This is a genomic window from Candidatus Caldatribacterium saccharofermentans, from assembly GCF_050267035.1.
Lineage (GTDB): Bacteria > Atribacterota > Atribacteria > Atribacterales > Caldatribacteriaceae > Caldatribacterium > Caldatribacterium saccharofermentans.
The window spans coordinates 169209-225361 of the sequence record NZ_CP187957.1 but is presented as its reverse complement, the minus strand read 5'-3'; the positions used below and the strand labels follow the sequence as shown (position 1 = coordinate 225361).

The 56153-nt window shown below is 55.9% G+C and carries 60 protein-coding genes (2 of these 60 cut by a window edge); 59 read left to right on the top strand and 1 reads right to left on the bottom strand.

The genetic code is table 11. The features are described 5' to 3' along the window. The 13 genes from ACPT9Q_RS01215 to ACPT9Q_RS01155 form a co-directional block, all read left to right on the top strand. Positions 1–777, top strand: partial view of a nicotinate phosphoribosyltransferase gene (locus tag ACPT9Q_RS01215; RefSeq protein ID WP_017872229.1) — the 3' portion only. 264 nt of this gene lie to the left of the window's left edge; the window shows 777 of its 1041 coding nt (coding positions 265–1041); the start codon falls outside the window, past its left edge; it ends in the stop codon at positions 775–777. A gap of 13 nt (positions 778–790) precedes the next feature. Further along, on the top strand, positions 791–2632 hold the full coding sequence (locus ACPT9Q_RS01210; protein ID WP_427366022.1) for an ABC transporter substrate-binding protein: 1842 nt from the start codon (positions 791–793) through the stop codon (positions 2630–2632). A gap of 60 nt (positions 2633–2692) precedes the next feature. After that, positions 2693–3724: an ABC transporter permease subunit gene (locus tag ACPT9Q_RS01205; RefSeq protein WP_026137180.1), complete on the top strand. Its 1032-nt coding sequence runs from the start codon at positions 2693–2695 to the stop codon at positions 3722–3724. Then, positions 3724–4605 (top strand): ABC transporter permease, encoded by an 882-nt coding sequence (locus ACPT9Q_RS01200; RefSeq protein ID WP_427366020.1) that lies wholly within the window; start codon positions 3724–3726, stop codon positions 4603–4605. Before ACPT9Q_RS01205 ends, ACPT9Q_RS01200 begins: the two co-directional genes overlap by 1 nt. After that, entirely contained in the window at positions 4577–5596 is a 1020-nt protein-coding gene (locus tag ACPT9Q_RS01195; RefSeq protein WP_427366019.1) for an ABC transporter ATP-binding protein, read from the top strand. Before ACPT9Q_RS01200 ends, ACPT9Q_RS01195 begins: the two co-directional genes overlap by 29 nt. After that, the gene (locus ACPT9Q_RS01190) at positions 5559–6581 is read left to right on the top strand and encodes an ABC transporter ATP-binding protein (protein WP_427366018.1); all 1023 of its coding nucleotides are present in this window, start codon (positions 5559–5561) and stop codon (positions 6579–6581) included. The genes ACPT9Q_RS01195 and ACPT9Q_RS01190 overlap by 38 nt, the downstream gene beginning before the upstream one ends. A gap of 82 nt (positions 6582–6663) precedes the next feature. Then, entirely contained in the window at positions 6664–7155 is a 492-nt protein-coding gene (infC, locus tag ACPT9Q_RS01185; RefSeq protein WP_017872222.1) for a translation initiation factor IF-3, read from the top strand. Positions 7156–7170: 15 nt separating this feature from the next. Continuing rightward, positions 7171–7368 carry a 50S ribosomal protein L35 gene (gene rpmI / locus ACPT9Q_RS01180; protein ID WP_017872221.1) on the top strand — a complete coding sequence of 66 codons (198 nt, stop codon included), beginning with the start codon at positions 7171–7173 and terminating at the stop codon, positions 7366–7368. A gap of 12 nt (positions 7369–7380) precedes the next feature. Continuing rightward, complete coding sequence (gene rplT / locus ACPT9Q_RS01175) at positions 7381–7734, top strand: 50S ribosomal protein L20 (RefSeq protein WP_017872220.1); 354 nt, start codon at positions 7381–7383, stop codon at positions 7732–7734. A 38-nt stretch (positions 7735–7772) separates the two neighbouring features. Next, positions 7773–8792, top strand: coding sequence for a phenylalanine--tRNA ligase subunit alpha (pheS, locus tag ACPT9Q_RS01170; protein WP_017872219.1), 1020 nt, complete (start codon positions 7773–7775; stop codon positions 8790–8792). A 3-nt stretch (positions 8793–8795) separates the two neighbouring features. Continuing rightward, a complete protein-coding gene (pheT, locus tag ACPT9Q_RS01165) occupies positions 8796–11156 on the top strand; it encodes a phenylalanine--tRNA ligase subunit beta (RefSeq protein ID WP_427366017.1) in 2361 nt (786 codons plus the stop codon). Further along, positions 11149–11715 carry a CvpA family protein gene (locus ACPT9Q_RS01160; protein ID WP_017872217.1) on the top strand — a complete coding sequence of 189 codons (567 nt, stop codon included), beginning with the start codon at positions 11149–11151 and terminating at the stop codon, positions 11713–11715. Before pheT ends, ACPT9Q_RS01160 begins: the two co-directional genes overlap by 8 nt. Further along, entirely contained in the window at positions 11681–14020 is a 2340-nt protein-coding gene (locus ACPT9Q_RS01155; RefSeq protein ID WP_017872216.1) for an endonuclease MutS2, read from the top strand. The genes ACPT9Q_RS01160 and ACPT9Q_RS01155 overlap by 35 nt, the downstream gene beginning before the upstream one ends. 2 nt (positions 14021–14022) lie before the next feature. Here ACPT9Q_RS01155 and ACPT9Q_RS01150 read toward each other — a convergent pair whose 3' ends face one another. Next, positions 14023–15936 carry a PBP1A family penicillin-binding protein gene (locus tag ACPT9Q_RS01150; protein WP_017872215.1) on the bottom strand — a complete coding sequence of 638 codons (1914 nt, stop codon included), beginning with the start codon at positions 15934–15936 and terminating at the stop codon, positions 14023–14025. A 64-nt stretch (positions 15937–16000) separates the two neighbouring features. Between ACPT9Q_RS01150 and ACPT9Q_RS01145 the strand changes: the two genes are divergently transcribed. The 46 genes from ACPT9Q_RS01145 to ACPT9Q_RS00920 form a co-directional block, all read left to right on the top strand. After that, complete coding sequence (locus ACPT9Q_RS01145; protein WP_427366016.1) at positions 16001–16459, top strand: QueT transporter family protein; 459 nt, start codon at positions 16001–16003, stop codon at positions 16457–16459. 6 nt (positions 16460–16465) lie between these two features. Next, a complete protein-coding gene (gene tyrS, locus ACPT9Q_RS01140; protein WP_017872213.1) occupies positions 16466–17743 on the top strand; it encodes a tyrosine--tRNA ligase in 1278 nt (425 codons plus the stop codon). Beyond that, positions 17740–18885: an ABC transporter substrate-binding protein gene (locus ACPT9Q_RS01135; protein ID WP_017872212.1), complete on the top strand. Its 1146-nt coding sequence runs from the start codon at positions 17740–17742 to the stop codon at positions 18883–18885. The genes tyrS and ACPT9Q_RS01135 overlap by 4 nt, the downstream gene beginning before the upstream one ends. Positions 18886–18941: 56 nt before the next feature. Then, complete coding sequence (locus tag ACPT9Q_RS01130; RefSeq protein ID WP_017872211.1) at positions 18942–19859, top strand: ABC transporter permease subunit; 918 nt, start codon at positions 18942–18944, stop codon at positions 19857–19859. A gap of 4 nt (positions 19860–19863) precedes the next feature. Beyond that, entirely contained in the window at positions 19864–21714 is a 1851-nt protein-coding gene (locus ACPT9Q_RS01125) for an ABC transporter permease subunit (protein WP_427366015.1), read from the top strand. Continuing rightward, positions 21698–22447 (top strand): ATP-binding cassette domain-containing protein, encoded by a 750-nt coding sequence (locus ACPT9Q_RS01120; protein ID WP_017872209.1) that lies wholly within the window; start codon positions 21698–21700, stop codon positions 22445–22447. The genes ACPT9Q_RS01125 and ACPT9Q_RS01120 overlap by 17 nt, the downstream gene beginning before the upstream one ends. 38 nt (positions 22448–22485) lie before the next feature. Then, positions 22486–24825, top strand: a complete 2340-nt coding sequence (gene recG / locus ACPT9Q_RS01115) for an ATP-dependent DNA helicase RecG (protein ID WP_427366014.1) — start codon at positions 22486–22488, stop codon at positions 24823–24825. Continuing rightward, positions 24825–25382, top strand: coding sequence for a 16S rRNA (guanine(966)-N(2))-methyltransferase RsmD (gene rsmD / locus ACPT9Q_RS01110; protein ID WP_017872207.1), 558 nt, complete (start codon positions 24825–24827; stop codon positions 25380–25382). Before recG ends, rsmD begins: the two co-directional genes overlap by 1 nt. A 17-nt stretch (positions 25383–25399) precedes the next feature. Continuing rightward, positions 25400–25888 (top strand): pantetheine-phosphate adenylyltransferase, encoded by a 489-nt coding sequence (gene coaD / locus ACPT9Q_RS01105; RefSeq protein ID WP_017872206.1) that lies wholly within the window; start codon positions 25400–25402, stop codon positions 25886–25888. 25 nt (positions 25889–25913) lie between these two features. Beyond that, a complete protein-coding gene (gene pta / locus ACPT9Q_RS01100; protein WP_017872205.1) occupies positions 25914–26909 on the top strand; it encodes a phosphate acetyltransferase in 996 nt (331 codons plus the stop codon). 17 nt (positions 26910–26926) lie between these two features. Beyond that, positions 26927–28132: an acetate/propionate family kinase gene (locus tag ACPT9Q_RS01095; RefSeq protein ID WP_017872204.1), complete on the top strand. Its 1206-nt coding sequence runs from the start codon at positions 26927–26929 to the stop codon at positions 28130–28132. Next, a complete protein-coding gene (locus tag ACPT9Q_RS01090; protein WP_017872203.1) occupies positions 28129–28674 on the top strand; it encodes a YceD family protein in 546 nt (181 codons plus the stop codon). Before ACPT9Q_RS01095 ends, ACPT9Q_RS01090 begins: the two co-directional genes overlap by 4 nt. 76 nt (positions 28675–28750) lie before the next feature. After that, positions 28751–28930 carry a 50S ribosomal protein L32 gene (rpmF, locus tag ACPT9Q_RS01085; RefSeq protein ID WP_427366013.1) on the top strand — a complete coding sequence of 60 codons (180 nt, stop codon included), beginning with the start codon at positions 28751–28753 and terminating at the stop codon, positions 28928–28930. Positions 28931–28942: 12 nt separating this feature from the next. Beyond that, a complete protein-coding gene (gene plsX, locus ACPT9Q_RS01080) occupies positions 28943–29929 on the top strand; it encodes a phosphate acyltransferase PlsX (protein ID WP_427366012.1) in 987 nt (328 codons plus the stop codon). A 13-nt stretch (positions 29930–29942) separates the two neighbouring features. After that, positions 29943–30887, top strand: a complete 945-nt coding sequence (gene fabK, locus ACPT9Q_RS01075; protein ID WP_427366011.1) for an enoyl-[acyl-carrier-protein] reductase FabK — start codon at positions 29943–29945, stop codon at positions 30885–30887. After that, complete coding sequence (gene fabD / locus ACPT9Q_RS01070) at positions 30884–31813, top strand: ACP S-malonyltransferase (protein WP_017872200.1); 930 nt, start codon at positions 30884–30886, stop codon at positions 31811–31813. The genes fabK and fabD overlap by 4 nt, the downstream gene beginning before the upstream one ends. Beyond that, positions 31810–32556: a 3-oxoacyl-[acyl-carrier-protein] reductase gene (gene fabG / locus ACPT9Q_RS01065; protein WP_017872199.1), complete on the top strand. Its 747-nt coding sequence runs from the start codon at positions 31810–31812 to the stop codon at positions 32554–32556. Before fabD ends, fabG begins: the two co-directional genes overlap by 4 nt. Before the next feature lie 24 nt (positions 32557–32580). Beyond that, positions 32581–32814 (top strand): acyl carrier protein, encoded by a 234-nt coding sequence (locus ACPT9Q_RS01060; RefSeq protein WP_017872198.1) that lies wholly within the window; start codon positions 32581–32583, stop codon positions 32812–32814. Between the two features lie 9 nt (positions 32815–32823). Then, complete coding sequence (rnc, locus tag ACPT9Q_RS01055; RefSeq protein ID WP_017872197.1) at positions 32824–33537, top strand: ribonuclease III; 714 nt, start codon at positions 32824–32826, stop codon at positions 33535–33537. Beyond that, positions 33528–36653, top strand: a complete 3126-nt coding sequence (locus tag ACPT9Q_RS01050; protein WP_017872196.1) for an AAA family ATPase — start codon at positions 33528–33530, stop codon at positions 36651–36653. The genes rnc and ACPT9Q_RS01050 overlap by 10 nt, the downstream gene beginning before the upstream one ends. A 1-nt stretch (position 36654) precedes the next feature. Then, on the top strand, positions 36655–37569 hold the full coding sequence (ftsY, locus tag ACPT9Q_RS01045; protein ID WP_017872195.1) for a signal recognition particle-docking protein FtsY: 915 nt from the start codon (positions 36655–36657) through the stop codon (positions 37567–37569). A 59-nt stretch (positions 37570–37628) separates the two neighbouring features. After that, complete coding sequence (ffh, locus tag ACPT9Q_RS01040; protein WP_427366694.1) at positions 37629–38975, top strand: signal recognition particle protein; 1347 nt, start codon at positions 37629–37631, stop codon at positions 38973–38975. Positions 38976–38994: 19 nt separating this feature from the next. Further along, the gene (gene rpsP / locus ACPT9Q_RS01035; RefSeq protein WP_017872193.1) at positions 38995–39255 is read left to right on the top strand and encodes a 30S ribosomal protein S16; all 261 of its coding nucleotides are present in this window, start codon (positions 38995–38997) and stop codon (positions 39253–39255) included. Beyond that, positions 39252–39482: a KH domain-containing protein gene (locus tag ACPT9Q_RS01030; RefSeq protein ID WP_017872192.1), complete on the top strand. Its 231-nt coding sequence runs from the start codon at positions 39252–39254 to the stop codon at positions 39480–39482. The genes rpsP and ACPT9Q_RS01030 overlap by 4 nt, the downstream gene beginning before the upstream one ends. A gap of 12 nt (positions 39483–39494) precedes the next feature. Further along, a complete protein-coding gene (gene rimM / locus ACPT9Q_RS01025; protein WP_017872191.1) occupies positions 39495–40013 on the top strand; it encodes a ribosome maturation factor RimM in 519 nt (172 codons plus the stop codon). Further along, a complete protein-coding gene (trmD, locus tag ACPT9Q_RS01020) occupies positions 40010–40738 on the top strand; it encodes a tRNA (guanosine(37)-N1)-methyltransferase TrmD (protein ID WP_017872190.1) in 729 nt (242 codons plus the stop codon). The genes rimM and trmD overlap by 4 nt, the downstream gene beginning before the upstream one ends. 39 nt (positions 40739–40777) lie before the next feature. Next, complete coding sequence (rplS, locus tag ACPT9Q_RS01015; protein WP_017872189.1) at positions 40778–41140, top strand: 50S ribosomal protein L19; 363 nt, start codon at positions 40778–40780, stop codon at positions 41138–41140. 13 nt (positions 41141–41153) lie between these two features. Beyond that, complete coding sequence (gene lepB / locus ACPT9Q_RS01010; protein WP_017872188.1) at positions 41154–41660, top strand: signal peptidase I; 507 nt, start codon at positions 41154–41156, stop codon at positions 41658–41660. A 100-nt stretch (positions 41661–41760) separates the two neighbouring features. Continuing rightward, complete coding sequence (locus ACPT9Q_RS01005; RefSeq protein WP_017872187.1) at positions 41761–42279, top strand: hypothetical protein; 519 nt, start codon at positions 41761–41763, stop codon at positions 42277–42279. Beyond that, the gene (locus tag ACPT9Q_RS01000) at positions 42239–42607 is read left to right on the top strand and encodes a YraN family protein (RefSeq protein WP_017872186.1); all 369 of its coding nucleotides are present in this window, start codon (positions 42239–42241) and stop codon (positions 42605–42607) included. The genes ACPT9Q_RS01005 and ACPT9Q_RS01000 overlap by 41 nt, the downstream gene beginning before the upstream one ends. 13 nt (positions 42608–42620) lie before the next feature. Beyond that, positions 42621–44150: a YifB family Mg chelatase-like AAA ATPase gene (locus ACPT9Q_RS00995; protein ID WP_427366692.1), complete on the top strand. Its 1530-nt coding sequence runs from the start codon at positions 42621–42623 to the stop codon at positions 44148–44150. Further along, positions 44147–45232 carry a DNA-processing protein DprA gene (dprA, locus tag ACPT9Q_RS00990; protein ID WP_427366010.1) on the top strand — a complete coding sequence of 362 codons (1086 nt, stop codon included), beginning with the start codon at positions 44147–44149 and terminating at the stop codon, positions 45230–45232. Before ACPT9Q_RS00995 ends, dprA begins: the two co-directional genes overlap by 4 nt. A 65-nt stretch (positions 45233–45297) precedes the next feature. Next, entirely contained in the window at positions 45298–46488 is a 1191-nt protein-coding gene (locus ACPT9Q_RS00985) for a uroporphyrinogen decarboxylase family protein (RefSeq protein WP_427366009.1), read from the top strand. A gap of 11 nt (positions 46489–46499) precedes the next feature. Beyond that, positions 46500–46670 carry a hypothetical protein gene (locus ACPT9Q_RS00980; RefSeq protein WP_017872182.1) on the top strand — a complete coding sequence of 57 codons (171 nt, stop codon included), beginning with the start codon at positions 46500–46502 and terminating at the stop codon, positions 46668–46670. A gap of 13 nt (positions 46671–46683) precedes the next feature. Further along, positions 46684–47493, top strand: a complete 810-nt coding sequence (locus tag ACPT9Q_RS00975; protein WP_017872181.1) for a TIM barrel protein — start codon at positions 46684–46686, stop codon at positions 47491–47493. After that, the gene (locus tag ACPT9Q_RS00970; RefSeq protein WP_017872180.1) at positions 47490–48365 is read left to right on the top strand and encodes a PIG-L family deacetylase; all 876 of its coding nucleotides are present in this window, start codon (positions 47490–47492) and stop codon (positions 48363–48365) included. Before ACPT9Q_RS00975 ends, ACPT9Q_RS00970 begins: the two co-directional genes overlap by 4 nt. Next, complete coding sequence (locus ACPT9Q_RS00965; RefSeq protein ID WP_427366008.1) at positions 48362–49366, top strand: Gfo/Idh/MocA family protein; 1005 nt, start codon at positions 48362–48364, stop codon at positions 49364–49366. The genes ACPT9Q_RS00970 and ACPT9Q_RS00965 overlap by 4 nt, the downstream gene beginning before the upstream one ends. Further along, positions 49363–50667: a sigma 54-interacting transcriptional regulator gene (locus ACPT9Q_RS00960; protein WP_017872178.1), complete on the top strand. Its 1305-nt coding sequence runs from the start codon at positions 49363–49365 to the stop codon at positions 50665–50667. The genes ACPT9Q_RS00965 and ACPT9Q_RS00960 overlap by 4 nt, the downstream gene beginning before the upstream one ends. A gap of 191 nt (positions 50668–50858) precedes the next feature. Further along, positions 50859–51149, top strand: a complete 291-nt coding sequence (gene groES / locus ACPT9Q_RS00955; protein ID WP_017872177.1) for a co-chaperone GroES — start codon at positions 50859–50861, stop codon at positions 51147–51149. 22 nt (positions 51150–51171) lie between these two features. Continuing rightward, complete coding sequence (gene groL / locus ACPT9Q_RS00950) at positions 51172–52785, top strand: chaperonin GroEL (RefSeq protein ID WP_017872176.1); 1614 nt, start codon at positions 51172–51174, stop codon at positions 52783–52785. Positions 52786–52815: 30 nt separating this feature from the next. Beyond that, positions 52816–53142 (top strand): FmdB family zinc ribbon protein, encoded by a 327-nt coding sequence (locus ACPT9Q_RS00945; protein ID WP_427366006.1) that lies wholly within the window; start codon positions 52816–52818, stop codon positions 53140–53142. Then, positions 53139–53768 (top strand): hypothetical protein, encoded by a 630-nt coding sequence (locus ACPT9Q_RS00940; RefSeq protein WP_427366005.1) that lies wholly within the window; start codon positions 53139–53141, stop codon positions 53766–53768. Before ACPT9Q_RS00945 ends, ACPT9Q_RS00940 begins: the two co-directional genes overlap by 4 nt. 5 nt (positions 53769–53773) lie before the next feature. Then, entirely contained in the window at positions 53774–54667 is an 894-nt protein-coding gene (locus ACPT9Q_RS00935) for a P1 family peptidase (protein ID WP_017873825.1), read from the top strand. Between the two features lie 93 nt (positions 54668–54760). Beyond that, positions 54761–55279: an ECF transporter S component gene (locus tag ACPT9Q_RS00930; protein WP_017873826.1), complete on the top strand. Its 519-nt coding sequence runs from the start codon at positions 54761–54763 to the stop codon at positions 55277–55279. Then, positions 55266–56027 carry a type III pantothenate kinase gene (locus ACPT9Q_RS00925; RefSeq protein ID WP_038305295.1) on the top strand — a complete coding sequence of 254 codons (762 nt, stop codon included), beginning with the start codon at positions 55266–55268 and terminating at the stop codon, positions 56025–56027. Before ACPT9Q_RS00930 ends, ACPT9Q_RS00925 begins: the two co-directional genes overlap by 14 nt. Continuing rightward, positions 56008–56153, top strand: the 5' end (the start) of a protein-coding gene (locus ACPT9Q_RS00920) for a polymer-forming cytoskeletal protein (protein WP_017873828.1). It continues 271 nt past the right edge of the window; the window shows 146 of its 417 coding nt (coding positions 1–146); the start codon lies at positions 56008–56010; its stop codon lies beyond the right edge, outside the window. Before ACPT9Q_RS00925 ends, ACPT9Q_RS00920 begins: the two co-directional genes overlap by 20 nt.

Genomic DNA, 56153 nt, shown 5'->3' with positions numbered 1-56153 from the left:
TGGGGGCTTGAGGAAGGGGAAGAGTTTGCTGCAAGGGAGGTGATCATGCGCATCCGAGGACCATATTCGGAGTTTGGGATTTTCGAAACACCTCTTCTTGGAATCCTTGCCCACAGCTCCGGGTGGGCAACGGCAGCCAGAGAGTGCAAGAGGGCTGCCGGGGAGAAGCTTGTACTTTCTTTCGGTGCCCGTCACGTGCATCCCGCGGTGGCTCCGGTGCTTGAGCGTGCAGCTCTAGTGGGAGGTGTGGATGGAGCGGCATGCATCCTGGGGGCCAAGCTCTTCGGTAAAGAGCCAGGAGGAACAATTCCTCATGCGGTCATCCTCATTGTGGGGGACACGGTCATTACGGCTAAGGCCTTTGAGGAGGCTATTCCGGAACGTTTCCCCCGGATCATCCTTGTGGACACCTTCAAGGATGAAGCCGAGGAGTCTCTCCGGGTGGCCAGAGTCCTGGGGGAGAGGCTTTCTGGGGTTCGCCTGGACACCCCTGATGAGCGAGGAGGGGTTACCCCGGCTCTGGTGGAAGAGGTCCGAGAGCGGTTGCGACAGGCGGGTTTCCCTCACGTAAAAATTGTCGTCTCGGGAGGGCTCAATCCGGAGAAGATTGCCCTTTTGCGAGACAAAGCGGATGTTTTTGGGGTGGGGAGCTACATCAGCAGTGCTCCACCCATCGACATGACTATGGACATCAAGGAGGTTGCAGGGCAGAACGTGGCCAAGCGCGGGAGAATTCCGGGGATTATCCCCAATCCCCGCTTGAAGCGACTGAAGTGAGGAGGTGCGAGGAGTGAAAAGGTTTCTGGTCATCCTTGGTTGTGTGTTTTTTGCTCTTTTGAGTGTGTTGCCTGCCTTCGCAGAGGTCAAGAATCCCGATACGTACATTTACCTCAGTATCGGGGAGCCGGATACCCTTGACCCCCACTATGCGTACGATACGGCAAGCGGCGAAGTAATTAGCTTTGTGTACGAAAACCTCATCGCTTACAAAGGTGAAAGCGTCACTGAGTTTGTCCCTCGCCTGGCAACGGAGGTTCCCACCGTTGAAAACGGGCTCATTCGGGATGAGGGGAAGACTTACGTTTTCCCTATCCGTAAGGGTGTGAAGTTCCACAACGGGAACGAACTCACCCCTGAGGACGTGGAGTACAGTTTCGAGCGGGGTATCCTCTTCGATCCCTATGCAGGGCCCATGTGGATGCTCATCGAAGCCCTCTTTGGCTATGAGACCCTTGAGGATTTCGTCGCGGACAAGGTTGGCGTTCCCTGGAGCGAGATGGTTGATGAAGAGGGCAACCTCAAGAGTGAAGAGTACCGGCAAAAGCTCATCGACTTCTACAACACCTATATTGATCCTGTTATTGAAGTCGAGGGGGACAATGTGGTTTTCCACCTCTCAAGGCCTTTTGCGCCTTTCCTGAGTATCCTCGCCCAGAACTCAAGCTGGAGCGCAATCCTCGATAAGGAGACCTGTATTTCCCTGGGTCTCTGGGATGGCCAGGCCGATGGGTGGTGGAAATACCACAACTGGAAGAAGGAGAAAAGCCCTCTCTACGAAAAGGCTATCGGGACCGGTCCGTTCAAACTCCTTGAGTGGGACAGGACTCAGCAAAAAGTTGTTCTTGTGCGGAATGACGAGTACTGGGGAGAGCAGCCGAAACTCGCCAAGGTCATCATCTGGGGAGTTGATGAGTGGAGCACGAGACGTTCCATGCTTGAAGCAGGAGATGCGGACCAGATTTACACGCCCCTCCAGTACCTGGACCAGGTGAAGGGTATCCCCGGAGTGGTGGTACGGGAGGGTTCCCGTCTCACCATCATGGCGCTCCACTTCAACTGGACGGTGGCCAAAGACAGCAAGTACCTCGGGAGCGGGAAGCTCGACGGTGAAGGTATTCCGCCGGATTTCTTCAGCGATGTCCATGTGCGCAAAGCCTTTTCCTATGCTTTTGATTACGATACTTTCATCGCACAGGTTCTCAAGGGCTACGGGTATCGTGTTCCCTCGGTCATCCCGCGAGGACTCCTGGGATTCAACGAAAGCCTTCCCATGTATCCTTTTGACCTTGAGAAAGCAAAGGAGGAATTCCAGAAAGCCTGGAATGGCGAGCTCTGGGAGAAGGGCTTTAAGCTGACGCTTCTCTACAACACCGGGAACGAAGCTCGTCAGACGGCCTGTGAGATGCTCAAGGAGAACATTGAGTCGCTAAACCCGAAGTTCCGAATCGAGGTCCAGGGGGTCCAGTGGCCAACCTACCTTGATGCCTATCGGCAGGGGCAGCTCCCGGCGTTCATCATCGGGTGGCTTGCCGATTACCCGGATCCGCACAACTTCATCTTCACCTATTACCACAGTAACGGCGTGTACGGAACGAGCCAGGGTGAGGCATTCCGGAAATTCGCCGAAGAGAACCTCAACGCCCTGATTGAGAAGGCCATTGAGGAAACGGACCCCACCAGGCGGCAGGCGATGTACGAGGAAATCCAGAAAATCGCCTACGAGAATGCTCTGGGTATGCCCCTCTACCAGCCGGAAGAAGTGTACGTTATGCGGAGCTGGGTGAAGGGCTGGATGTTCAACCCTATGCGTCCTGGAGAGGCAAATTATGATGGTATCTGGAAGGAAGAGTGAGGTGACCCTGTGCTGGAACCCCATGGGGACTGTAGTCCCCATGGGGTCTCACTCACGCTTATGATTTTCTATATCCTTCGGCGTCTCCTTTTTCTCCCTCTGACGCTTTTTGGGATTTCTCTTCTCCTTTTCCTTATGATTGGCCTTCTTGGTCCGTACCAGCGCCTGGCTACGTTCATTAACAGTCCCGAACGTCTGAAGGGAGCCGATGTGGATAAGCTCGTTGAACTCTACGGGCTCAACGACCCGCTGATTATCCAGTATGGTCGATGGTTGAAGAACGTCCTCCGGGGAAATCTCGGGTGGTCCTACGTGGGGAAGGAGCCGGTACTTTCGGCAATTCTCAAGCGTTTTCCGTACACCCTTGAACTCACCCTTTTTGCCGCCATCCCCATCATTTTCCTTGGGACGTCTCTTGGGGTTCTCGCAGCGCTCAACCATAACAGGCCTCTGGACCACGGGTTGCGCATTTTTGCCGTTGTTGGGTGGTCCTTCCCCGATTTTGTCTTTGGACTTTTTGTTCTCATGATTTTCTACGGAACGCTGGGGTGGTTCCCACCGGGGAACCTGAGCGTCTGGGCTGAAGAAATCGTCAAATCCCCGTACTTCCGGAATTTCACTGGAATGCTCACCCTCGATGCTCTTCTCAACGGGCGGCTTGACGTTTTTCTTGACGCACTGCGGCACCTTGCTGGTCCGGTGTTGACTCTCACGTATGTAGAGTTTGCCTTTCTCCTCCGGATTACTCGCTCCTCTATGCTCGAGGTACTTCGCAAGGAGTACGTTCGGACGGCCCGGGCGAAAGGCCTTGATGAACGTGTGGTCATTCACAAGCATGCAAAGAGAAACGCCCTTATTCCGGTGGCCACGGTGTCTGGTCAGACGGTGATCGGGCTCCTTGCCGGAACAGTCATTGTGGAGACGATTTTCAACCGGACCGGTCTTGGAAGCTTCATCGCCCTTGCATCGCAGCAGCTTGATTACGCTTCCATCATGGGTGGAACCCTCTTTTTCGGTCTCATTTTGGTCATTGGGAATCTCTGTGTGGATCTCTCCTACGCCCTGATTGATCCCAGAGTGAGGCTTGAGTGATGCGGGAAGAGACGAGAAAAGCGCTTCGGCGACTCTTTTCCAATGCTTCTGGAGTTCTGGGTGTTGTCCTTCTCGGGCTTTTTGTTGTTGTGGCACTCTTTGCTCCTCTCCTTGCTCCTCCGAAGCCCGGGCGGGATCCATACTTTATGCCCGTGGTGACCTGGAGTGCCGATCCCCTTCCCCCTTCACGGGAACACCCTTTTGGTGTTGCTGGGAAGCGAGACATTTTCTACGGTGTCGTGTGGGGGACGCGTACGGCCTTTCGTATTGGTATCCTCGTAACCCTTGCTTCAACGGCCATCGGGCTTTTTGTGGGGTCTCTTGCTGGATACTTTGGAAGGATTCTCGACGAGATCCTCATGCGAGTGACGGATGTTTTTATGGCCATTCCTTTCCTTGTGGCTGCCATGGTGCTCACCACGGTTCTCGGCACGGGACTTGATAAGGTGATGATTGCGCTCATTGTCTTCAGCTGGATGTATCCCGCCCGTCTCATCCGGGGGAATATCCTCCAGGTCAAGGAGGAGCAATTTATCCTGGCCGCAAAGTCCCTGGGAGTGAGCGATACGGTCATTATTCTCCGTCATGTCCTCCCCAATGCCATTTTTCCTGTGCTCATTCAGGCGTCCATGCGCATGGGGTCCCTGGTGATCACTGCTGCAGCCTTGAGTTTCCTCGGCCTTGGGGCGCCTCAGGGGTATGCTGACTGGGGGGCACTCCTCAATTACGCCCGGAACTGGATGCTTGGGGGGTACGGAGCCACGTTCAAGTACTGGTATATGATTGCCTTCCCTGGAGGGGCTATGGTGCTCTTCGTCCTTGCATGGAATCTCCTGGGTGACGCTTTGCGTGATGCCTTTGATCCTCGCCTTCGGTGGTGATGTTCTTGTGCTTCTTGAGGTTCGCAACCTCCGCGTGTACTTCAAAAACGACGCGGGCCAGGAACTCCGGGCCGTTGATGGGGTGAGTTTCACCGTGCCCCACGGGAAAACTGTGGCGCTGGTTGGGGAGTCCGGATGCGGCAAGAGCGTGACGGCCCTGGCTATCCTCCGCCTTGTTGAGGTGAACGGCCGGATTGCAGGGGGTGAGGTGCTTTTTGAGGGAAAGAACCTTCTCGCCCTCCCGGAGAAGGAAATGCAGAAAGTGCGGGGGAAAGACATTGCCATCATTTTCCAGGAACCCTCTGCAGCTTTGAACCCTGTATACACCATAGGGGACCAGATCATGGAGGCTATCCTTCTCCACCAGTCTGTGTCCCGGGAGAAAGCCCGTGCTCTGGCGGAGGAGATGCTCCACCTTGTAGGCATTCCCGAGCCCAGGAAGCGTCTGAATGAGTACCCTCACGAGCTCTCAGGAGGCATGAAACAGCGGGCCATGATTGCTATGGCACTCTCGTGCCGTCCGAAGCTCCTCATCGCCGATGAACCGACAACGTCCCTTGATGTCACAATACAGGCGCAGATTCTGGCGCTCCTCCGGGAACTCCAGAGGCAAATTGGCATGGCGATACTCCTCATCACCCATGACCTTGGCATTGTTGCCGATATGGCGGATGAGGTTGTGGTCATGTACGCTGGGAAAGTGGTGGAACGGGGAACGAAGTACGACATTTTCAAGCGCTGCCGCCACCCGTACACGCTTGGGCTTTTGCGCTCTGTGCCCCGTCTCGACGTGGACGAAAAGGTCCTTGCGAGCATCCCGGGGTTCGTGCCGGATCCCCTCCATTTTCCCGAGGGGTGCCGGTTTCGGGGTCGCTGTTTCCTGGAAGATGAGGCCTGCACCGCGGAACCCCCGGAAATTGCTCTCGGCAACGGGCACGTGGTGTACTGCCATCATGCTGCGCTCTCCGAGGTGTGCCATGGGGAACGGTGAGGTCTTGCTCCGCGTTGAGAACCTCAAGAAGTACTTCCCTCTCCGGGCAGGGGTTTTCAAAAAAGTTGTGGGATGGATTAGAGCAGTGGATGGGGTGAGCTTTGAGGTCTTTTCGGGGGAGACCCTGGGAATTGTGGGGGAATCAGGGTGCGGGAAGAGTACTCTCGGAATGACCATCCTCAGGCTCCTTGAGCCGACGGAAGGACGAATCTTTTTTGCCGGACAGGATATTACCAAGCTTCCTCCGGCAAAGCTGCGGCCAATTCGCAAGGACATGCAGATGATTTTTCAGGACCCCTTCAGTTCCCTCAACCCCCGTATGACCGTCCAGGCTATCCTCGAAGAGGGGCTCAGGGTACACCGTGTTGTTCCCCGGGATACCATGCGGAAAGAAGTGGAAATGCTCCTTGAACGGGTGGGTCTTTCCCGGGACTATGTTCGTCGCTTTCCTCATGAATTTTCTGGTGGGCAGAGGCAGCGCATCAGCATTGCCCGGGCTATTGCCCTCCGACCCCGCCTGGTGATCGCTGATGAGGCTCTTTCGTCCCTTGATGTCTCCGTCCGAGCTCAGGTGCTTGACCTTCTCCAGGAACTGAAAAAGGAGTACTCCCTCACGTACCTTTTCATCTCTCACGACCTTGCTTTGGTGCGGCAGATTTCCCACCGGATTCTCGTCATGTACCTGGGAAAGGTGGTGGAACTTGCTCCAAAAGAGGCCTTTTTTGCTCGTCCTCTCCATCCCTATTCCGTAGCGCTGATTTCTGCTGTTCCCATCCCCGACCCGGATGTTCGAAAGGTCCGCATCATTCTGAGTGGTGATGTACCGAGTCCTCTGCAACCTCCTCCGGGGTGTCGTTTCCATACCCGCTGTCCCAGAGCTCAGGAGATTTGTGCAATGGTTGAGCCATCTCTCCTGGAGGTAGAGCCAGGCCATTTTGTGGCCTGCCACTTCCCCGGATGCCTCACCCTGGAAGAGGCGAGTTGACGAACCTTGGAGAATATGGTATTTTTTTCTACCGTCTACGAAGGCTTGTGAGGAGGCGATTCGTATCGAGTTACGGTATCGAGTGAACCATCAGATTGGGGCGCGGGAAGTGCGGCTCATTTCTCCCGAGGGACATCAGATTGGCATTGTCCCCCTGAAGAAGGCTTTGCAGATGGCGGAAGAGGCAGGGCTTGACCTCGTTGAGGTTGGTCCCAATGCCAACCCCCCGGTGTGCAAGATTATGGACTGGGGGAAGTTCAGATATGAGCGGGAGAAAAAGGCTAAACTCTCCCGCAAGAAGCAGAAAGCTTCAGAGCTCAAAGAACTCACCATGCGCCCCAAGATCGACGAGCATGACTATCAGGTCAAGCTCCGGAACGCTCTCCGGTTCCTTCAGGAAGGCAACAGGGTGAAGGTGACCATTCGGTTCCGAGGAAGGGAGGCGGCGTTTCAGGATCGGGGGCGTGAACTCCTCCGGAGGGTTATCGAGGATCTAAAGGAAGTGGGAAAGGTAGAACAGGACATTAAGAGCGAAGGGTCGAGTCTTACGGTCACTCTGGCACCGAAGAAGTGAGGAGGACGGGAAGCCATGCCGAAGATGAAGACGCACAGGGGGGCAGCGAAGCGTTTCAAAATCACTGCTCACGGGAAAATTAAGAGATCCCAGGCAGGGAAATCGCACCTTCTTGCCCACAAGGAACGGAAGCGAAAACGAAGACTCCGCAAGACTATCGTTTTAACTCCTGTGGAGGCGAAACGAATCAAGAGTTTACTCCCTTACGCATGAGAGGTGGCGCACATGTCGCGGGTAAAGACCAATGTTGCCTCGCGGAAGAGAAAGAAGAAAATCATGAAGATGGCCAAGGGATACCGGGGTGCCCGTTCCCGGGCTTACCGGAGAGCAAAGGAACAGGTTATCCGTTCTCTGGCGTATGCATACCGTGATCGGCGAAACCGCAAGCGGGATTTCCGTCGACTGTGGATTCTCCGCATCAATGCAGCGGTGCGGAACGAAGGCATGACGTACAGCCAGTTCATGGGTGCCCTGAAGAAAGCCGGGGTTCTCGTGAATCGGAAGAGGCTGGCACAGCTCTCCATCGAGGATCCCGAGGCCTTTCGGGAGCTTGTTCAGATTGCTCTGGCCTATCGATGACCCTCGACAGGCCTTCGCAACCCTGAGGGTGGAAGAGCATGATTGAGGAAATAGAGGAGTACCTTCGTGACTTTGAGGGAGAACTGGCCCAGGTCCTGACGAGAGATGATCTGAACCGGGTGAAAGGGAAATACGCTGGGCGCAAAAGCCGGATCCCCCTTTTCCTGGAACGATTGAAGACCTTACCTCTTGAAGAGCGGAGAATTGTCGGACGGAGGCTCAACGAGGTCAAGGCGTTTATTGAAGAGCGCCTCAGGAAGAAGGAGGCAGAGCTCTCCCAGAAGGAGCGAAGACGAGAGTCCGTCGACCTTAGTCTTCCAGGGCGAAGACATCCTGTGGGAGCCTTCCATCCCCTGCGCCTGGTCATGGACGAGATTGTCGCTATTTTCCGTTCTCTGGGGTTTCGCGTGGAAGAGGGGCCGGAAATCGAGACCGAGCTTTACAACTTCGAGGCTCTGAACATTCCTGCCGATCATCCTGCCCGGGATGCTCAGGATTCCTTCTATCTCGGAGGAGGTTTCCTTCTGCGGACACACACCTCCCCTGCCCAGATACGGGTCATGGAGAAGCTTACGCCTCCCTTTCGGGTTATTGTTCCTGGGCGGTGTTACCGTCGGGATGCCTTTGACGCCACCCACAGTCCCGTGTTCCACCAGATCGAAGGGCTTGTGGTGGCGCCGGGGATTTCCATGGGGGACCTTAAGGGAACCGTTGAGGTTTTCGCCCGTCGCCTCTTCGGCGAAAGGCGACAGGTTCGTTTCCGTCCCAGCTATTTCCCCTTCACCGAGCCGAGCGCGGAAGTAGACATTTCCTGCGGTATCTGCCAGGGAGCGGGATGCCGGTCCTGTGGGGGGCAAGGATGGCTTGAGATTATGGGGGCCGGTCTTGTGCATCCCCAGGTGTTCCGCAACGTGGGATACGATCCGGAGAAGGTTCAGGGGTTCGCGTTCGGTATGGGGGTGGAGCGAATCGCCATGCTGAAATTCGGCATTCCTGACATCCGGTGGTTCTTTGAGAACGACGTTGTGTTTTTGAGTGCTTTCAAGGGTCTGGGGTAGCATATGCGTGTCTCGTATCAGATTCTCAAACGGTTCCTTCCTGAACTCTCTCTTCGTCCCGAGGAGGTTGCTGAGGTTTTCCTGAACCAGGGGTTTGTGGTGGAGGAGGTTCTTTCGGCACGGGACCTCTTCCTTTGCCCTTTGCTTGCTGGTACCCTCGTGGAGGCGCGTTGTGAGGGTCCGCTGACCCACTGCACGGTAAAGCTTGGAGAACACACCTTCCGGGTTCTGGTTCACACTTCCGGTGTTCCAGAGACCGGTAGCAGGGTCCTCGTAGGACTTGAGAACCATACTCCGCTTTTTCTCCCTGTACGGGGGGAAAGAGCGAGGGAGGTTTTCGATTTCCTCCTGCCTCTCCCTCCGTTCCTTGAAGAGGGTGATGACGTTTACGAAGCCCTCATTGGTGATGACGTGGTTTTCGAAGTGGAGATTACCGCAAACCGCGGGGACTGCCTCTCGGTTCTGGGGCTGGCTCGGGAGCTTGCGGCTCACTGCGATATTCCCCTGGTACTCCCTGAGGTGCGCTACACTGAGAAACCTATCCACCATGGTTTTCGTCTTGAAAACGAGGCGCCGCACCTCTGCCCGCTGTACACTGGGAGGTACGTCACTGCAATTACCGTGCGACCCTCGCCGTTCTGGATAGCCAAGGAGCTCATCCTCATGGGTATGCGGCCCATCAACAACGTCGTGGACATCACGAATCTCGTCATGCTCGAGATGGGACAGCCGCTCCATGCCTTTGATGCTGCCCGCATTCGGGGGAATCTCGTCCGTGTTCGTGAGGCGGAAGAAGGTGAGCGCCTCATGACTCTCGATGGGGAAGAGAGGGTACTCAAGAAGGGTATGCTCCTCATTGCTGATGCGGACCGCCCCATCGCCCTTGCTGGAGTTATGGGTGGACGGGATACCGAAGTGGGGCCGAAGACAAGGGAAATTTTTCTTGAAGCAGCCTTCTTTGACCGCGTTTCCGTTCGGAGAACGGCCAGGGCTTTGGGGATGCGAACGGAAGCATCGGCGCGCTTTGAGCGGGGTGTTGACCCCCTGGGGGTGATGCAGGCAGCGTCCCGGGCACTTGCGCTTTTGGAGGAAGCGGGGGGAGAGGTGGCTTCAGGGTGGCTTGTGAGTGGCCAGCCACCCTTCACGGTGTGGGAAATTTCGGTACCCTGGGAACTCGTTGTGCAGAGGCTCTCCTGCGAAGTTTCCCAAAAAGAGGGCATTCGTATCCTTGAGCGGCTTGGTTTTCAGGTTGCTCAGGAAGGAGCAACCCTGCGTGTTCGTGTCCCAAGTTGGCGTCCCGATGTGCGGGAACCCATCGATGTTGTCGAGGAGATAGGGAGGGTTTACGGGTACGGGAAGATTCTCTCCTCTTTCCCTTCCTTTCCCTTTGATCCCGGGAATGTTCCCCGGGAGGAATCCCTGGAAAACCTGATTCGAGCACATCTTGTCCACCGTGGTCTTTACGAGGTGGTGACGCTTTCTTTGGTTGAGGGGGAAAGCGTGGACGTACTTGGCTTTGGAAAAGAGGAGTGTGTCGCGGTACTGAACCCCCTTTCCCAAGAACATGCTGTCCTTCGCCCTTCCCTTTTCTTTAGCCTCTTCGAGGTTGTGCGGACCAATGCCCGGCGGGGCAGGAGGAGTAGAGGGTTTTTCGAGGTTGGCAAGGTGTTTTTCCGGAAAGAAGGGAATTTTCGGGAGGAAAAGCACCTGGGCGTTATTCTCTGGAATGTTCCCCAGCCTGCTCTGTGGAAGGAGGATCCTTTAGACCTCTTTACCCTGAAGGGGTTCCTTGAGGAGATAGGAGAGCTTGCAGGTGTAGAGTACGGTGCTGTTTGCTCCGGGAGGGTTTCCCCCGTTTTTGATGAGGAAGAGGCTTTCGTGGTACCCTCTCCTGAGGAGGGCACAGAACCTATCGGGTGGGGTGGGAAGGTCCTTCCTGCTTTCCTGCGCAAGCACGATGTTGAGGGGGAAGTGTACTATCTCGAAATCCGCCTCGAGGGCCTCGCCACCTGGAGACAGGACCTTCCGGTGAAGGATTTTGTCTTGCCTGCTTTTCCTGCTGTTTCCCGAGACATCTCGGTAGTTGTGGATGCATCTACCCCCTGGGCTTTTGTGGCGTCGCTCGTTGCTGAGGAAGCAAAACGTAGCTGCATGGCCCTTGAGGAATTTGTTCTTTTCGACGTGTTTTCTGGTGACCCCCTCCCACCTGGGAAGAAGGGGTTTGCTTTTCGTCTTGTATTCCGAGCTCCGGACCGGACTCTTGAGGATGAGGAAGTCGGGAGATGGGTGCAGAAACTCAAGGAGGTCCTGAAGCAGACGGGGAGGGTGGTGTTACGGGAAGAGATGATTCTCTCCCATGAGTGACTGGTACACCCTGCTGTGCTTTGGTATTCTTGTCCTTAACGCAGTGCGCAGTGCGCTCCGGGGATTCAGCAAAGAATTCCTGGTGTTTGTTGGGCTTGTGGTTGGTCTTCTCCTTGGCCTCCGGTACTTTCCTGCAATTGGCGAGTTTCTCCATACTCGTTTTGGGTGGCAGAGTCCCTGGCTTGGAATCATCGGATTCCTCCTTATTTTCCTTCCCACGGTGATGGTGTTCTCCTCCTTTGGGCTCCGTCTGCGCCGGCTTTTTGAGCACCTTGATATCCTCTGGGTTGACGCTCTCCTTGGGTTCTTTGTGGGGCTTTTGAAGGGCATGCTCTGGATTCTCGTCATTACGGTGTTTGTGGCCAATGTGGCGTACCTTAGTTTCCTCGAGGAGGGCATTGCTCGCTCTCAGTTTTACCAGGATTGCACGCTGCCCGCGATTCGTTATGTGGAGCGTTTTGCCACTCAGTTCCCCCAGATTGCCTTTTTACGGCCGTGGCTTGAGAAAGGAGCATCCATAGGCGATGGAAGTTTCGAAAGGTGCCCTGGCGAGCTTTGAATACGAGAAAATCCTCGAGCTTCTGGTCCCTTTCTGTTTTTGCCCTGCAACACGGGAAAGGGCCAGGGCGCTTCTTCCTCTGGAGCCAGAAGTGCTTCCTTTGCACCTTGAAGCGATGCGGGAACTCAGGGACCTCATCCGTTTTGACGGTGACATCCCCTTTGGGGAGTTTCCCGACCTCCGTCCGGTTTTTGAAATCCTGCGTCTTCCCGGCGCCCGTCTCTCGCTTGAGGAAGCACAGAAAGTATACCGTTTCCTTCTCATGAGCCGGGGTATCCGCCATTTCCTGAAAGAACGGGGAGTAGAGAAGAAGTATCCCCGGATTTCTTCCTTGTACTTCCGGAGCATTCAGGATTTCTCAGGGTTTCTGCGGTATGCGGAGAAGATTCTCTCTCAGGATGGGCAGGTGCTCGATACGGCGAGCGAGAAACTCTGGAACATCCGAAGACGGAAGGAAGAGGTCCAGAGCCGGATTGCGGAGGTTCTCCATCGCATCCTCCAGGATAGCAGAATCGCCAAGTATCTCCAGGAACCGCTATACACTCTGCGAAAGGGTCGGTATGTTCTTCCTGTGAAAGCTCAGTTTCGGAGTGCGCTGAGGGGATTTGTGGTGGATTGTTCCTCAAGTGGTTCCACGCTTTTCATCGAACCATGGGCCGTGGCGGAACTGACTAACGAGCTTGAGGTTCTCAAAACCCTTGAGGAAGAAGAAATCTCCCGCATCCTTTTCGCCTTTACTGAAAAACTGCGGCCACTGTCTTCGGCCATTCGAGAGACCTTCGAAAGCCTTGTGGAACTTGACCTCCTTCGGGCTAAAGTGAAGCTTGGGGAGCAGTGGAAGGGGGAAATTCCCGAGGTTGGAGGGGAAACGCTGCGCATTCGTGAAGGGCGACACCCTTTGCTTTTTGAACGGGCGGTTCCCTTTGACCTTGAAGTTGCCAGGGGCCGTAGCATCGTGGTTGTCAGCGGGCCTAATGGTGGAGGAAAGACCGTTCTCATCAAGGCGCTTGCGCTTCTTGTGACGCTCACCTTCTCCGGAATCCCGGTCCCCCTCGCACGAGGTTCTTCCATCCCCCTCTATGACTATCTCTTTGTGGATGTCGGGGACCATCAGGACCTGGAAAGTAGTCTGAGCACCTTCACGTCCCGGATGGTGCTTTTGAAGGCCGCACTGCAAAAGGCTGGACCCCGGAGCCTTTTTCTCATCGATGAGCTCGGGGCGGGTACAGACCCCCACGAGGGCGCGGCGCTTGGCATTGCCCTTCTTGAGTACCTGAAAAAGAAGGGTACAATGTGCATTGCCACTACCCATCTTCCAGCTCTTCGGGAGTATGCCCTTCGGGGAGAGGGTGTCCTTCCTGCCTCCCTTGCCTTCGACCCTGATACCCTGCAGCCCACGTATCGCCTTGTGGTGGGGGGTGTTGAGGGAAGCTATGGAATCACGATTGCGGAACGGGTTGGCCTTCCCCAGGAGGTTATCCAGGGGGCACGACAGGTACTCCGGAGGGAGGAGGTTGCCTTCAACGAGCTTTTGCTCTCTCTCTCCCGGGAGCGGGAAGAGATGCGGAAGAAACTCGGCGAACTCCATGAAAGGCTTGCTGAGCTTGAGAAACGTGAGGAAGAAGTGCGAGTGATCAGGAAAGCTCTTGAAGAGGAGCGTCGACGCCTGACGAGGGCTCTGAGGGAGGAGTGGGAAGCCCGTCTGCGGGAGAGAGAGAAAGAAGTCGCGCGTCTTGTGGGAGAGTTGCGGAAAGCAAGAGCGCTCGATGAAGGGAAATATGGAGAACTCAAAGAACTCCTCCGGGAGGAGCGCCAGTGGCTTGAAAGTCTCAAAGAAGAGCAGGAAGAACCTCAGGAGTTCCAGGCAGGAGACCAGGTGTTTGTTGATCCTCTGGGCCGGGGGGTTGTTCTTGAGGTTGATACGAAGAAGGGTGAAGTTCTCGTTGTCGTGGGGGAGAGAAGAGTCCGGGTAACTCCGGAGCGTTTGAGGAGAGCGGAGAAGGAGATTCCTCAGGAGTCTCCACAGACCCCCATCACCACCTTCACTCTCCGGGAACGGATAACCAATGAGGTCTCCATCAGAGCCCTTAAAGCGGAAGAGGCCCTTGCCGTCCTTGAGAAGTACCTTGATAGGGCAATTCTTGCTGGTTTCAGCACTGTGTACATCATTCATGGCAAGGGCGAAGGGAAACTCCGGCGGGTCACGCACGAGTTTCTGCGAAGCCACCCCTATGTTCAGGAGTTCCGTTCCGGTCGGCCTGAGGAGGGAGGGCTTGGGGTTACGGTAGTCACCCTCCGAACATAAGGTCAGGGGCAGGATGTGCAAACCGTCTGGGGAGTAGTTCCTCTTTTGAAAGGGAGCACAACGGTTTTGCAGGAGGGTGAGGGTAGAAGGCCGGTTTTCAGGCACACAGCGATTTCCACCACTCCTTCGGGGCAAGAGAAGTCATGAGGTGGGGTGTCCTTCAGGGCCTCCTTCATCACCCGGGCAAAGAGGGGAGCAGCGATGATACCCCCCGTTTTCTGAGGTCCCAGAGGTTTCCGGTCGTCGTTCCCGAGGAAAATCCCACACACCAGGTTGGGGGTGAATCCCACAAACCATGCGTCGATGAAGTCTTCGGTGGTCCCGGTTTTTCCTGCCGCAGGTCTGCCGATGGCTGCCCTTCTTCCTGTTCCTCGTTCTATGACCCCCTGGAGGAGACGGGCCATGATGTATGCTGTCTCCGGCGAAAGGGCTCGTCGCACCACTGGAGTTCGCTCATAGAGAACGTGACCTGCGGTATCCTCCACCCGGAGAATGGCCAGGGGCTCAGGAACCATCCCACCGTTGGCAAAGGCCGAGTACGCCGTGGTGAGTTCAAGGAGAGTCAGTTCAGAGGTTCCCAGGGCGAGTGACAGGTCTCGCCTGAGGTTACTCCGTATGCCCATTTTTCTGGCATACTGGATGACCTTGTCGATGCCCACTTCCTGGAGGAGCTTAATCCCGATGATGTTCACGGACTTCTCCAGGGCTTCTCTCAGTGTCATCGGCCCCCGGAAAATTCGCTCGTAGTTCTGGGGTTTCCAGCCGTTTGGAAACTCTAAGGGTTCATCGACAAGGATACTGCTTGGGGTGAAACCACTATCGAGGGCTGCGGCGTAAATGAAGGGTTTGAAGGTTGACCCTGGTTGCCGGTGTGCCTGAGTCGCCCGGTTAAACTTGCTCTCTTCGTAGCTTCGTCCTCCCACCATGGCCTTGATGTACCCGTTTGTGGGGTCAATGCAGAGAATCGCTCCCTGGTATCCGCTTTCTTTGAGGGCTTCGTTGGCAACCTTCTGGATGTCGGCATCAAGTGTGGTGTAAATTTTGAGGCCGCCGCTAAAGATCTGCCAGTCCTCGAAGGTTGTGCGGAGCTCCTTGAGAAGGTGGTCGAGGAAATACGGACAGAGGGAGGCACGTTTTTCAAGACCTGAGAGCACAATGGGGGCAGAAAGGGCTTTTTCGAATTCCTCTTGGGTGATGAAACCACACTCCAGCATCCGCCGCAGGACCCGCCGTTGCTGTCTCTGGGCCGCGGAGAAGTCGATGTACGGAGAGAAGTACGAGGGGGACCGGGCAACTCCTGCAAGCATGGCCATCTCTGCAAGGGTGAGGTCAGCCAGGTCTTTGCCAAAGTACAGACGAGCTGCTGCTTTCACCCCGTATACGCCATGCCCCAGGTAGATCTGGTTGAGGTAGGCCTCGAGGATTTCTTCCTTGGTGTACCTTCGCTCAAGGAGGATGGCAAGGAGGAGTTCTTTGATTTTTCGCTCAAGGTTCCTCCGATTGTCGAGGAAACGGCTTCGGGAGAGCTGCTGGGTGATGGTGCTTCCCCCCTCGACGACTCTGAGGTTGAGCAGGTTCTGCCACAGCGCTCGGAGGATGCCGAGAGGGTCCAACCCGGGGTGGCGGAAGAAGTTCTGGTCCTCGCTGGCGATGAAAGCCTTCTGGAGAAGGGGAGGGATTTCCTCAAGATGGGCGTATTCGCGCCGTTCGGTGAAGAATTCCCCGATGAGCCTCCCCCGGATGTCGTAGACCCTTGTGGTGAGCGAGGGCGTAAAATCTTCGAGGCGGGTCGAGATGGTCTTCAGGTCTTCCGAAAGGGGAAAGAGCATGCCTCCAAAGAGCGCGCCTCCCGCAAGAAGACCGGCTATGAAGGCCAGGGCAAGAAGCCGGGTGTTTTTCCTGTTTCCTCTTCTCATCGCTTCAACCGTTCTTGGTATAATATTTGCCATGATATGGTACCACAAAACCGGGAGAAGCGGAATGAGAAGCCTTGCTCGTGGAGCTTTTGTGGCAGCGCTGTACGCTCTTCTTGTTGTGCTTCCTCCCTTTGCTTCTTTCGCCTATGGTCCTGTTCAGGTGCGTGTTGCCGAAGCGCTGACGGTGCTGTCTTACCTCTTTCCCGAGACCATCTGGGGGTTGACTCTGGGGTGCTTTGTGGCGAACGTTTTGGGTGGGCTGGGATTCTGGGACTTTTCCCTTGGAACCCTGTGCACGTTCCTTGCCGCCTTTTGGACTTCTCGTGTGCGTCATCCTCTCCTTGCCCCCCTCCCTCCGGTTCTCGTCAATGGCTTTGGAGTTGCCGCGTACCTTGCTTTCCTCTTTAGAGTTCCTTACGGAGTGACGGCTTCCTACATCCTCCTTGGAGAAGCTGTGGCCTGTTATGGGCTGGGGTATCCACTCCTTGTGGCGCTCTTGAAGCGGGGATTTCGAAAGGAGTGAAGGACGTTGACACAGTATGTTGAGCAAGTTGAGAGGGACCTTGCCATTCTCAAGCGTGGTACGGAAGAAATCATCGACCTTGAGGACCTTAGGAGGAAGCTCCTCCGCTTCTATGAGACGGGGAAGAAACTCGTGGTGAAAGAGGGTTTTGACCCCAGTGCTCCCGATATCCACCTGGGTCATACCGTGACCCTTCGAAAGCTCAGGCAGTTCCAGGAGCTGGGGCATGAGGTCGTTTTCCTCATTGGTGATTTCACGGGTCGCATTGGCGACCCGACGGGGAAAAAGGAAACCCGGCGGCAGCTCACAGAAGAAGAAGTTCAGAGGAATGCCCGGACCTATGCGGAACAGGTTTTCAAAGTCCTTGACCCTGAGAAAACGAGGATTGCCTTCAACAGCACCTGGCTCTCCCGGCTCACCCTGGAGGAGGTTATTGTCCTTGCCTCTCGCTTCACCGTGGCCCGGATGCTTGAGCGGGAAGATTTTTCCAGGCGCCTGCGAGAGGGAAGGCCCATCGGGCTCCACGAATTCCTCTATCCCCTTCTGCAGGGGTATGATTCTGTGGCACTCCAGGCCGATGTGGAGCTTGGAGGAACAGATCAGCGTTTCAACCTCCTTGTGGGGCGAGACCTGCAGCGGGAGTTTGGTCAGGAGCCCCAGGTCATCATCACCATGCCCCTTCTTGAAGGGACCGATGGTGTGGAGAAGATGAGCAAAAGCCTCGGGAACTACATCGGTATCAACGAACCTCCCTTCTCGATGTTCGGGAAGGTCATGTCCATTCCCGATTTCCTCATCGAGAAGTACTTTGTCCTCCTCACCGATGTTCCTCTTGAGGAGGTTCGGAAGAAAAAGGAGGCCTGCGAGCGGGGAGAACTCCACCCGAAGGTCTGGAAGGAAGAGCTGGCCTTTGAGCTCGTTCGCCTGTACCACGGGGAGGAGGAGGCGAGAAAGGCCCTTGAGGATTTCGAGCGGGCATTTTCCCAGAAAGCCTGTCCTGAGAGTGCTCAGGACCTCTGCATTGCCCAGTCTGAGCTCGTTGCGGGGAAGCTCTGGATTATGAAGCTCCTGCAGAGAACGGGTGTTTTCCAGTCAAAGAGCGAGGCACGTCGCTGTCTTGAGCAGGGGGGTGTATACCTCAACGGCGAGCGTATAAGCGGGGTGGATCAGGATGTTCCGCTGAAGGATGGGGATGTTCTTCGGGTCGGAAAGAAGTCCTTCTTCCGAATCCGAATCGTTGCTTCTCAGGAAGCAAAAACCTCAGGAAAGGAGGAAGCCAGGTGAAAAGCAAAGGAATCGTGATGCTTCTTGTTCTTGGTGCTGTGTTCTTTGGGGGACAGGTTTTCGCTGAGGAGCCCATTCGTATTGGCCTTCAGGCTCCCATAACGGGGAGCTTTGCCATTGAAGGGCAAATGGCCAGGCAGTGTGTAGAAGTTGCGGCAGAGCTTATCAACAAGCAGGGAGGCATTCTCGGTCGTCCTGTGGAGATTGTTGTGGCCGACGATGCCTCTAACCCCAGGGACAGTGCTTTGGCAGCACAGAAGCTCATTTCCCAGGGGGTCGTGGCAGCTATTGCCAGTTATGGCTCATCGGTAACCGAACCCGCCGCAGACCTTTACGAACGGAACCGAGTGGTGTGTGTGGCTTACGGAGCAACAGCAGTACGGCTCACCATGGGGAAAGAGCGCCAGTACTTTTTCCGGACCTGTGGACGGGATGACTCTCAGGGTGAGTTCTTCGCCCGCTTTGCTGTTGAGACCATGGGGTGGCGGCGCATTGCCATCATGCACGACAACCAGACCTATGGGAAAGGCGTGGCTGAGGAAACGAAGAAGTACCTTGAACCGTACATCAGAGAAGGTCGGGCAGAGATCGTGTACTACGACGCCATCACTCCCGGAGAACAGGATTACAGTGCGGCGCTGACGAAGCTCCGGGAGAGCAATCCCGATGTCTGGTACTACACCGCCTACTACCCCGAGGCAGGGCTTTTGGTCCGGCAGGCCCGGGAGATGGGCATCACTGTGCCCTTTGTGGGGAGCAATGCCGTACCCAATGAGGACTTTGTCCGTATCGCAGGTCTTGAGTACGTGGTGGGAACCTTTATGACCCAGGAGCCCCTTCCCCAGGATCTCAATACTCCAAAAGCTCAGGAATTCTTTGCAGCCTACCGGGCAAAGTACGGGGACATCCCTTCCTCCCCCTGGCCGATTTACGCTGCCGATGCCCTTTTTGCCCTCGCACAGGCGATAGAGAACGCGAAGTCCACAAAGCCAGACGATATTGCCCAGGCCATGCGCACGATGGAGAATGCCGAAGGCATCACCGGTCCTATTGTCTTCACCGAGCGGGGAGACCGGAAGGGTGTTCCCTACGCCATGTACCGGTACAACGAGAAAGGACAGCTTGAGCTCTTTAAACCCTAAGGTTTCCCCCACCGGGTCTTCCCGGTGGGTCCTGGGGGAATCCGGGAGGGACAGGATTGCAGGTATTTTTCGAACAGCTCGTAAACGGGGTAATGGTGGGATCGTTCTACGCCCTTGTGGCTCTGGGGTATTCCATGGTGTATGGCGTCATGAAGCTTATCAATTTCGCCCATGGTGACCTCTTTACTCTGGGGAGTTACCTGGGGTACACCTTCCTTGTGTGGGGAGCAGCATGGATCACAGAACGGGCAGGGCTCTGGTGGGGCGTGCTGGGGGCGATACTTTTCGCCTTTTTGGCCAACGCTGGAGCGGGGGTTCTCGTCGAGCGGATGGCCTATCGGCCGGTTTATCGGGCGGGACGTCTTCCCCTTGTCGTTTCTGCGCTTGGTATGTCCATTTTCCTCCAGAACGCCATCATGGCCATCTGGGGGCCACGCTTCCAGGTGTATCCAGGCGGCCTTGTTCCTACTGCCTCTTTGAGGTTTCTGGGGCTGTCTTTGCCGCTCCTCAAGGTGGTGATTCTCTTCCTCTCCCTTGGGGTGATGTTTGTGATGTACTGGATTGTGGAGAAGACAGAGTTTGGAGCAGCAGTACGGGCAACGGCCCTGGATCGGGAGATGGCCACCCTCCTTGGCATCGACGTTCGGAAGGTTATCCTCTTTGTATTCGCCCTGGGGCCAGCCCTGGGAGGGATGGCGGGGGTCATGAACGGGATGTACTACCGGTCGATTCAGTTCAGCATGGGGTGGAACTACGGACTCAAGGCCTTTACTGCCACCATTCTCGGAGGCATCGGCAACATCCCGGGCGCCATGGTGGGGGGTGTGCTCCTTGGGGTTGTTGAGACGCTCCTTGCAGGGTACGTCCCCGGGGGAGGGGCCTGGAAGGACGGATTTACCTTCCTAATCCTCATCCTGGTCCTGATTTTCCGGCCAACGGGAATCCTCGGTGAGAAAGTTGCAGAAAAGGTGTAGTCCGATGGGTATGGAGCTTTCCTGCGTCAGGAAAGGTCGATTCCAGCAGTTTGTTCCTATTCTCCTCTGGGGGTTTGTTTCCGTCTTCCCTTTTCTCCCCTTTGTGAATGATTACTGGGTCGATGTGGGATTTTTCGTAGGACTGTACGGTCTTCTGGGGCTCAGCCTCAACGTCGTCCTGGGGGAAGTGGGGCTTTTCGACCTCGGTCACGCTGCTTTCTACGCCATTGGGGCGTACACCACAGCTATTCTGAACACTACCCTGAATATACCGGTTTTGCTACTCCTTCCCGTGAGTGCTCTTGTTGCTTCGGGGTTTGCCTACCTTGTGATGTCTCCGGTGATTCATCTTCGGGGGGATTACCTCTGTATCGTCACCATCGGTATTGGGGAGATTGTCCGCATCATCATCGTCAACAACCCCTGGGGTATCACCAACGGCCCCAACGGTATCACGGGTGTGGGATTTCCCGCCTTTGGTCCTTTTGTGATTCAGACGCCCACGCAGTTCTACTACTTTGTCTGGGCGGTGGTGGCGCTCGTAGCTTTTGTGCTTTTGCGCCTCCAGAGGTCCCGAATAGGCCGTGCCTGGAATGCTATTCGGGAGGATGAGGTTGCTGCTGAAGCTACGGGTATCGATGTGCGGGCGTACAAGCTCCTGGCCTTTACCTTAGGAGCGGCCCTTGCAGGTCTTGCGGGGAACATCTACGCAGCAAAAATGGCCGTGGTGTCGCCCCAGAGTTTCCTCTTCATGGAATCCGCCCTGCTTTTCTGCATCGTTCTCCTTGGAGGTCTTGGTTCTCTCCCCGGTGTTCTTCTTGGAGCGGCTCTGGTGGTTGTCTTCCCCGAGGTTTTTCGCCGTTTTGCAAGTTTTCGCCTCCTCTTCTTTGGCTTGGCCCTTATGGTGACGATGATTTTCCGCCCCGGTGGTCTTCTTCCCAGAAAGAGGGAAATCCTGGGGCTCGATGGTTTAGATGTGCAGGGGTTCTCTGCGGAGAAGGTATCCCCGGTGCGAATGGGGCAAGTTTCCCTAGAGGAACGTTCCCCGGTTCAACCTCGCGAACTCGATCCTTGTCCTCTCCTTGAGGTTCAGGGGGTCACCCTTCGCTTTGGGGGTCTTGTGGCGGTAAACCAGTATGACCTTGTGGTGTACCCTAAAAGGGTTACGAGCCTCATCGGTCCGAATGGAGCGGGGAAAACCACCCTGTTCAACATTATTACCGGTATATACCATCCCAACGAGGGGAAGGTACTCTTCAAGGGGGAAGACATCACTGGCCTGAAGCCTCATCTTGTGGTGACTCGGGGTATTGCCCGTACCTTCCAAAACATCCGTCTTTTCCCCTCCCTCACCTGTTTTGAAAACGTCCTGATGGGTCGCCACTGCCGTGGAAAGGCGGGGATTGTTCCCGCTGTCCTTCGCACGCCTTTTCAATTGCGGGAGGAGCGGGAATTCATGGAGATAGCCGCGTACTGGCTATACCGGGTGGGATTGTGGGAATACCGGAATGAGCTGGCCCGGAATCTCCCCTACGGCAGGCAGAAGTACCTCGAAATCGCCAGAGCTTTGGCTACAGGACCGGAGCTCCTTATTCTCGACGAGCCTTCATCGGGGCTCAATGAGAGGGAAACGGAGGAGCTCATGGGATTCTTGCAGGAGCTTTTGCAGGAAGGCATCACCATCCTCCTCGTCGAGCACGATATGAACGTCGTGATGGGGATTTCGGACTGGGTCAGCGTCATGGACATGGGGAGCAAGATTGCTGAAGGGTCACCGTGGGAGGTCTACAACCACCCCAGGGTTATCGAGGCATACCTCGGGAAGGAGGAGGAGTGGGTTGGGAGCACTTCTTGAGGTTGAGGATATCCGGGTTTCTTACGGGGCAGTGGAGGCGCTTCGGGGGGTGACCCTCAGGCTTCAAGAGGGGGAAATCGTCGCCGTCCTGGGAGCCAATGGGGCGGGGAAAACCACGCTTCTTCGGGCTATTTCGGGACTCCTCCCCCTGGTCCGGGGGAGAATCCTCTTCTGTGGTCGGGACATCCGCTCCTTTGCTCCTTTTGAGCTTTTGCGCCAGGGTCTTGCCCATGTTCCCGAGGGCCGCCGGATTTTCCCCACCCTTACTGTGGAAGAGAATCTCCTCCTTGGGCTTTACGGGGTTCGTCACTTGGTGGGCGATGCCGAACGGAAGAAGCGTAAGGAGTGGATTTTTGAGCTCTTTCCGATTTTGCGGGAACGACGCCGGCAGCTCGCCGGCACCCTCTCGGGAGGGGAACAGCAGATGCTGGCCATCGGTCGAGGTTTGATCTCAAGGCCAAAGGTGATTCTTATGGATGAACCCTCTCTGGGGTTGGCTCCTCGGGTTGTCCAGGAAATTTTCCGGGTTATCCGCCAGATTCACGAAGAAGAAAGAGTCTCTCTCCTCCTTGTGGAACAAAACGCCCGCAAGGCGCTTTCGGTTGCAAACTACGCCTACATTCTCGAGAATGGCCGTGTGGCTTTGGAGGGAAAGCCCCAGGACCTCATGCACGATGAACGTGTTCGCTCTGCGTACCTTGGCGGATCAGGAATCGGACAGCGCCTTCTCTGAGTTCTCTCCCGGTTGTACAATGAGAGGGAGGACAGGGTATGGCGCGGTGCTCTAAGGAAGTGGTCCTCAAGGTTATCGAACAGGAGAAGAAGAAGCTCGATAACACCTCGGTTTTTGGGGGTTTCAGTCGATTTCTTAAAGGGTGGTTGCAGAAAGAAGGAAATCATCCGCAGGAATGGCTTGAGCAGCTTGAGAACTATGAGGACCTTTCTCGGGAGGAGCGGAGACGCCTGCTTTTAACCATTGAAAGCGCCCTCCGGGCAAGTCCTGCACCGGGAAAGGGGGTGTCACCAAAATCCCGGAAGTTCGTCCCCTCCCTTGCCCAGCCGGTGCGTTACCTCAAGGGTGTCGGTCCAGCTCTGGAGAAAAAGCTGAACCGTCTTGAGATCTTCACAGTGGAGGATCTCCTCTTTTTCTTCCCCCGAACCTATCGTGATCGGGGCACAATCAAGCCGATTCGGAGCCTCCAGGGTGTGGGGATTGAGACCATCGAAGGACAGGTGGTGCAGCACAAAATCGAGCCGACCCGGCGGGGTCCTCTGCTGAAGGTTGTCGTGAGCGATGGAACAGGAGAGATTCGCCTGGTGTGCTTCAACCGGGGGTATCTCGCCCAGTTTCTGAAGAAAGGCACCTGGGTTCGGGTATCAGGGAGTTTCCGGTACGCCTTCGGAGCTTGGGAGACGGCAGCGTTTGAGTACGAGGTGGGAAAGCTCAAGACAGCCGATTTTGAGCGCCTCGTTCCTGTGTATCCCCTCACCGAGGGCTTAACACCCAAGAAGCTCCGGACGGTTATCCTCTCCGCTCTTGAGACCTGTCTCCACGAAGTTCCCGAAATCCTTCCTCCTGCTCTTCGTGAACGTTTGCAAATCCCCACAAAGCGTGAGGCCATTCGGGAGCTTCATCTGCCTTCTGCTGCTTCTTTTGAGGAGCTTCAGGCCCGCCGGAGTCCTGCTCACCTTGCCCTGATCCTTGAAGAATTTCTCCTCTTTGCTCTGAGTCTGAAAATCCGCAGAAGAACCCTCGAGACACTCCAGGTTCCCCCCTGCCCCCTGGAATCCCCTCTTGCAGAGCGTTTCATTCGGTCTTTGCCTTTCTCTCTCACAGAGGCACAGAAGCGGGTGTGCCTTGAAATCGCCCGAGATCTGGCAAGCGGCAGGGTTATGAACCGGCTGGTTCAGGGGGATGTGGGCTCGGGAAAGACCATTGTGGCGGTCATCAGCGCTCTGCGAGTGGTCGAAACCGGGCGTCAGGTGGCCTTTATGGTCCCCACTGAGATCCTTGCTGAGCAACATTACTCCCGCTTCCGGGAGCCTCTTGCAGCTCTGGGGGTTCGGGTGGGACTTTTGAAAGGGGGGAACACGAAGGGGAAACGCCAGCTCCTTGAGGCGATACAGAAAAAGGAAGTGGATATCGTTATCGGAACGCATGCCCTCATTGAAGAAAAGGTTGCCTTTGCGGATCTCGGTCTTGTGATTGTCGACGAACAGCACCGTTTCGGGGTGCTCCAGAGGGCAAAGCTCAGGGAGAAAGCCACGGTTCCCCATACCCTGGTGATGACGGCAACGCCGATTCCCAGGACTCTGGCGCTGACGCTCTATGGGGACCTTGATGTTTCCGTAGTCGATGAGAAACCGGCGGGGAGGAAGCCCACACGAACGCTCTGTTTTTCCCTTGAGGAACGCTTCAAGGCCTACAGCCGTGTACGGAAGCTCCTCAGAGAAGGTCGACAGGCATATGTTGTGTGTCCGGCCATTGAGGAGAGCGAAGAGGAGATTGCCAATGTCCAGGAAGTGTTCGAGGAGCTCCAGAAGAAGTGGCTTTCTGAATTCCGCATAGAGGTTATCCACGGGAAACTCCCTTCGCGGGAAAAGGAGGGCATCATGCACCGGTTTTCCCGGGGCGACGTTGACGTTCTGGTAGCGACTTCCGTGATTGAGGTGGGTATCGATGTTCCCAGAGCCAGTGTCATGGTGGTGGAGAACGCCGAACGCTTTGGCCTTGCACAGCTCCACCAGCTCCGGGGGAGAATAGGCCGGGGAAGCGAAGAAGGAGTGTGCATCCTCCTTGCCGCTCTCTCGGGGGAAAACGTCCGGAAGCGCATGGCCATCCTCACGGCAACGGATGATGGCTTCCGCATTGCTGAGGAGGACCTTCGTCTCCGGGGTCCCGGAGAGTTCTATGGTGTACGTCAGCACGGGGTACCTGAGTTTCATCTTGCTGACCCTTTTGCAGACTGGCCGCTTCTTGAGCAGGCTCATCGGGAAGCAGAGAGAATCATTGCTGAAGACCCATTCCTCGAGAAGCCCGAACACCGTCTGCTCCGGCAGGAAATAGAGCGGCGTTTTGGTCGTTATCTGGAATTTGGGGAGGTTGGTTAATGGGGTATATCCACATTATTGGAGGGGAGAAAAGGGGCAGGAAAATCGTTGTTCCCGGGGGATGTGGTGTCCGTCCCATTCAAGGAGTTGCCAGGAAGGCGCTTTTCGAAATCCTCAGGGACAAGCTCCCTGAAAGTATTGTGTACGATATTTTCGCTGGCAGTGGGTCCCTGGGACTTGAGGCCCTGAGTCGAGGTGCCCGACGAGCGTATTTTTTCGAGAGCAACCCGAGGGTATGTCAGGTTCTGCGACGGAACATTACCCTCTGTGGATATGAGGACCGAGCTCGGGTTGTGCGCTGGGATTTCTGGCAGGCGAGGAAACTCCCCCAGGACCTTGAAAGGCCTGACGTTGTGTTTCTCGATCCTCCCTTTGCTTACGATATTTCCCAAGTCATGGAAAAGTTGTATAATTTCAGAGTTGTCATAGGCGATGCGCTTGTGGTCATCCGGTGCTCCCGGAAGGAGTGGCGGGAGGAGGGGGTTTCGTTTTTTGAAGTCCAGGATGTGCGGCGATACGGGAAGAGCGTTCTGGTCTTTGGGAGGCTGAAAGGTTAAGAGGATGGAGGGTCGAGGTGATAGTAGCCATTTACCCTGGGAGTTTTGATCCTATCACCAATGGGCATCTTGACATTATCGACCGGGCAAGGAGAATCTTTGACCACCTCATTGTAGCAGTACTGCAGAATCCGAACAAGGTCCCCCTGTTCAGCGCGGAAGAACGAAAACGCATGATTGAAGAAGCAGTAGCTGATTTTCCCAACGTTGAAGTTGAAGTTTTTGACGGGCTTCTCGTACACTTTGCCCGCTCTCGGGGCTGCAGGGTTATTCTGCGGGGCTTGCGTGCCATTTCCGATTACGAGTACGAGACACAGATTGCCCTGACCAATCGAAAAATGGCTCCGGAAATTGAAACCGTTTTCCTCCCCACGAGTACCGAGTACTCGTATCTCAATTCCACGGTGGTCAAAGAAATCGCCCGCTTTGGTGGATGTGTGCGGGGCCTTGTCCCCCCGGGGGTGGAACGACGGCTTCGGGAGAAATTCAGTTCGGTTTCCAGATAAAATTCGCCAGAGGAGATGAGACGCTATGGACATTCTTGCTCGCATCCGGGGAAGGGCGCGGGGCCTCGGGAAGAAAATTGCTCTTCCTGAGGGACACGACGAACGGGTGCTCCATGCTGCGAGTCTCGCAACTCAAGAGGGCATCGCATCCATTGTGCTCCTTGGCGACGAGGAGGAGATTAGTCAGAGGGCCAGAGCTTTCGGGATAAGCCTTGAGGGAGTAGAAATCCGGAACCCCCAGAAAGACCCCAAGAGGGCAGCCTATGTCCAGTCGCTCTTTGAACTTCGCCGGGAGAAAGGGGTTACACTCGAAAAGGCGGAGGAACTCCTCCAGAACTCCATGTACTATGCCTGTATGATGCTTTTCCACGGAGAGGTCGACGGTGTTGTGGGAGGGGCAGTGTTCACAAGCCCTGATGTGATCCGTCCCGCCCTGCAGATTATCAAAACCGCTCCGGGTGTCAAACTCGCCTCAAGCTGCTTCCTCATGGTTTTCCCCAATACTCAGTATGGGGAGAACGGGGTGTTCCTTTTCGCTGACTGTGGTTTCAACCCCGACCCCACTGCCGAGGAGCTGGCCCACATTGCGGTGACCACTGCCCGGACGTTTCGTCTTCTGGTGGGAGGGGAACCAAGGGTGGCTATGCTCTCGTTCTCAACGAAAGGGAGTGCCAGGCACAGCCGGGTAGACAAGGTGCGGGAGGCCACGCGCATTGCCCAGAACCTTGCTCCAGATCTCCTTATTGATGGTGAGCTCCAGGGAGATGCGGCACTCGTTCCGGAGGTGGGGGCAAGAAAGGCCCCGGGAAGCCCGGTGGCGGGGAGAGCCAACGTATTGATTTTCCCCGACCTTGATGCAGGGAACATCTGCTACAAGCTCACCGAGCGCCTGGCTCAGGGGAGAGCCATTGGACCAATCCTCCAGGGTCTGGCAAAGCCAGTGAATGACCTTTCCCGGGGGTGCAGGGCTGAAGATATCGTTGACCAGATTGCGGTCACTGTTCTCCAGACTCAGTTTTAGGGGGGAGATGATGGACCTTGAACATCCTGGTGGTGAACTGCGGTAGCTCGACCGTCAAATACCAGCTTTTCCGGATGGAGGACGAGGACCGTTATGAGGTGGTCGCCCGGGGGATTGTGGAGAGAATCGGTATTTCAGGATCTCGCCTGGAACACCGGTCAGCCCTTGACACCTTCGTCGAAGAGCGACCTGTGCCGAATCACCGTGTGGCCCTAGAACTCGTTATTGCCGCTTTGACTTCTGGGAAAACCCAGGTACTTTCTGGTGTTGGAGAAATCGATGCCGTTGGGCATCGGGTTGTCCACGGAGGCGAGAAGTTTACCGGTTCGGTGCTGATCACCGATGAAGTTCTGGAAGCCATTCGGGCCTGTGCGGACCTTGCGCCTTTGCACAATCCTCCCAACATCCTTGGCATTGAGGCCTGCCAGGAGCTCATCCCCGGGGTCCCGCAGGTAGCGGTTTTCGACACCGCCTTCCACGGCACGCTCCCTGAGTATGCGTACATTTACGCTATTCCATACGAATACTACGAGAAGTACCGCATCCGGCGGTACGGGTTTCACGGAACCTCTCACCGGTACGTGGCGGAGCGAGCAGCAAAGATGATGGGCCGTCCCCTTGAAGAGCTCCGGCTCATCACCTGCCATATGGGTAGCGGGGTGAGCTTTACCGCCATCCTCCATGGAAAATCCATCGATACCTCCATGGGATTCACCCCTTTAGAGGGCCTGGTTATGGGAACCCGGTGTGGCGATATTGACCCGGCAATTGTCTTCTTTCTGATGGAGAAGGAAGGCCTTTCGGCGAAGGAAGTGGAGGAAATCCTGAACAAGAAAAGCGGGGTTCTCGGAATTTCGGGAATAAGCAGCGACACCCGGGACATTGAGGATGCAGCACCACACAATCACCGGGCACGTCTTACCCTCGACATCATTGCCTACCGGGCCAAAAAGTACATCGGAGCGTACTACGCTATTCTCGGTGGACTCGACGGTCTGGTATTCACTGCAGGAATTGGGGAGAACTCCCCTTACATTCGAAAGTCCATCTGCTCGGGCCTTGAGCACCTTGGGATTCTCATTGACGATGAGCGAAACACCGTGCGGAGAAAAGAGGCTCTGATTAGCCGGGACGATTCTCGGGTTCAGGTGATGGTCATCCCCACCAATGAGGAACTTGTGATCGCCCGGGATACCTGGCGAATTGCGCGGGGAATGGGGTGAAGAGTGTGCAACTGTACATTGGGGAGGTCAAAAAGGGCACAGGACGGACATTTTTTGACCTTCAAGAGGAAGTTTTCCCCTCCGTCCGTCTGGGGAGAGAGGATGTCCTCTTCACCCAGCCGGTGCAGATTGAGGTCCACCTTGTGAACTGTGGTTCGGAGATTCTTGTTGAGGGCCGCCTGAGAACGGCCCTTCTTCTGCACTGTGCCCGATGTCTTGAACCTTTTCTCTACCCTATGGATATTCCTTTCCGCTTGGAGCTTCGCAATGCCAGCCGCCTGACGCGTCCTTCGGATTTCGAAGCAGAGGCAGAGGAGACTGTGGAAATCCGGTATTTTACTGAGGAAGAGAATTATGTGGATGTCACCCAAGAGATCCAGGAAATCGTCCTCCTCAACGTTCCCATGAAGCCTCTGTGCCGCCCTGACTGCAAGGGGTTGTGCCCGGTGTGTGGAGGGAACAGGAACGAGGTGCAGTGCCACTGCGAAGAGCAGGAGATTGACCCAAGACTTGTGGTGCTCAGGCACTGGAAACCAGAGTAAGGCGTTTGCAAAGGAGCAGAAATTGTTCTATACTATCCTACACCTTGACCTCGCAGAATAGAGGAGGTATTCAAGCATGGCGAATCTGACGAATAAAACCTCGCGATGTCGAAGGAACAAAAGGAGAACACACTGGGTTATCCATCCACCCCATCTTGTGAGTTGCCCTCATTGCCACATGCCCAAGCTTCCCCATCACGTCTGTCCTGAGTGTGGGTACTATAAAGGGAGACAGGTTCTCAAGGTTGAGGAGTAACGGGGAAGGGCAATGAGGATTGCGGTGGATGTGTGGGGTGGTGACTTTGCCCCCCTGGAGATTGCAAAGGGCCTGAAGGAGGCCTATTCTCCTGAGTACACTCTCGTGGCGCTTGGCCCCAGAGAAGAGCTCCTTGCCCTGTACGAGACCCTCTCCATGCAGGAAGAGGACTTTCCCATTGAGGATGCTCCACAGGTCATCTCCATGCAGGAGCATCCTGCCGAGGCGGTGAAGAAGAAGCCGAACTCCAGCATCTGCAGGGGTATCCAGCTTCTGGCGCAGAAAAAAGTTGATGCCTTCATCTCTGCGGGGAACAGTGGAGCAGTCATGGCGGCGGCGTGGCTTGGTCTCAAGCATGTCGCAGAGGTGGAGCGACCAGCCATCACGGCCCTCATCCCCAACACCCGCTCGTACTGTGTGCTCCTTGACGTGGGGGCAAACGTCGACTGCAAGCCCAAGCACCTCTTCCACTTTGGCATTATGGGAGCAGAATATGCCAAAATCGTTCTTGGTGTTTCCCGTCCCCGAGTGGGTCTTTTGAGCATTGGGGAGGAGGAAGGAAAGGGAAACGAGGTGGTAAAAGCGGCGTACCAGCTTTTCAAGGAGCGACGGAACAGCCTGAATTTCGAGTTTGTGGGGAATGCCGAGGGACAGAACATCGTTGATGGAACAGTGGATGTCGTCGTCTGCGACGGATTTACAGGGAATGCCCTTTTGAAATTTGGGGAGGGGCTCATTGAGCTTATTGCCCAGCTTCTGGAGCGGGAGATTGAAGATGCTGCTTCGAAGGAGCGGCTCCGGTCGCTCTGGAAGCGGCTGGACCGAAGCGAATACGGTGGTGCACCCCTCCTTGGAGTCGAAGGAGTGTGCCTTATTTGCCACGGGAAGTCTAAGGCCCGAGATATTAGAAGCGCCATTCTACGAGCCAAGGAACTTGTGGAGAGAGGCATCCTGGAGAAAATCCGGGAACGTCTGTCCTGCTTTTCTCTTGAGGATTGAGAAAGGGTGAACCATGAGAACCAGAGTCACGGAACTTCTTGGCATTCAGTACCCTATCCTCCAGGGGGGTATGGCCTGGGTGGCGACGGCTCCCCTGGTGGCTGCGGTTTCAGAAGCTGGAGGACTGGGTATCATTGGCTCGGGGGGGATGACCGGAGAGGAACTCCGGGAGGAGATCCGACGCGTTCGTTCCCTTACGGATCGACCCTTCGGGGTGAACCTCATGCTCCTTTCTCCCCACATTGAGGACCAGGTACGGGTGGTGAGGGAAGAGCGGGTTCCGGTAGTTACCACCGGTGCAGGGAATCCCGGTCCTCTGGTGGAGGAGTTCGCCCGTCTGGGAATCATCCTCATCCCCGTTGTGGCTTCTGTTGCTTTGGCCAGGAGGCTTGAGCGGTATGGTGTTCAGGCCATCATCGCCGAGGGAAACGAGTCGGGCGGTCATGTAGGAGAGATAAGCACTCTGTGCCTTGTGCCTCAGGTGGTGGATGCCGTCAGAGTCCCGGTCATCGCAGCAGGAGGCATTGGTGACGGGCGGGGTATGGCGGCCTGCTTCGCCCTTGGAGCAGAAGGGGTACAGCTTGGGACGCGTTTTATCTGTACCGAAGAGTGTGAGGTCCACCCGGCGTACAAGGAAGCAATCCTTAAAGCCCACGATCGTTCGACGGTCGTCACCGGTCTTTCTACCGGTCATCCGGTGCGGTGTCTCAGGAATCGCCTTACCCGGAAATTCGAGGAGCTTGAATTCAGCGGTGCCCCCCGAGAGGTTGTGGAGGCCCTTGGGGTAGGAAAGCTGAGAGAAGCCGCGGTTTGTGGGAATGTGGAAGAAGGATCCGTTATGTGTGGTCAGGTGGCGGGTCTCATTCGCGACCTGAAACCCGTTCGAAAAGTCATAGAGGACATTATGCAGGAATTCTGGGCAACCCTCGAGCGGCTGAAGCGGGTGGGGGATTCATGAAAGTAGCCTTCCTCTTTCCGGGTCAAGGTTCTCAGAAGGTGGGCATGCTGCGGGAGTGGCTCGAAGAGGATGCCCCTCTGGTGGAGGAACTCTTCGGGCAGGCCAGCCGCATCTGTGGGGTTGATCTGCTCCGGCTGAGCCTTGAAGGGCCTGAGGAGGAGCTGAACCTCACGAAAAACAGCCAGCCAGCTATTCTCACTTTCAGTGCACTTCTTTTGCGAAAAATTCCTCTTGTTCCTGACGTGGTAGCGGGGCACAGCCTTGGGGAGTATTCGGCTCTTTTTTGTGCGGGGAGTTTCGATTTCGACGAGGCTGTGTACCTGGTGCGGCGGCGTGGGGAAATTATGCAAGAGGCCTCTCCCTTAGGGGAGGGAACCATGGTGGCCGTCCTGGGCCTTTCCCTGTCAGAAGTCCAGGAGATAGTAGATGTGCTCAGGGGAGAGGGGAAGGTCGAGATTGCCAATATCAACTCCTCAGACCAGGTTGTGCTCTCTCTCGAAAAATCGCTGCTTCCCCGAGTCCTTGAGGAGGTCAGCAGGCGAGGAAAGAAAGCCATGGAGCTCCGTGTGAGTGCTCCGTTCCATTCCAGTTTCATGGAGAAAGCTCGGGAAGCCTTTGCCCGGGTCCTCGAGGGGGTCACCATCCGTCCGCCCCGTTATCCCTACCTGAGCAACGTGACGGCTGCCTTTGAGCGCGATCCAGGAAGGATTCGGGACCTCCTTGTGGAGCAGCTCGTTGCGCCGGTTCGCTGGAAGGATATTATGGATGTCCTCTGTGGGGAAGGTGTGCGGAAGGCCCTGGAGGTGGGTCCCGGGATGGTGCTTTCGAAGCTCTTTGAGCGGGAACATCCTGAAGTTTCTGTTTTCCCGACCTTTTCCCCCAGGCGTTTGCAGATTGCTGTGAGTGAGGTGAGGGAAGTACAATGAGCTTTACAGGGAAGGTTGCGCTTGTGACCGGTGCCCGGAGAGGGATTGGCTTTGCCATTGCAAGAACCCTTGGGCTCGGTGGAGCTTTCGTAGCGCTGAACGATGTTGGACCTGAAGAGGAACTCCGTGAGGCTGTTGAGGTTCTGCGCCAGGAGGGCATAGAGGCTCAGGGGTATGTGGCTGATGTGACGGTGCGGGAGGAGATTCGGGCAATGGTGGAGGACATCATCGCAAGATGGGGGCACATCGACATTCTGGTGAACAATGCCGGTATTACCAGAGATGCTCTCTTTGTCCGGATGAAGGACGAGGACTGGAAGGCGGTTCTTGATGTTTGCCTCCAGGGGACATACAATTGTACCAAAGAGGTTCTCCGGTATATGATGAAGCAACGCTACGGCCGCATTATTAACATCTCCTCGGTTGTGGGGATTATGGGAAACGCTGGCCAAACCAACTATGCCACGGCAAAGGCTGCTCTTTTAGGTTTCACCAAGTCCCTGGCGCGAGAGGTAGCACCCCTTGGGATTACCGTTAACGCCATTGCTCCCGGTTTCATCAACACGGAGATGACCCGGAGGCTCCCTGAGGAGGTACGCGAGATGTGGTTGCAGCAGGTACCAATGAGGAGGTGGGGCGAACCGGAGGAAGTAGCGCAGCTTGTTGCTTTTCTGGCTTCCCAGGCTGCCGGTTACATTACAGGCCAGACCGTTCACATCAATGGCGGACTCTTCATGGCTTAAAAAAACCTTTTGGGAGGTGTGCGTATGGACGTTTTCTCCAAGGTGAAGGAAATTATTGTGGACCAGCTTGGCGTGGATGAGGAAGACGTCACTCCCGATGCCTCTTTTGTCGATGATCTGGGAGCAGACTCCCTCGACATTGTGGAACTCATCATGGCGTTTGAGGAGGAGTTCGACATCGAAATTCCTGACGAAGACGCAGAGAAAATCACCACTGTTGGGGAAGCTGTAGAATACATCGAGTCCAAGATCCGCTGACGCTCTTCAATGCCTGCGCCAGAGAGGGACCTCTCAGAGTTAGAAAAGCGGATCCGGTATTCTTTTCGAAATCCAGAAATTCTCCGCACAGCGCTCCGGCACAAATCGGCCCTGGAGGGCAAGGCCGGGGCCTGCAACGACCGACTCGAGTGGCTGGGAGATGCGGTGATCGGTCTTTTTATCACTGACTACCTCTTCCAGAACTACGATCGGCCCCGGAGCTGGCTCTCCCTTATGAAGGCAAAATGGGCAAGTGAAGAGTGTCTGGCGTATCTGGCCCGGAAAATCGGTCTTGAGCAGTTTATCGAGCTTGGACGTGGTGAAGAACGCAGTGGGGGGCGGGAGAAAGATTCCATTCTCTCCAGCGCCTTTGAGGCTTTAGCTGGCGCAATCTTTGTGGACTCTCTCTCGTATGAGCGTACCCGGGAGGTCCTTTCAGGGATTTTCTGCGACGAGGAAGGGGTGGAATTCGCCTTTCTCTCGGTCAATTACAAGGGTTTGCTCCAGCGGTGGTGCTTGCAGTACTTTTCCTGTCTTCCGGAGTACGAGATTGTCACGACAGGAGGGAATTCTTCGTACCAGGTTGTGGTGAAAATCCAGGGTCGGGTGGTCGCGAGGGGCGAGGGAAAGAGCAAGAAACGGGCGGAGCAGGAAGCGGCCCGGCGGGCCTGGGAACGAATCATGGAGGAGAGCAGGGGTTCCAGGGATAGTCAATGTATCTGAAGGAGATCACTCTTCAGGGTTTCAAGTCTTTCGCCCACCCTGTGACGGTGGACCTTGTACCGGGGCTCAATGTTGTCGTCGGTCCCAATGGCTCTGGGAAGAGCAACCTCCTCGATGCTCTGCGGTGGGTTCTGGGAGACCGAAAGGAAGTGCGGAGTGCCGGGGGGAAAGAGGTGCTCTTTCACGGTTCATCCGTCCACCGGCCGGTGAGCATGGCCTCGGTGGAGCTCCTCTTTGTGGGGGAAGAAGTGCCCCCTTTTCGGATTGAAAAACGGTCTTTTGCCTCTGGAGACACCGAGTACTTTTTCCAGGGTACCCGGGTACGTTTTGGGGACCTTCGTCAAAAGCTGCAAACCTTGGGTCTTTCTTTGACCCGTCTTGAGGTTGGCTTTGTTACGAACCGAGATCTCCATGCCCTTGCCGACCTGAGCCCTCTGGAACGTCTGCGCTGGCTCGAGGAAGCCAGCGGAACTTGTGAAGCACGGACGCGTCTTTCCCGTCTCTCCCAGATGCTCCGGGAAACAACAGAAGAGGCAAAGCGTTTCCAAGAGCGCCTCAAGGAACTCTCCTTCCAGAAAGAGCGTGTGGCTGAATGGGCGGAGAGGGAGAGGGCGTACCTTGTGCGGGAAAGGCAGTGGCAGGGTGCTCAGAGGGTGTATCTTGAGCGGCTTCTCGCTCAGCTTGGGAAGAAGCTGGAAGCACTTGAGGCAGAGGAAGATCGCTGCGAGCGCGAGATTTGCCGTCTTTCTGCTCTGGAAGGAGTGCATGAGGTAGAAAAAGGAGAGCAACAGCTTCTCGTGATCCAGGAGGAGGTTCGTTGCCTGCGCCATGCGGTGGAAGAGAAGAGGCATCGAGTAACCGAGGGTCTTCAGGAACTCTACCGACTCCTCACCCAGATTCGGGAACGAAAGCGAGCCCTTCTTGCCCTTGAAGAGGAGGCAATGAGGTTTCTTGAAGAAAGTCGCTGTCTTGAGGAGAGGGTACAGGCTTCTGGCACAGTCTTGCCGGAGGGTACGGAGCGTTTGAGCAGGATAGAAGCGGTCATTGGGCGTTTTCTGGAAGGGGAAGAAGGCATCCTTCAGGCCCGGAGGGAAGAACAACAGTGTCTCCGGGAGGAGCTTGCTCGCTGTGAGGCCTCTCTGGAGAGGGTGGCGCAGGAGAAGAAACGCGCTGAGAAGCTCATCCAGGAGCTCGAACAGGAGCTCATTCAGCTTGAGCGTCTTCTCTCCAGTGCTGAAAAAGACGTGCTGCAGAAAAAGAACGAGAAGGAGGAATTAGCGCAGGACCAGGAAAGGATTCTCCAGACACTTGCCCGGGTTCGGGAAGGTCTTTCGCGGATTCGGAAGAGACGGAAGCAGGTCGGCCTCTGGGGGGCCGCGCTGGAGTTTTCCCAGGCCATGCAGGAGGGTCTTCTTGCTCAGGGATGGCCGCAACGGGCGGTTCATGCCATTTTTGGTTTGCTCTCAGAAATCCAGATTTTCCAGGATAGCGAGGCACTTGAGGTGGGGACATGGACAATGCGTCGAGATGCCCTCCCACCCTGGTCGTCAGCCTGGGAAGTGGTGAGGAGAGACGAAATCCTTGGACGCTTCGTGTACGGTGTGGAGTCTCCCAAGCACCTTGTGGCGTCTGATGGCAGTGCTCTGCTCCTTCGGGGAGGGTTGCTTGTGCTCCCCCGGCGACTGGCTCATCGAGGTCGTTTCCTCAAAAGCTGGGAGCGGCGGGAGCGCCTTTTTGAACGCCGCATGAAAGAGCTCGAAGGGACCCTTGTGGCAATCTCCGAGAAGAAACAGGACCTCGAAAAGCACTTGAGAGCGCTGGAGCTTCGTGTCGTCAAGTGGCGGGAGCGTTGCCTCGAGAGGAATACGCGGCGGGGAGAGCTGCAGAGGGTCCTCAATCATCTTGGGGAAGAGCGCGCGCGTCTTTTAGCGGAACGGGAGAGGATTCGGGGGAAGCTCCAGGACCTTGAGAGGAGTATGCATGCCCTTGAGGTTACCCTTACCCGGGCAAGGAAAGCCCTGGGAAAGGTCAGGGAGTGGAAGCGGCATGAGGAAGAGAAAAAACGGATACGGGAACAGCTTCTCTGGGAAGTTCACGGAATGCGCAAAAGGGGGGCCGAGCTTCTCCGGAGGTTCCGGGAAAGCGAGACGACGCTTAAGCTGTTACTGGGGGAACTCAGTAAATGTGCCGGGGTTCTTCAGGATGCTTTCCGCGCTTTGGCGGCGGCGGAGGCCCTGCTTGCTGATCGGGAGAAGATGATGCAGTCTCTGCAAGCGGATGTGGAAGCAAAGCGGCAGGAAGAGAGGATGCTTGAGCGTCAGAAAGAGCGATGGATTCGGGAGCAGGAAAGACTCCGATTTGAGAAACAGCGACTTTCCGAGGAAATTGTTCGTACAAAGACTGCCCTGGAGGCCCTGGACGATGTTGCCTGTGCTGTGCCAGAGGAGCTTGAAGCCATGAGCCTTCAGGAGCTTGGAGCTTTCCTTGAGCGGGAACGTCAGGCGCTCCTTGGCGAACGTGTCCGGCGGGGCGCCATCGAAGAGTACCAGGAGCTTGAGGACCGGGAAAGGGACTTGCAGAGGCAGGATGCTTTTTTTCAGAGTCTCCTCGGACTTGTTCGAAAAGAGCTACAGAAACTCGAGCGTGAAGTGGAGCAGACTTTTCTTTCCTTCCTCCAGAATGCCCAGGTAGCCTTTGGACGGTATTTTCAGCAGGTATTCCCCAGGGGGGAGGCTTCTCTTGTTGTTCGCGACGGCGTTCAACTTGAGGTGCAGATTCCAGGGAAGAAGAGGCAGGGGGTGGCGCTACTTTCAAGTGGAGAGCGGACCCTGGTGGCGCTGTGTTTCCTTTGTGCTTGCTTTGAGGCTGGTGGGGCGAAGATGTGCTTTTTCGACGAAATCGACGCCAATCTCGATCATACAAACAGTGTACTTCTCGCCCAGATTCTCCGGGAGTTTTCTGCATCCCGGCAGGTTGTGGTGGTAACGCACAAGGAAGAGGTCATGGAGGTCGCGGATCGGATTCTTGGGGTCACCATGAGCGAGCCTGGGGTATCCCGGGTGCTCCTTTGCGAGGGTATTGCACAGGCGCAGGAGTTTTCTCTGGAGGGAAGATAGCGTGGAGAAGGGGCTGTGGAAACGATTGCTCCAGGGGATAGGGCGTATTACGGGTGAGGTCAAGGAGCGGCTGAGGGAGCTCTGGTCCCAGAAGAGCGTCCGGCCTGAGGAGTGGGAGGAGTTGGAAGAGATGCTCATCAGTGCCGATATCGGTCCGGCGCTTGCGGTGGAAATTGTCGAAGAATTTCGCCGTTTAAAGGAACAGTCCCGGGAGGATACGAGCTGGGAGGAATGGCTATATAGGAAGCTTGTAGCCTTCTTCGAGGAGGGAGAACACCTGCTCTTTCCTCGGGCAAATCCTGAAGCTCTCAAGACCATCTTCCTTGTGGGCATCAACGGTGTGGGGAAGACCACCACCGCAGGGAAACTCGCCTACCTTGCCAGAGAAAGGGGAGAGCGGGTGGTCCTTATTGGCGCCGACACCTTCCGGGCGGCAGCGAATGAGCAACTCGAAATCTGGGCACGTCGGGCAGGATGTCGATTCTTCCGGGGGTCTCAGGGGGCTGATCCGGCAGCGGTGGTGTACGACGGCCTCCAGTCAGCGCTCAAGGAGAACGAAACTCTGGCAATCGTGGATACCGCAGGGCGTTCCCATGTCAACAAGAATCTCCTGGCAGAACTTGAGAAGGTGTCCCGGGTCATTCGCCGGTTCCTCCCTGATGAGCAAGTGGAACACCTCCTGGTCCTTGACGCCCTGGCTGGCCAGAACGCCTTCGCCCAGGTGGAGTCCATTACCCGAGTGGTGCCGCTCACAGGGGTTATTCTCACGAAGTGGGATAGCCAGGCCAAAGGGGGAATCCTCTTTCGGGTCCGGAAGGAGTTCGGCCTTCCCGTGAAGTACCTCGGAGTTGGTGAAGGTATCGAGGACCTCATTCCCTTTGAGGCCCACGAATTTGTCCGCGCGCTTGTTTCGTAACGGCTTTCCTTGACACACCCCCGGGTCACGGGTATCATCTATGTATTCTGAGGAGCGTGGTGGATCGCGTGTTCGAACAGCTCACGGAGAAGTTTGCTGGGGTTTTTAAGAAGCTCAGAGGGAAGGGCCGCCTCACGGCAGAAGAGGTCGATGAGGCCCTGCGAGACTTGCGCCTTGTGCTTCTTGAGTCTGACGTCCATTACCGGGTGGTGAAGGACCTCATTGCCCGGGTACGGGAGCGGGCGGTTGGGCGAGAGGTGCTGGAAAGTGTCACCCCTGCAGAGATGGTCATAAAGATTCTCTGGGACGAGATCCGGCAGATTCTCGGGGGTGGAGCAAAAGACCTCCACGTTCCTCCGGTGACTCCTGCGCTTTTCCTTCTCGTGGGTCTGCAGGGGTCGGGGAAGACAACAACATGCGGGAAGCTCGGGCTCTTCCTGAAGCAGCGCCACTACTTTCCCGTTCTGACCTCCACGGATACACGGCGGCCGGCAGCGCGGGAACAGTTGAGGATCCTTGCTTCTTCGGCCGGACTGGATTTCTTCGACCTTCCTTCAGCGCAGCATCCCCTTGAGGTCGTCCAGGCAGCACGACGGTATGCCCGGGAGAAAGGGAGGGACGTGGTTTTGGTGGATACTGCGGGGCGGCTCCATGTGGAGGAGGAGCTCCTCCAGGAACTCCAAAGGCTCACGCAGAGCGAAGAGTTCCACGAAATTCTCCTGGTTCTTGATGCCACAACCGGTCAGGAAGCTGTTCGGGTTGCCGAGAGGTTCCGGGAATGGGTGCACCCTACGGGCATTATCCTCACCAAGGTCGATACTGATGCTCGTGGAGGTGCGGTGCTGTCCATTGTGGCGCAGACTGGCTGGCCGGTGAAACTCATTGGGGTTGGGGAAAAGCTCAACCAGCTTGAGGTTTTCCATCCTGAGCGGATGGCCAGCCGCATCCTTGGCATGGGCGATACCCTGAGCCTCATCGAGAAGATCGAGCGAGCCATCACTGAGGAAGAGCGCAGGAAGCTGGAACAGCAGGTGACGAAGGAAGAGTTCACCCTTGAGGATTTCCTCGAGGAACTCCGTCGCCTTCGCCGGGTTGGTTCTTTTGAAGACATCGTGAACATGCTTCCCACTTCATTTCGGGGAATCTTCTCCCAGGTTGATGGAGAGAGGAACCTGAAGCGTACTGAGGCCATTATTCTCTCCATGACCAAGGAGGAGCGCCGGAATCCCGGGATTATCAATGCCTCTCGGAAACGGCGCATTGCCCAGGGAAGCGGGACAACCGTTCAGGAGGTCAACCGTCTCCTGAGAGAGTTTGAGGAGATTCGCAAGCTCTGGAAGAAAATGAAAAAAGGGCAGGTATTGCCCTTTGCCAGAAAAAAAGGATTTTTCGGTTTTGGATTCTGAAAGAAAGGAGTGTCCATTCATGGCAGTACGGATCCGTCTTGCCCGTGTTGGGAGAAGGCATGCTCCTCAGTATCGTATTGTGGCAATGGACTCTCGGGAGGCACGGAATGGGAAGCCCCTCGAGGTCCTCGGCATCTATTCGCCCCTTGCTGAGTCCCCTCTTGAGGCCGTGAAGTGGGATCGCGTCGAGTACTGGATTTCCCAGGGTGCTCAGGTTTCGGATGGGGTTCGGGCACTTTTGAAAAAAGCAAAAAAGCCCGAGGGAGCTGAAGCCCAGTGAAGGAGCTTTTGGAGTTTCTGGTTCGTTCTCTCGTCGACGAACCTGAGAAGGTGAGCGTAACCGAAGTGAAGGGTGAGAAATCAGTTGTGTACGAGGTGCGGGTGGCGCCTTCTGATACTGGAAAAATCATCGGCAAGCAGGGAAGAGTGGCCCGAGCTCTCCGCACCATCGTCAAAGCTGCTTCAGCAAAGAGGGGAACGAAAGCGGTGGTGGAGATTCTGGAATAGGGAGGGGCTTGTGTGCCTCGCCATATTGAACGGGTCTTCGTGGGGAGGATTACCGCACCCCATGGGTTGAAGGGCTGGGTTCGGGTGCTCCCGCTGACGGATTTTTCTGAGCGTTTTGTGCGGGGGGCAGTGTTTCTTGTTGGTTCTCCCCAGGGGGCCTTTGTCGAGAGAGTAGTGGAGGATGTGGCCTGGCGCGGGAATTTTCTCCTCCTCCGTTTCCGGGGAGTCACTTCGCGCCAGGAAGCGGAAATGCTCCGGAGCCTCTTTCTCGCCATCCCCAGGGAGGATGTTCCACCTCTCCCCTCTGGCCATTTCTACCACTTTGAATTGGTAGGTCTTGAGGTCTGGGAACGCGGCACACGTCGTGGCGTGGTGGATGCGGTTATCCCCATGGCACTTTACGATTACCTCCTTGTCAAAGACGCTGAAGGACGGGAGTTCTTCCTGCCCTTTGTTTCTGCCTTTGTGGTGGCTGTCCGCCCTGAGGAGGGGTTTCTTGAGGTCTCCTGCCCCGAGGGGTTCTGGGAATGAAGCTTCGCATCGACATCGTTACCCTCTTTCCCGAGGCCATCCGGCCGTACCTTGCTGCTTCCATTCTGGGAAAAGCCCAAGAGAGAGGACTGGTATTCATCAAAGTCCACAACCTGCGGAGTTTCTCTCAGGATCGTTACCGAACGGTTGACGACTACCCCTTTGGGGGAGGCCCAGGCATGGTCCTGAAACCCGAACCCCTGGTTCGGGCCGTACGCTTTATCAGCGAGTACACGCAGAGCCAGCCCCTGGTGATTGTCACAAGTCCCCAGGGAGAACTGTTCACCCAAAGCATTGCCCGGGAACTAGCGGCGAAAAACCACCTCCTCATTCTCTGCGGTCGTTACCAGGGCATTGACGAGCGGGTGATAGAGATTACCGGGGCACGGGAAATTTCCATTGGAGACTACGTCCTCTCCGGAGGAGAACTCCCTGCGCTTGTCATCGTGGAAGCGGTGGCGCGCCTTATCCCTGGAGTCTTGGGGGATGAGGAATCCCTGCGGTATGATTCCTTTTCGGAGTGGGTTTTTGGTCCACCGCAGTATACCCGACCCCGGGTATTCTGTGGCCTTGCGGTGCCCGAGGTCCTGCTTTCTGGCAATCATGCGCTTATCGAGAAGTGGCGGAAAGAGAAGGCTCTGGAAAAAGCCAGAAAAGTGCGTCCAGACCTTTTTCAGCACCCTGCGCTCCATCCTCCTTGCGAAAGGAGAAAAGGCGTGGTATAGTATTCCGAGATTTTTCTCTGGCCTGAGGAGGAGGTTTCCATGGATAGAGCAAGGATCCTGCGAGCGGTTGAAGGAAGCTTTATCAAAGACGACACAGAGGTTCCCGAAATCGCCCCTGGAGATACCGTACGCGTGCACTTCAAGGTCATCGAGGGAGACAGAGAGCGCATTCAGCCCTTTGAGGGTCTGGTCATTGCGGTACGGGGTTCTGGGGTTAACCGGACCTTCACGGTGCGAAAAGTCTCCTTTGGCGTTGGCGTGGAGCGCATCTTCCCTCTTTATTCTCCCCGGATTGAGCGCATTGAGGTTCTGCGACGCGGGAAGGTCAGACGGGCAAAGCTCTACTACCTGAGGGGGAAAAGTGCCAAAGAGTCGCGTATTGAGGAGAGACGCGAAGTCTAAAAAGAAGAACGCCTTGCGAGAACTCGTCGAAACCGTTCTCTGGGCCCTGGTCATTGCCCTTCTTGTTCGGTACTTTGTGGTGGAGGGGTATTACATCCCGAGCACTTCGATGGAGCCCACTCTGGTTCCGGGAGAACGAGTGCTTGTGGCCAAGTTCCTTTACCGGTTCACCGAGCCACAGCGAGGGGACATTGTCGTTTTCCGGTACCCGATTGATAACCGGAAAAACCTCATCAAGCGCATCGTTGGTCTTCCGGGAGAGCGGATCGAGATTACCGGGGGGAAAGTGCTCATCAACGGGGTTCCCCTTTCGGGGGAACTCTTCAACCGAACTTACTACAGTGCCGGGTACTACGGTCAGGGAGAAAAGGTTGTCCCGGAAGGACACTACTTCGTCCTGGGAGACAACAGCGAAAACAGTGACGACAGTCGTTTCTGGGGGTATGTTCCCCGAAAGAATCTCTTAGGTAGGGCTTTTCTCGTCTACTGGCCACCCCATCGTGTCCGCATCCTCCGCTGATTTCATTGAACACAGACTGTGGAGATCGGGATACCATCACGTTGGTGGTGCGGATGAAGCCGGTCGGGGGCCCCTGGCAGGGCCTCTTGTAGCGGGTTGTGTGGTTCTCTCTCCTTCTTTCCCCCTCCAGAGCGTTCCGGATTCCAAACGTATCTCCCCGACAAGGCGAAAGGCACTTTTTGAAATCATCTGTCGTGAAGCGGTGGCCATCGGTCTGAGTATTGTGAGCGAGCGGTGGATCGATCTTGTGGGTATCCAGAGGGCCAATGAGTTTGCGTTGTACGAGGCAGCGTGGCGGGCAATTGCTGCGGGGCGCTTCGAGTATCTCATTGTAGACTGGGTGCGTCTTCCCTGGTCCTTCACCCCGGTGCTTGCTCTTCCCAGAGCTGAAGAACAGAGTCTTGCTGTGGCCTGTGCCGCTTTAGTGGCCAAGGTTGTGAGGGACAGCATCATGGAGGAATGGTATGACCCACTTTTCCCAGAATACGGGTTCTCCCAGCACAAAGGCTACGGGACGGCGCTGCATTTTGAGCGCATTCGAGCGTTTGGCCTTGCTCCGTGTCACCGGAGGTCTTTCTGTGGGCAGTTTGGAGAGGCGAAAGAAAGGTACACAGGGTGAAATCCTGGCAGAGCGGTGGTTGCGAACCGTTTTCAAAGCGGAGATCCTGGAAAAGAACTTTCGTTCTCCTTTTGGGGAGATCGACCTTATCGCTCGGAAGGGAGCATGCCTGGTGTTTGTTGAGGTGAAAACCCGAGAGAGCACAAAAGCGGGATTGCCAGAGGAGGCAATTACTGAAGAGAAGCAAGAGCGCATCCGGCGAAGCGCCCTCTTCTACCTCACGCAGCGCGGGTACAATCCCGAAGATACCGCTTTTCGCTTTGACGTTATCACGGTGCATCTTGAGGGGAAGAAGCCCAGAATTTCCCACTACCCTTCAGCCTTCTAGGGAGGCGAGAATGGTGCTGGCACGGGTGCTCAGCGCAACGAGCTTTGGTATTGACGCCCGGTTTGTGGAAGTCGAGGTCGACGTCGGTGCAGGGCTTCCCTCCTTCCACATTGTGGGCTTGCCCGACACTGCTGTTCAGGAAGCCCGGGAACGGGTTCGGAGTGCTCTGAAGAATAGCGGTTTTGCCTTTCCCCCTCAGCGGGTGACTGTAAACCTCGCCCCGGCATTTCTGAAGAAAACGGGGAGCGACTTCGACCTTCCAATTGCCCTGGGGATCCTCCTTGCCACAAAGCAACTCCGTTCTCTTTTAGAGGGAACCGTTGTCCTGGGAGAGCTCTCCCTTTCTGGAGAGCTCAGGCCGGTCAACGGGGTTTTCCCCGTGGCCCACTTTCTCTCCCTCCAGGGGAAACCATACCGGATGCTCCTCCCTCTGGCTAACGCTCAAGAGAGTGCTGTGGTGGAAGGTATCGAAGTATTCGGTTTTCGTACGCTTCGTGAGGTATGCGATTTCCTTGAAGGCCAGCGAACACTCAGGCCCCTGAAGCGGTCCTGGGAAGAATACCTTGCTTCTCCGTCCTTTGACGAGGACCTTGCAGAGATCAAGGGTCAGAGACAGGGGAAGCGGGCGCTGGAAATTGCTGCCTCAGGAGGGCACCATCTCCTGTTCATCGGACCACCTGGCTCGGGTAAGACCATGCTGGCCCGAAAACTCCCCTCACTGCTTCCCCCGCTCACCATAGAGCAGGCTATTGAGGTAACGAAAATCCATAGCGTTGCCGGTTTACTCTCTGAGGACCACCCGTTTATCACTGCCCCTCCCTTCCGGGCGCCTCACCATACAGTGTCCGATGTTGCTCTGATTGGTGGGGGACAGTGGCCTCGACCGGGAGAAATCAGCCTTGCCCACCACGGTGTGCTTTTCCTCGACGAGGTCCTGGAGTTCCGTCGCAATGTCCTTGAAGCTCTTCGGGAACCCCTGGAGACTGGGAAGATTACCGTGAGCCGGGTCAACGCCACCGTGACCTACCCGGCCCGCTTCCTTCTTGTGCTGGCGTGCAACCCCTGTCCCTGCGGATACCTGGGAGATGCGGAACGCCCCTGTACCTGTTCGTACCAGCAGATTCTCCGGTACCGGAGCAAGCTCTCAGGGCCTCTCCTTGACCGGATTGACCTCCAGGTTGAGGTTCCCCGTCTTGGGGTGCACGAACTCCTCTCGGAGCGGGAAGAAGAATCCTCTGGGGCGGTGCGGGAGAGGGTGAAGCAGGCTCGGGAAATCCAGAAGGAACGGTTTCGGGGTGAGGGCATCCTGCTCAATGGCGAAATGAAGTCCCGTCACATTAAGCGGTTCTGTGAACTCTCTCAGGAAGCAAAGCGTTTTCTCGAAGCCTCTCTGAAAAGCCTTTCCCTCAGCGCTCGAGCGTATCACCGGATTCTCAAGGTTGCCCGCACCATTGCCGACCTTGAGGGGAAAGCCCGCATTGAGGTTTCCCATATCGCCGAGGCTATTCAGTATCGTTTCCTGGATCGGCAGAGCAGGCTATGAGTGACGATCTCCCCTTTTGGGTGGCTTTCAGCCACGTTCGAGGTATCGGTCCGGTGCGTTTTCGGAAACTCCTGAGCACTTTCGGGAGTGCCGCTGCTTCATGGGAAGCACCCTTTGAGGCCCTCCGGGAGGTGGTGGGAGAGCGCCTTGCCCGGTGTATTGTTGCTGCTCGCAAGATGCTTTCGCCCCACGAGCTTTATACCGCCACTGTCCGGGAAGGTATTGCCGTGATTCCCTGGGATAGCCCTGCATATCCCGCTCTTTTACGGAGCCTTTCCAATCCTCCTTTCCTCCTCTACGTCGAGGGAGAGTTCTCTTTCAGCGTGCATGAGAAGTACATCGCCATTGTGGGCACGCGTCGCCCCACGCCCTATGGAGTGAAAGCCGCCCGCTTTTTCGCCCGGGAACTGGCAAAAGCGGGATGGATTGTGGTGAGCGGTCTTGCCGTGGGCATTGATGGAGAGGCGCAGAGGGCCGTTGTGGAGGAGGAATGCCCCACCATTGCGGTTTTGGGGAGCGGTCTTCGTCGAATTTACCCTGCAGTACATCTCCCTCTTGCCCGGGAGATTGTTCGTCGAGGAGGAGCACTGGTGAGCGAGTACCCACCGGGTTTTGGGCCCCGTCCGGAGTATTTTCCGCTCCGGAATAGGATTATCAGCGGCCTGAGCTGCGGAGTTCTCGTCGTTGAGGCTCCGAGAAAAAGCGGTGCGCTCATCACCGTAGACTTTGCTCTGGAAATGGGGCGGGAGGTTTTTGCTGTTCCCGGTCCCATCTTTTCCCCTCAGAGTGAGGGGACCAACGCCCTGATTGCCCAGGGGGCAAAACCGGTACAGCGGGTTGAGGATATCCTGGAAGCTTTCGGGTTCTCGGCCCCGGCACCTCTGGAGCTCGCCGAGGTGGGCGAGTGCCTTTCCGAGAAAGAAGCGTTGCTCTTCTCATACATCGACCACGTGGGGGTTTTCAAGGAAGAACTTCTGGAGCGCACCGGCTGGGAAGAGGGGGAGTTTTTCCAGGTGCTTCTGACACTGGAGATGAAAGGACTTGTCCAGGAAGTCCCCGGGGGAAAGGTGGTACGGGTGTAGATGAATGCCTGGGGGAACTTTCTGGTATACTACCTTCAGAAAAACACTCAAGGAGGGAGAAAAAAGTGACCCAGGAGGAACGCTACCAGGCTTGTCTGAAGCGGTACACCACTGCCCTCCGGAATGGCAAGCCCGATATGGTTCCCATCCGTCCTTTTGTCGCCGAATTTGTGGCAAAGTATGCCAGGGTGAGCATCCAAGCAGCGACCCACGACTACCGGGTGGCCTTCGAAGCCTGTCTCCGTTGCGCTGAGGATTTCGACTGGGATGCAGTTGTGCCGAACATGATTTACGTCTGGACTGGCCTTGTGCAGGCTGTAGGGCTCAAATACTATGGGATTCCGGGGCTTGACCTTCCAGAGAACGTGGCGTTTCAGTACAAGGAACCCCCTGAAGAGCGCGCCTTCATGCGTCCTGACGAATATGACCTCCTTATTGCCAACCCCACCGATTACCTCCTCAACGTCTGGCTCCCCAGGGTTTCACACTTCGTCCGACCTTCTGGTGAGGGTGTCACCCGGGAACATAACCTTGCCCTCCTTAAGGGAGGCATGGCGATGGTGGAGTACTTCAACGCTCTGGGAGGTCTGGTTCAGGAGCTCCGCACTCGCTGCGGAACGGTAGCTGCAATCAGCGGAATGCTGAAAGCCCCCCTGGATATTCTTGCCGACAAACTCCGAGGGTACTATGGCCTGGTGAGCGACCTCCACGCACGGCCGGAAAAGGTCCTGGCTGCCTGTGAGGCTCTCATGCCCCACCTTTTCCGCATTGCCCTTGATGGTGCGGATCCTACAAAGAACGTCCCCATTGCCTTTTGGATGCACCGGGGGTGTGTCCCTTTCATCAACCCTGAGCATTTCCGCAAAATTTACTGGCCTACAGTGAAGCCGATGGTTGAAGAACTCTGGAAAAGGGGACACCAGGTGCTGTTTTACGCTGAAGGCAACTGGGATTACCACTTAGAGGCTTTCCGGGAGCTTCCTCCGGGGAGCATCGTGTACCATGTGGATAAGGGGGATATTTTCAGAGTTCACCGTGTTCTGGGGGATAGGTTTTGTCTCAGCGGTGGGCTTCCCAACGACCTCCTTGCTCTGGGAACGCCAGAGGAGGTCCGGGCATACTGCAAGAAGCTCATCGATGGGGTGGCCCGGGATGGGGGGTACATCATGGACGCAGGGGCGATTATTCAGGACGATGCCAGGATTGAGAATGTCCGGGCCATGACCGAGTTTACCCGTGAATACGGGCAGTATTAGGAGGGAGACCCATGCAGAAGGACTTCCTTGCTCTTGGGCATCCTGGCGTATGCATGACCTGGGAGGAGGCAAAGGCGTACTTTCCGGTGGTTCAGGGAGACGAAGGTCTCGTTCGGGAAATCTGGGAGAAGATTGAGTACTGGCCCTGGCTCTTTATCTGGCACATCCTGCTCTCTTTCTGAGGTTGTGCATCCAATGTTTCGGCGGCTTGCCGTCTCAACGAACACATACCACGGGTTTTCTCTCGAGGAGGCCCTTGAGGGTATTGCGCGGGCGGGATTCCAGTACGTTGAGCTCTCCTGTGTGCCTGACTGGACGTTCCACTTCCGGTGTGACCAGGCGAAAGAAGAGGATTTCAGAAAGCTCCGGCAAAAGCTTGCCCATTCTGGGCTTTCTGTCCTCAGCCTCAGTGCCCATTCCAACCTGGCTACGGAAGAAGGATGTGCGTATCTTGTCTCTGCTCTCCGGTGTGCCCGGGAGCTTGGGGCGAGGGTGGTCAATACCGGAACGGTGGATCGGGAGGAGGATAAGGCCCTCCTGAGAAAGCACTTGGAGTGGCTCTCCCGGGAGGCTGAACGGTGTGGCGTATTTCTGGCGCTTGAGGTTCATGGAGATGTCTTTTCCTCCGGGAGGAGACTCCGGGAGCTCCTTGAAGAGATGCGGCTTCCCTATGTGGGCATCAACTACGATACGGGCAATGTCCTTTTTTACGGAAACGCCCGCCCTGAGGAGGACCTTCGGATCTGTCTCCCCTGGGTTGTCCACATGCACCTGAAGGACAAGCGGGGCGGGTACAAGGTATGGGATTTCCCACCTCTGGGAGATGGGACGGTGGACTTTCCATCCATTTTCCGGGTTCTGTGGGAAGGTCAAAAAGACATTCCCCTGAGCGTGGAAATCGAATTCGATGGACGCTTCGAACATCCCCGTTCCTTCGTGGATGTGGCAGTTCAGCGGTCCTTTCAGTATCTTCAGAGAATTCTTGAAGAGGGGGGATACCGGTGAAACGGGAAGAATTCGTGGTCTTTGACCTCCGGAGGCGCCAGAAGAGTTCCTCTTTGAACCTCCTTTTTCCCGGATGGCAGGAGGGGGACGAGCGGGTGGTGATTTTCTCACCCCACGACGATGACGCGCTCCTTGGGGCAGGGTACCTCCTCCAGGCGGTCCCTCTCTTTGGGGGGGAGGTGTATGTCGTGGTGTTCTGCAACGGCTCGGGGGGATACAGCGTCATCGAGCACAAAAACGTTATCACTGCCTTGCGAGCCCGGGAAACCACTCGAGCCTATGAAAAGGTGGGCATCCTCCCGGAACGCATTTACCGTCTGGAGTACGATGACTACAGTGTCTGGCCTTTCATTGGGTGGAAGCTCACGGGTGGAGAGGAGGGGACGGTAAAGAAGGTTATTCCTCTCCTTCGCCGTCTCCGGGCCACCCGGGTTGTCCTTCCCAACGGGCACAGGGAGCACCTTGACCACACTGCAGTTTTCATGGTTGGTGCCTTTGATACGCCCCAGGTGGGCGATCCGGTTATGGCCGACTGGGGAGAGAGTGCTGCGGTGCGGTCAGTCCTCCAGTATGCGGTGTGGAGCGATTTTGCCTTCGACGATGCCCTCTGTGCAGGGGATGACCTCGGTATTCGGGCAAACCGGGCGCTTCTTGCTCCGTCTTGGGCAGAGGAACGCATCCAGGAAGCAATGCGGGAATTCAAGACGCAGGCCAAGATTGTGGAGGGATTGCTCGCGGCAAGGAAAGAGCGGGAATTCCGGGATGGGTTTTTTCTTGAGGTGTACCTTGCCTTTGACCCCCGCCCAAAATGCGTATATGAGAAGTACCTCAGGAGAGTTGAAGAAATCGAGAGAGGAGGTGGCGCACAGTGAAGCGTGTGGCGATTCTGGGAGCAGGATTCATTGCCTCGGTGCACATGGAAGCGTGGCGGAAAATTGAGGGGGCAGAAGTGTGTGCCTTTTTTGAGGTTCGTCCTGAAAAAGCCCGGGAGTTCCAGGAGAAGTACCACCTTCCTCACTACGATTCGTTCCGTACGTTGCTTGAGAGAGAAGTGGTCGACATTGTGGATATTTGTCTTCCTACCTTCCTCCATCGGGAGTACACGGAGATGGCTGCCAATGCGGGGAAGCACGTTTTCTGTGAAAAGCCCATCGCCTTGACGGTTGAAGATGCGCTCGCCATGAAGGACATCTGCACGAGGAATGGAGTCTACCTTATGGTGGGACATGTCCTCCGTTTCTGGGGTGAGTACGTGAAGGCAAAGGAGCTCCTTGAGGGAGGTGCCTGCGGGAAGGTCCTTTTTGTGGAGGCCTTTCGTCTTGCGGTGACACCCGTCTGGTCGGTGGGGGGATGGATTCTCGATCCCCGCCTAAGCGGTGGAGCGTCTCTCGACCTCCACATCCATGACCTCGACTACGTGAACTGGCTCCTGGGACAGCCAAAAGAGGTGTTCGCCCGGGGTCTTCGCTCGGAAAAAGGATCTCTTGACCACATCACAACGCAGATTCAGTATGACAGCGGGGCTCTGGCTACAGTCCAGGGAGGATGGATGATGCAGGGAGATTTCCCCTTCACTTGTGGGTTCCGGATTCTTGGAGACGAAGGGGTTCTGGAGTGGTCGTTCCGTGCCGGGGTGAACATTGAAGAGCGCGAGCAGGTTAGTCCTCTTGTGCTGTACCGAAAAGGGGAGAAGAAACAGGAGATTGTTGTACAGAGCGAGGACCCCTATCTTGCAGAGCTTCGGTATTTCTTGGGGTGTGTGGAAAAAGATACACCTCCAGCTCGAGGAACTGCTGAGGAGGCCACCCTTGCCCTTCGGGTTGCGCTGAGCGCTCAGCGTTCTGCAGAGGAGGGAAGCCCGCTGACTTTATGAAGCTACCCCGGAAGGTACTGCTCATCGAAGACGACGCTCTCCTTCGGGAACGATGGGAGAATCTCCTGCGCGACGAAGGATATTACGTTATTGCGGTCTGGAACCGGAGCCTGGCACTCAACTGTCTGGAAAAAGAAGAGATTGACATCATGCTCGTTGAAGAGGAGGTCCTGAGTGAGAATAGCTTCGAGCTTCTGGCCTTCGCCCGGCAGAGGTTTCCGGATATGGTGGTCGTTGTCACTGGGAGGGAAGAAAACCCGTCCCGGGTTCGGGAGCTTTTAGCAAAAGGGGTATACGAGTACCTTTCTCCTCCTTTTACTCCTTCGCGCATACTTTCGGTCATCCGGCGGGCTGATGACCACCTGACGCTCCTTGAGGAGAACAAGGATCTGCGACGGAAGTTCACCCATCGGTTTTCCTTTGCTGGAATCACCGGGGTTTCGGAGAAGATGCAGCGGATTTTCAACCTTATTCTCCAAGTGTCCCAGGTAAAGCGCCCAGTACTCCTTGTGGGCGAGCAGGGAACCGGGAAGGAGATGGTAGCCCGGGCAATTCATCGCTATGCCTTCGGAGAAGAGAAACCCTTTGTGAGAGTACTCTGTGGGGCAACGCTTCAGGGGCTTTTCCAGGGGGATATCCCGCGCGTTGAGGAAGGGACCCTGTACTTTGAGGATATTCACCTCCTTGCCCTACCTTTTCAGGCAGAGCTTTTAGAGTTCCTTGAGGAACACCGTTTTGGGGGAAGGGGAGGGAATGTCCGCATCATCGCCTCCTCAGAGATTCCCCTTGAGGAGAAGGTGGCCCAGGGAGCCTTCCGGAATGACCTCTACTACTTCCTGAGCGTCATCAAAATCGAAATTCCCCCTCTTCGGGAACGGAAGGAAGACATTCCCTTCCTCGTGGACCAGTTCCTCCGGGACATTGCTGAGGAAACCGGGCGAGGGCCGGTCCGTATCGACCGAGAGGCGCTGAAAATCCTCATCGAGTACGATTGGCCGGGAAACGTGGTAGAGCTGAAGAACACCCTGGAAGGGATGGTCATTCTCTCTCAGAGCGATGTTCTCACCCCTGAAGATATTCCCGAGCACATTCGGAGGGGGAATCTCCTCCGTGAGGGGGTCATTGGTGTTCGTCTTGGAACACCTCTCAAAGAAGTGGAAAAGCTCCTCATCCGGGAGACCCTTAAGGCCCATCGTTTTAACAAGACCAGAACTGCCCAGGCACTCGGCATCAGCCTCCGGACGCTCTACCGGAAAATTGCAGAGTACCATCTCGATGAGGAAACCCCCCAGAAGATTTGAAAAAGTTTTTGACTTTTTGGCAAGGTTTTCAAAGGGATTTTGTCATATTTGCAAAGACAGGAGAGACATCCTGGTCAAATTGGCAAAAAACTGACCTTGACTGATATTGTCCTCCCCTTGCAATTCTTCGAAAACGGAGTACAATAGAGGTCGCGCGTTAGAAAAACATCCAAAGGAAAGGGGTGAGCACCATGAAGATTAAACCACTTGGAGATCGGGTTCTGGTCAAGCGGGTTGAAGAGGAAGAAGTGCGCAAAGGGGGTATCATCCTTCCTGACACGGCAAAGGAGAAACCACAGCAAGGTCGGGTGATTGCAGTAGGAACCGGGAAAGTGGACGAGAACGGTAATCGCAGACCCCTTGAAGTGAAAGAGGGTGATCGGGTACTCTTTGGAAAATATGCCGGGACCGAGGTGAAAATTGACGAAGAAGAATACCTCATCATGCGTGAGGACGATATCTTGGGAATCATTGAGGAATGAGAGAGAAAGGGGGTAGGCGGTTATGGCCAAGCAGATTCTCTTCCAGGAAGAAGCACGACAGGCAATCCTGCGTGGTGTCAAAACCCTTGCCGATGCAGTGAAGGTGACCCTTGGTCCGAAAGGCCGAAACGTGGTTATAGAGAAGAAGTTCGGGTCTCCCACCATCACCAAAGACGGGGTCACGGTGGCAAAGGAGATTGAGCTCAAGGACCCCAATGAGAATGTGGGAGCCCAGCTCGTCAAGGAAGTGGCTTCGAAGACGAGTGATGTTGCTGGAGACGGAACCACTACGGCCACGGTTCTTGCTGAAGCAATCTTCCGCGAAGGTTTACGGAATGTCGCCGCAGGTTCCAATCCCATGCTTCTCAAGCGTGGTATTGACAAGGCTGTAGATGCAGTGGTGAAAAAGCTCAAGAGTATGGCCAGGGAAGTCAGCGACCGCAAGGAAATCGCCCAGGTTGCTTCTATTGCGGCAAACAACGACATGTCCATCGGTGAAATCATCGCCGATGCCATGGAGAAGGTCGGGAAAGACGGCGTCATCACCGTTGAAGAAGCCAAGGGCCTTGAGACCACCCTTGAGGTCGTTGAAGGGTTGCAGTTTGACCGTGGGTACCTCTCGCCGTACTTCATCACCGATCCTGAGCGGATGGAGTGTGTACTGGAGAACCCGTACATCCTCATCTATGAAAAGAAGATCTCTTCGGTTCGCGATCTTCTGCCACTCCTTGAAAAAGTCGTGCAGAGAGGCAGACCGCTTCTCATCATCGCCGAGGACGTTGAAGGAGAAGCGCTGGCAACCCTTGTCGTCAACAAACTCAAGGGCGTGTTGAGCTGTGCCGCAGTAAAGGCGCCTGGCTTTGGTGATCGCCGGAAGGCCATGCTCGAGGACATCGCCATTGTCACCGGAGGCCGGTTCATCTCCGAGGACCTGGGTATTAAACTTGAGAACGTCACCATTGAGGACCTTGGCCAGGCCAGGAAGGTCGTCATCGACAAGGAGAATACCACCATTGTGGAGGGTGCCGGAAAGCGTGAAAACATCGTTGCCCGTATGAACCAGATTAAGAAGCAGATTGAGGAGACTACTTCGGACTACGATCGGGAGAAACTCCAGGAGCGTCTTGCTAAGATTGCCGGTGGCGTGGCGGTCATCCGGGTTGGTGCGGCAACCGAAGCTGAGATGAAGGAGAAGAAGGCTCGCGTTGAAGATGCTCTCCACGCTACCCGGGCAGCGGTGGAAGAGGGTATTGTCCCGGGTGGTGGTGTGGCACTGATTCGGTGCATCCCGGCCATTGATGAGCTCCAGCTTGATGGCGACGAGCGTATTGGTGCACTGATTGTGAAAAAAGCCCTTGAGGAACCCGCCAAACTCATTGCCGAAAATGCCGGTGAAGAAGGTTCGGTCATTGTGGAGAGGATCAAAGCGGCCGACAATCCCAACATGGGCTTCAACGCCCTTACTGGTGAATTCGTGGACATGTTCGCCGCAGGAATCATCGACCCTGTGAAGGTTGTCCGTACCGCGCTCCAGAACGCGGCAAGCGTCGCCTCCGTCATGCTCACCACCGAGTCCATTATCACCGAAATTCCCGAAAAGAAAGAGTCCAGTGTACCGCCTGCACCAGAGTACTGAGGAGTATAATAGAAAAGGGAGAGTTGCCCGGTGAGAGCGCTCTCACCGGGCAACTCGTTCATGGGGGTGATGGCGATGCCCATCTACGAGTACCAGTGCACTGAGTGCGGGAAGGTTTTCGAGGAATGGCAGTCATTCCACGACAAGCCCGTGGCCCAGTGCCCATTCTGCAAGGGCAGGGTCAAGCGGCTCTTCAGTAAAAACGTTGGTCTTGTTTTCAAGGGCAGCGGCTTCTACAGCACTGATTACCGTTCGAGCAGCTCCTCTTCAAGCTCAAGTTGTAGTTCCTGCACAGCAACAAGCTGTGCAACTTGTGGTAGCTCAAGTGCTTCTTCTGAGAACAAGGGGACATCATGAATTTTTTTGGCTATCTCCTCATCGTTGGTGTCCTGCTCCTTGTGGGGCTTTTGTGGGGGACGAGGAGGCGGGGTACCCAGATTTCGGTTGCAGAGTTCTGGCAGGAAAAAGAACAGGAGTTCGGCGAGACCCGTCTTCTCTCGAGCTTTGCTCGCTACATCGGAGGCCATCCTCGCTTTGCCAGCGCGACGGATGGCCTCCTGTTCCTCATGTCCAAAAGCCTCTGGTTTGAGAATTTCGAAAAGGGGCCGAACATCTTTGGTTTCTCCCCGCCCTTTGAGAAGGTGGTATTCCGCATTCCCCTCCACCGCATCCAGGGTTTCGAAGCCGTGCCCGAGAGGGACATGGTTGCCACCGAGTTTGGTCCCCGCCTCTTCCGTTTCCACCGACTGAGCCGGGTGCCTCTTTACCTTGGGGTTCGCTACGTCGACGAGTGGGACAAGGAGCACACGATCTATTTCGACAGTATGGTGGATGTCGCCACGTGGCAGCAGGAATTGGCTAAAGCAAAGGCCTCGTACGTGCCCGAAGAAGAAGTCCACGAGGCGGGAGTCTGTCCCTCCTGTGGGAAAAAAGTTTCGCATGATTTTCGCCTCTGCCCCTACTGCGGGAGAAGGCTCTCCTGAGCACCATGGAGTTCTCCGGATTTCGCATCGGACACCGGGAAGATTTTCGACTGGCCACAGGGTGTACGGTGTTCCTCTTTGACGTTCCCAACGTGGCGGTGGCTTCGGTTTGCGGTGGTGCTCCTGGAGGTCGCGAACTCCCCGCTCTTTTTCCAGGTCGCCTCGTCCAGGGTGTGGATGCCATTGTGCTCAGTGGGGGCAGTGCCCTGGGGCTTCGCTGCGCCGAAGGTGTTGTGACCTTTCTCCGGGAGCGGAAGAGAGGTTTCGCCACGAGGGTCGCCCGTATTCCCATTGTCGCCCAGGCGGTGATTTATGACCTCGAGATTGGAGAAGTGGCCTTTCCTGAGGCCGAGTGGGGGTATGAGGCTGCGTCTTTGGCAGACTGTAGGACAAAAGAAGGAACCGTTGGGGTGGGAACAGGAGCTACGGTGGGGAAGATGTACGGGATGCCCTGGGCAATGAAAGGGGGATTTGGGGCGGGTGAGGCGAGAACTCCCGAGGGTACCATTTGGGCGTTTGTGGTGACGAACTGTCTTGGGAATGTCTATGACCCTGCTTCAGGCGTTTGCCTTGCAGGTTCCCGCGGGAAAGAGGGACCTCCTTCGACGTTCCCTTTTCTGAACACCACTCTGGCAGTGGTGGTCTTTGAACTTCTGCTCTCCCGGGAGGAGCTCCTTTCCCTGGTGCCGGTGGTCCACTCAGCGCTTGCTGGGTGTATCCGTCCTTTCGGAACACTTTACGATGGGGATACCCTTTTCCTTGTCGCTTTTGGAAAGGTAGTTCCCAGAAACTACCTGCTCCTTGTGGAGGGGATTTACCACGCCATTACTGAGGCCACCACGAATTCGGTGAAAAAGGCTTCTCCGCTCGGGGGTATTCCTGCCTGTATGGTACAATAAACTGGGCAGCCGCTGACCGGAAAGGCAGCGAGGCAGAAGGTCTCTTATCTTCCGTCTGGTATCTCTTCCGGAACTGGAACGGAGGTGGTGTCTGTGGGTGTTCAGTACCGTCGTTTCCTCTTCGCTGGTATCCTCGGTGCGGTTACCGTTGTTCTCAGCCTGACGCCTCTTGGACTCATTCCTGTCCCCAATCTCTCCACCTATGCCACAACTATGCACATTCCTGCTATAATAGGAGGGATTGTGGGTGGACCCTTGGTGGGGGCCCTGGTGGGATGTATCCTGGCAGTTTTCACTATGCACCTTTTTCTGGGGAACCTTTTGGCGTGCTTTGCACCAAGGCTCCTCATTGGGGTCGTGGCCTTTTATGTCTGGAAGCTTTTGGGGAAGAGGGATTTCGGGGTTGTGGTGGCAAGCCTTGCCGGGACAGCGACGAACACCGTGGGCGTTCTGGGGCTCATGGTGCTCATGGGATATTTCCGTTTTGTGCAGGTTATTCCCGTTTTCCTCCTCAATGGGACTCTTGAGCTTCTCCTTTCGGCCCTTGTGGTCCTCCCCATTATCCGGGTGCTCAGGAAGGTGGTGAACTTCGATTTCGATTCTCGTCATTGACGTCGGGAACACCCACACGACCTTCGGTGTCTACGGGGATCGAAAGCTCCTTGCTCACTGGCGGGTGTCGACGTCTTCACGCCGTACTGCCGATGAGTGGGGTTTTGTTTTCCGGTCGCTTATGGAGGAACAGGGAGTCACAAAGGAGGAACTCTTCCGGGTTGTTATTTCTTGCGTCGTGCCACCTGTTCTTGACGCTCTCCGACAGCTCTTCGGCGGACTCTGGAACACACCATACCTTGTGGTTGGTCCTGGGATCAAAACCGGGCTTTTTATTCGGGCTGAGGCCAAAGAGGTGGGGGCCGACCGGATTGTGAACGCCGTGGCTGCTTCTACCCTCTATGGGGGAGACCTGGTCATCGTGGACTTCGGAACGGCGACGACCTTCTGTGCGGTGACGGCGAAGAAGGAGTACCTGGGAGGGGCCATTGCGCCGGGTATCGGGATTTCCTGTGAAGCACTTTACGAGAAAACCGCCAAGCTCCCCCGGATTGATGTAGAGGTTCCGGAACGATGTATCGGTCGCAACACCGTTGAAGCCATGCACGCCGGGGTATTCTTTGGGTACATAGGTCTTGCCCGGGAAATCGTGCAGCGGATGAAACGGGAATTCGCAGAGCATGCCAGGGTCATCGGCACCGGAGGATGGGGAATGGTCCTTGCCCGGTACTGTGATTTCATCGACGTTTTCAACCCGGTGCTGACCCTTGAGGGGTTGCGGATCATCCATGAGCTCAACAGTTCCTGAGAACCAGCCTGAGGTGGCCATCGTTGGCGAGCGGGCCAGGGTCCGGGGGTCCTTCAGGAGCGAAGGGACGCTGATTGTAGAAGGAGAATTTGATGGTTCCATCCAGTGTCCCCGTCTTGTGGTTCT

What these genes read in the sequence shown, in the direction of transcription:
- groES (WP_017872177.1), top strand. Translation starts at nt 50,859, where the DNA reads ATGAAGATTAAACCACTTGGAGATCGGGTTCTGGTCAAGCGGGTTGAA.
- ACPT9Q_RS00935 (WP_017873825.1), top strand. Translation starts at nt 53,774, where the DNA reads ATGGAGTTCTCCGGATTTCGCATCGGACACCGGGAAGATTTTCGACTG.
- fabD (WP_017872200.1), top strand. Translation starts at nt 30,884, where the DNA reads ATGAAAGTAGCCTTCCTCTTTCCGGGTCAAGGTTCTCAGAAGGTGGGC.
- rpsP (WP_017872193.1), top strand. Translation starts at nt 38,995, where the DNA reads ATGGCAGTACGGATCCGTCTTGCCCGTGTTGGGAGAAGGCATGCTCCT.
- plsX (WP_427366012.1), top strand. Translation starts at nt 28,943, where the DNA reads ATGAGGATTGCGGTGGATGTGTGGGGTGGTGACTTTGCCCCCCTGGAG.
- ACPT9Q_RS01190 (WP_427366018.1), top strand. Translation starts at nt 5,559, where the DNA reads ATGCTGCGCTCTCCGAGGTGTGCCATGGGGAACGGTGAGGTCTTGCTC.
- rplS (WP_017872189.1), top strand. Translation starts at nt 40,778, where the DNA reads ATGGATAGAGCAAGGATCCTGCGAGCGGTTGAAGGAAGCTTTATCAAA.
- ACPT9Q_RS01205 (WP_026137180.1), top strand. Translation starts at nt 2,693, where the DNA reads ATGATTTTCTATATCCTTCGGCGTCTCCTTTTTCTCCCTCTGACGCTT.
- ACPT9Q_RS01200 (WP_427366020.1), top strand. Translation starts at nt 3,724, where the DNA reads ATGCGGGAAGAGACGAGAAAAGCGCTTCGGCGACTCTTTTCCAATGCT.
- rnc (WP_017872197.1), top strand. Translation starts at nt 32,824, where the DNA reads ATGCCTGCGCCAGAGAGGGACCTCTCAGAGTTAGAAAAGCGGATCCGG.
- fabK (WP_427366011.1), top strand. Translation starts at nt 29,943, where the DNA reads ATGAGAACCAGAGTCACGGAACTTCTTGGCATTCAGTACCCTATCCTC.
- groL (WP_017872176.1), top strand. Translation starts at nt 51,172, where the DNA reads ATGGCCAAGCAGATTCTCTTCCAGGAAGAAGCACGACAGGCAATCCTG.
- ACPT9Q_RS01155 (WP_017872216.1), top strand. Translation starts at nt 11,681, where the DNA reads ATGGAAGTTTCGAAAGGTGCCCTGGCGAGCTTTGAATACGAGAAAATC.
- pta (WP_017872205.1), top strand. Translation starts at nt 25,914, where the DNA reads ATGGACATTCTTGCTCGCATCCGGGGAAGGGCGCGGGGCCTCGGGAAG.
- ACPT9Q_RS01050 (WP_017872196.1), top strand. Translation starts at nt 33,528, where the DNA reads ATGTATCTGAAGGAGATCACTCTTCAGGGTTTCAAGTCTTTCGCCCAC.
- rplT (WP_017872220.1), top strand. Translation starts at nt 7,381, where the DNA reads ATGTCGCGGGTAAAGACCAATGTTGCCTCGCGGAAGAGAAAGAAGAAA.
- dprA (WP_427366010.1), top strand. Translation starts at nt 44,147, where the DNA reads ATGAGTGACGATCTCCCCTTTTGGGTGGCTTTCAGCCACGTTCGAGGT.
- ACPT9Q_RS01145 (WP_427366016.1), top strand. Translation starts at nt 16,001, where the DNA reads ATGAGAAGCCTTGCTCGTGGAGCTTTTGTGGCAGCGCTGTACGCTCTT.
- ACPT9Q_RS00960 (WP_017872178.1), top strand. Translation starts at nt 49,363, where the DNA reads ATGAAGCTACCCCGGAAGGTACTGCTCATCGAAGACGACGCTCTCCTT.
- ACPT9Q_RS01125 (WP_427366015.1), top strand. Translation starts at nt 19,864, where the DNA reads ATGGGTATGGAGCTTTCCTGCGTCAGGAAAGGTCGATTCCAGCAGTTT.
- pheT (WP_427366017.1), top strand. Translation starts at nt 8,796, where the DNA reads ATGCGTGTCTCGTATCAGATTCTCAAACGGTTCCTTCCTGAACTCTCT.
- ACPT9Q_RS01150 (WP_017872215.1), bottom strand. Translation starts at nt 15,936, where the DNA reads ATGAGAAGAGGAAACAGGAAAAACACCCGGCTTCTTGCCCTGGCCTTC.
- ACPT9Q_RS01060 (WP_017872198.1), top strand. Translation starts at nt 32,581, where the DNA reads ATGGACGTTTTCTCCAAGGTGAAGGAAATTATTGTGGACCAGCTTGGC.
- trmD (WP_017872190.1), top strand. Translation starts at nt 40,010, where the DNA reads ATGAAGCTTCGCATCGACATCGTTACCCTCTTTCCCGAGGCCATCCGG.
- ACPT9Q_RS01195 (WP_427366019.1), top strand. Translation starts at nt 4,577, where the DNA reads ATGCCTTTGATCCTCGCCTTCGGTGGTGATGTTCTTGTGCTTCTTGAG.
- rpmF (WP_427366013.1), top strand. Translation starts at nt 28,751, where the DNA reads ATGGCGAATCTGACGAATAAAACCTCGCGATGTCGAAGGAACAAAAGG.
- ACPT9Q_RS00975 (WP_017872181.1), top strand. Translation starts at nt 46,684, where the DNA reads ATGTTTCGGCGGCTTGCCGTCTCAACGAACACATACCACGGGTTTTCT.
- pheS (WP_017872219.1), top strand. Translation starts at nt 7,773, where the DNA reads ATGATTGAGGAAATAGAGGAGTACCTTCGTGACTTTGAGGGAGAACTG.
- fabG (WP_017872199.1), top strand. Translation starts at nt 31,810, where the DNA reads ATGAGCTTTACAGGGAAGGTTGCGCTTGTGACCGGTGCCCGGAGAGGG.
- recG (WP_427366014.1), top strand. Translation starts at nt 22,486, where the DNA reads ATGGCGCGGTGCTCTAAGGAAGTGGTCCTCAAGGTTATCGAACAGGAG.
- rsmD (WP_017872207.1), top strand. Translation starts at nt 24,825, where the DNA reads ATGGGGTATATCCACATTATTGGAGGGGAGAAAAGGGGCAGGAAAATC.
- rpmI (WP_017872221.1), top strand. Translation starts at nt 7,171, where the DNA reads ATGCCGAAGATGAAGACGCACAGGGGGGCAGCGAAGCGTTTCAAAATC.
- ACPT9Q_RS00980 (WP_017872182.1), top strand. Translation starts at nt 46,500, where the DNA reads ATGCAGAAGGACTTCCTTGCTCTTGGGCATCCTGGCGTATGCATGACC.
- ACPT9Q_RS00940 (WP_427366005.1), top strand. Translation starts at nt 53,139, where the DNA reads ATGAATTTTTTTGGCTATCTCCTCATCGTTGGTGTCCTGCTCCTTGTG.
- ACPT9Q_RS01160 (WP_017872217.1), top strand. Translation starts at nt 11,149, where the DNA reads ATGAGTGACTGGTACACCCTGCTGTGCTTTGGTATTCTTGTCCTTAAC.